The organism is Shewanella yunxiaonensis (genome assembly GCF_018223345.1).
Classification (GTDB): domain Bacteria; phylum Pseudomonadota; class Gammaproteobacteria; order Enterobacterales; family Shewanellaceae; genus Shewanella; species Shewanella yunxiaonensis.
On sequence record NZ_CP073587.1, the window covers coordinates 2,965,343 to 3,023,013 of the forward strand.

50 protein-coding genes and 1 riboswitch (2 of these 51 running past the window's edge) are annotated in these 57,671 nt (G+C 48.1%); of the genes, 20 read left to right on the forward strand and 30 right to left on the reverse strand.

The annotated features are described in order from the left end of the window. Both KDN34_RS13610 and KDN34_RS13615 read left to right on the forward strand, forming a co-directional pair. On the forward strand, positions 1-1,233 hold the 3' portion of the coding sequence (locus tag KDN34_RS13610; RefSeq protein WP_212594260.1) for a diguanylate cyclase domain-containing protein. It extends 138 nt beyond the left edge of the window; the window shows 1,233 of its 1,371 coding nt (coding positions 139-1,371); its start codon lies off the left edge, out of view; its stop codon occupies positions 1,231-1,233. 169 nt (positions 1,234-1,402) lie between these two features. After that, positions 1,403-2,617 (forward strand): phospholipase D-like domain-containing protein, encoded by a 1,215-nt coding sequence (locus KDN34_RS13615; protein ID WP_212594261.1) that lies wholly within the window; start codon positions 1,403-1,405, stop codon positions 2,615-2,617. Between the two features lie 87 nt (positions 2,618-2,704). Here KDN34_RS13615 and KDN34_RS13620 read toward each other — a convergent pair whose 3' ends face one another. From KDN34_RS13620 to KDN34_RS13630, 3 genes are all read right to left on the reverse strand, one after another. Next, complete coding sequence (locus KDN34_RS13620; protein WP_212594262.1) at positions 2,705-4,603, reverse strand: CocE/NonD family hydrolase; 1,899 nt, start codon at positions 4,601-4,603, stop codon at positions 2,705-2,707. A 206-nt stretch (positions 4,604-4,809) separates the two neighbouring features. Beyond that, positions 4,810-6,189 carry an ATP-dependent RNA helicase DbpA gene (gene dbpA / locus KDN34_RS13625; protein ID WP_212594263.1) on the reverse strand — a complete coding sequence of 460 codons (1,380 nt, stop codon included), beginning with the start codon at positions 6,187-6,189 and terminating at the stop codon, positions 4,810-4,812. A gap of 188 nt (positions 6,190-6,377) precedes the next feature. After that, on the reverse strand, positions 6,378-8,276 hold the full coding sequence (locus tag KDN34_RS13630) for a CocE/NonD family hydrolase (RefSeq protein WP_212594264.1): 1,899 nt from the start codon (positions 8,274-8,276) through the stop codon (positions 6,378-6,380). Between the two features lie 365 nt (positions 8,277-8,641). Here KDN34_RS13630 and KDN34_RS13635 point away from each other — a divergent pair, with 365 nt between their 5' ends. Beyond that, positions 8,642-9,304 (forward strand): hypothetical protein, encoded by a 663-nt coding sequence (locus tag KDN34_RS13635; RefSeq protein WP_212594265.1) that lies wholly within the window; start codon positions 8,642-8,644, stop codon positions 9,302-9,304. Between the two features lie 46 nt (positions 9,305-9,350). On the opposite strand, the gene KDN34_RS13640 is transcribed toward KDN34_RS13635, so the two are convergent. Further along, complete coding sequence (locus KDN34_RS13640) at positions 9,351-10,589, reverse strand: glycerophosphodiester phosphodiesterase family protein (RefSeq protein WP_407695808.1); 1,239 nt, start codon at positions 10,587-10,589, stop codon at positions 9,351-9,353. A 695-nt stretch (positions 10,590-11,284) separates the two neighbouring features. Between KDN34_RS13640 and KDN34_RS13645 the strand changes: the two genes are divergently transcribed. The 3 genes from KDN34_RS13645 (at position 11,285) to KDN34_RS13655 (ending at position 15,104) form a co-directional block, all read left to right on the forward strand. Beyond that, a complete protein-coding gene (locus KDN34_RS13645; protein WP_212594267.1) occupies positions 11,285-13,372 on the forward strand; it encodes a TonB-dependent siderophore receptor in 2,088 nt (695 codons plus the stop codon). Between the two features lie 113 nt (positions 13,373-13,485). Then, positions 13,486-14,634, forward strand: coding sequence for a PepSY-associated TM helix domain-containing protein (locus tag KDN34_RS13650; protein ID WP_212594268.1), 1,149 nt, complete (start codon positions 13,486-13,488; stop codon positions 14,632-14,634). Then, positions 14,634-15,104 carry a hypothetical protein gene (locus KDN34_RS13655; RefSeq protein ID WP_212594269.1) on the forward strand — a complete coding sequence of 157 codons (471 nt, stop codon included), beginning with the start codon at positions 14,634-14,636 and terminating at the stop codon, positions 15,102-15,104. Before KDN34_RS13650 ends, KDN34_RS13655 begins: the two co-directional genes overlap by 1 nt. A 391-nt stretch (positions 15,105-15,495) precedes the next feature. Here KDN34_RS13655 and KDN34_RS13660 read toward each other — a convergent pair whose 3' ends face one another. From KDN34_RS13660 to KDN34_RS13690, 7 genes are all read right to left on the reverse strand, one after another. Continuing rightward, positions 15,496-16,818 carry a sensor histidine kinase gene (locus KDN34_RS13660; RefSeq protein WP_228730488.1) on the reverse strand — a complete coding sequence of 441 codons (1,323 nt, stop codon included), beginning with the start codon at positions 16,816-16,818 and terminating at the stop codon, positions 15,496-15,498. A gap of 2 nt (positions 16,819-16,820) precedes the next feature. Then, on the reverse strand, positions 16,821-18,152 hold the full coding sequence (locus KDN34_RS13665) for a sigma-54-dependent transcriptional regulator (RefSeq protein WP_212594271.1): 1,332 nt from the start codon (positions 18,150-18,152) through the stop codon (positions 16,821-16,823). 22 nt (positions 18,153-18,174) lie between these two features. After that, positions 18,175-19,380, reverse strand: a complete 1,206-nt coding sequence (locus KDN34_RS13670; RefSeq protein WP_212594272.1) for an ABC transporter permease — start codon at positions 19,378-19,380, stop codon at positions 18,175-18,177. Between the two features lie 12 nt (positions 19,381-19,392). After that, a complete protein-coding gene (locus tag KDN34_RS13675; RefSeq protein WP_212594273.1) occupies positions 19,393-20,748 on the reverse strand; it encodes an ABC transporter permease in 1,356 nt (451 codons plus the stop codon). A gap of 10 nt (positions 20,749-20,758) precedes the next feature. Continuing rightward, entirely contained in the window at positions 20,759-21,442 is a 684-nt protein-coding gene (locus KDN34_RS13680; RefSeq protein WP_212594274.1) for an ABC transporter ATP-binding protein, read from the reverse strand. Between the two features lie 105 nt (positions 21,443-21,547). Beyond that, entirely contained in the window at positions 21,548-22,828 is a 1,281-nt protein-coding gene (locus KDN34_RS13685; protein WP_212594275.1) for an efflux RND transporter periplasmic adaptor subunit, read from the reverse strand. Between the two features lie 343 nt (positions 22,829-23,171). Further along, positions 23,172-23,549, reverse strand: coding sequence for a hypothetical protein (locus KDN34_RS13690; protein WP_212594276.1), 378 nt, complete (start codon positions 23,547-23,549; stop codon positions 23,172-23,174). A 372-nt stretch (positions 23,550-23,921) separates the two neighbouring features. On the opposite strand from KDN34_RS13690, the gene KDN34_RS13695 reads away from it, so the two are divergent. After that, entirely contained in the window at positions 23,922-24,230 is a 309-nt protein-coding gene (locus tag KDN34_RS13695; protein ID WP_212594277.1) for a hypothetical protein, read from the forward strand. Positions 24,231-24,703: 473 nt separating this feature from the next. Here KDN34_RS13695 and KDN34_RS13700 read toward each other — a convergent pair whose 3' ends face one another. Both KDN34_RS13700 and KDN34_RS13705 read right to left on the reverse strand, forming a co-directional pair. Then, a complete protein-coding gene (locus KDN34_RS13700) occupies positions 24,704-25,396 on the reverse strand; it encodes an LrgB family protein (protein WP_212594278.1) in 693 nt (230 codons plus the stop codon). Beyond that, the gene (locus KDN34_RS13705; RefSeq protein ID WP_228730346.1) at positions 25,393-25,866 is read right to left on the reverse strand and encodes a CidA/LrgA family protein; all 474 of its coding nucleotides are present in this window, start codon (positions 25,864-25,866) and stop codon (positions 25,393-25,395) included. Before KDN34_RS13705 ends, KDN34_RS13700 begins: the two co-directional genes overlap by 4 nt. A 100-nt stretch (positions 25,867-25,966) precedes the next feature. Between KDN34_RS13705 and KDN34_RS13710 the strand changes: the two genes are divergently transcribed. Further along, positions 25,967-26,863 carry a LysR substrate-binding domain-containing protein gene (locus tag KDN34_RS13710; RefSeq protein ID WP_212594279.1) on the forward strand — a complete coding sequence of 299 codons (897 nt, stop codon included), beginning with the start codon at positions 25,967-25,969 and terminating at the stop codon, positions 26,861-26,863. After that, positions 26,860-27,744 (forward strand): DUF72 domain-containing protein, encoded by an 885-nt coding sequence (locus tag KDN34_RS13715; RefSeq protein WP_228730347.1) that lies wholly within the window; start codon positions 26,860-26,862, stop codon positions 27,742-27,744. Before KDN34_RS13710 ends, KDN34_RS13715 begins: the two co-directional genes overlap by 4 nt. A gap of 63 nt (positions 27,745-27,807) precedes the next feature. Here the strand turns inward: KDN34_RS13715 and KDN34_RS13720 are convergent, their stop codons facing one another. After that, positions 27,808-28,347 (reverse strand): hypothetical protein, encoded by a 540-nt coding sequence (locus KDN34_RS13720; RefSeq protein WP_212594280.1) that lies wholly within the window; start codon positions 28,345-28,347, stop codon positions 27,808-27,810. Between the two features lie 141 nt (positions 28,348-28,488). Between KDN34_RS13720 and KDN34_RS13725 the strand changes: the two genes are divergently transcribed. After that, on the forward strand, positions 28,489-29,397 hold the full coding sequence (locus tag KDN34_RS13725) for a sensor domain-containing diguanylate cyclase (protein ID WP_228730489.1): 909 nt from the start codon (positions 28,489-28,491) through the stop codon (positions 29,395-29,397). Positions 29,398-29,451: 54 nt separating this feature from the next. Here the strand turns inward: KDN34_RS13725 and lysS are convergent, their stop codons facing one another. The 6 genes from lysS to KDN34_RS13755 form a co-directional block, all read right to left on the reverse strand. Continuing rightward, positions 29,452-30,951 carry a lysine--tRNA ligase gene (gene lysS / locus KDN34_RS13730; RefSeq protein WP_212594282.1) on the reverse strand — a complete coding sequence of 500 codons (1,500 nt, stop codon included), beginning with the start codon at positions 30,949-30,951 and terminating at the stop codon, positions 29,452-29,454. Positions 30,952-30,968: 17 nt separating this feature from the next. Next, positions 30,969-32,067 (reverse strand): peptide chain release factor 2 gene (prfB, locus tag KDN34_RS13735; RefSeq protein ID WP_212594283.1). Its coding sequence is split into 2 segments (ribosomal slippage): positions 30,969-31,991 and positions 31,993-32,067, totalling 1,098 coding nucleotides; the frame shifts between segments, so codons are not numbered across the junction. Between the two features lie 188 nt (positions 32,068-32,255). Next, the gene (locus tag KDN34_RS13740; protein WP_212594284.1) at positions 32,256-33,914 is read right to left on the reverse strand and encodes a methyl-accepting chemotaxis protein; all 1,659 of its coding nucleotides are present in this window, start codon (positions 33,912-33,914) and stop codon (positions 32,256-32,258) included. Positions 33,915-34,235: 321 nt separating this feature from the next. Next, the gene (gene rlmC / locus KDN34_RS13745; RefSeq protein ID WP_212594285.1) at positions 34,236-35,372 is read right to left on the reverse strand and encodes a 23S rRNA (uracil(747)-C(5))-methyltransferase RlmC; all 1,137 of its coding nucleotides are present in this window, start codon (positions 35,370-35,372) and stop codon (positions 34,236-34,238) included. An 81-nt stretch (positions 35,373-35,453) separates the two neighbouring features. After that, positions 35,454-36,623: a glycerol-3-phosphate dehydrogenase/oxidase gene (locus KDN34_RS13750; RefSeq protein ID WP_212594286.1), complete on the reverse strand. Its 1,170-nt coding sequence runs from the start codon at positions 36,621-36,623 to the stop codon at positions 35,454-35,456. 5 nt (positions 36,624-36,628) lie between these two features. After that, the gene (locus tag KDN34_RS13755) at positions 36,629-37,072 is read right to left on the reverse strand and encodes a MarR family winged helix-turn-helix transcriptional regulator (protein WP_228730348.1); all 444 of its coding nucleotides are present in this window, start codon (positions 37,070-37,072) and stop codon (positions 36,629-36,631) included. A gap of 366 nt (positions 37,073-37,438) precedes the next feature. Between KDN34_RS13755 and KDN34_RS13760 the strand changes: the two genes are divergently transcribed. From KDN34_RS13760 to KDN34_RS13770, 3 genes are all read left to right on the forward strand, one after another. Then, complete coding sequence (locus KDN34_RS13760) at positions 37,439-37,861, forward strand: hypothetical protein (protein ID WP_212594287.1); 423 nt, start codon at positions 37,439-37,441, stop codon at positions 37,859-37,861. A 386-nt stretch (positions 37,862-38,247) separates the two neighbouring features. Then, positions 38,248-39,654 (forward strand): thioredoxin domain-containing protein, encoded by a 1,407-nt coding sequence (locus tag KDN34_RS13765; RefSeq protein WP_212594288.1) that lies wholly within the window; start codon positions 38,248-38,250, stop codon positions 39,652-39,654. Positions 39,655-39,747: 93 nt separating this feature from the next. After that, a complete protein-coding gene (locus KDN34_RS13770; protein WP_212594289.1) occupies positions 39,748-39,954 on the forward strand; it encodes a cytoplasmic protein in 207 nt (68 codons plus the stop codon). A 94-nt stretch (positions 39,955-40,048) separates the two neighbouring features. On the opposite strand, the gene ahpF is transcribed toward KDN34_RS13770, so the two are convergent. From ahpF to KDN34_RS13785, 3 genes are all read right to left on the reverse strand, one after another. Beyond that, positions 40,049-41,611 carry an alkyl hydroperoxide reductase subunit F gene (ahpF, locus tag KDN34_RS13775; RefSeq protein ID WP_212594290.1) on the reverse strand — a complete coding sequence of 521 codons (1,563 nt, stop codon included), beginning with the start codon at positions 41,609-41,611 and terminating at the stop codon, positions 40,049-40,051. A 78-nt stretch (positions 41,612-41,689) separates the two neighbouring features. Continuing rightward, on the reverse strand, positions 41,690-42,256 hold the full coding sequence (ahpC, locus tag KDN34_RS13780) for an alkyl hydroperoxide reductase subunit C (RefSeq protein WP_212594291.1): 567 nt from the start codon (positions 42,254-42,256) through the stop codon (positions 41,690-41,692). Between the two features lie 128 nt (positions 42,257-42,384). Then, entirely contained in the window at positions 42,385-43,140 is a 756-nt protein-coding gene (locus KDN34_RS13785) for a spermidine synthase (protein WP_212594292.1), read from the reverse strand. A gap of 97 nt (positions 43,141-43,237) precedes the next feature. On the opposite strand from KDN34_RS13785, the gene KDN34_RS13790 reads away from it, so the two are divergent. Then, entirely contained in the window at positions 43,238-43,783 is a 546-nt protein-coding gene (locus KDN34_RS13790; protein WP_212594293.1) for a mechanosensitive ion channel family protein, read from the forward strand. Positions 43,784-43,807: 24 nt separating this feature from the next. On the opposite strand, the gene KDN34_RS13795 is transcribed toward KDN34_RS13790, so the two are convergent. Beyond that, the gene (locus KDN34_RS13795; protein WP_212594294.1) at positions 43,808-44,803 is read right to left on the reverse strand and encodes a 2-hydroxyacid dehydrogenase; all 996 of its coding nucleotides are present in this window, start codon (positions 44,801-44,803) and stop codon (positions 43,808-43,810) included. 158 nt (positions 44,804-44,961) lie between these two features. Next, a complete protein-coding gene (locus KDN34_RS13800; RefSeq protein WP_212594295.1) occupies positions 44,962-46,752 on the reverse strand; it encodes a flavocytochrome c in 1,791 nt (596 codons plus the stop codon). Positions 46,753-47,095: 343 nt separating this feature from the next. Between KDN34_RS13800 and KDN34_RS13805 the strand changes: the two genes are divergently transcribed. The 5 genes from KDN34_RS13805 (at position 47,096) to asnC (ending at position 49,682) form a co-directional block, all read left to right on the forward strand. Continuing rightward, positions 47,096-47,503 carry a hypothetical protein gene (locus KDN34_RS13805; RefSeq protein ID WP_212596667.1) on the forward strand — a complete coding sequence of 136 codons (408 nt, stop codon included), beginning with the start codon at positions 47,096-47,098 and terminating at the stop codon, positions 47,501-47,503. Beyond that, on the forward strand, positions 47,500-48,021 hold the full coding sequence (locus tag KDN34_RS13810; protein ID WP_212594296.1) for a class I SAM-dependent methyltransferase: 522 nt from the start codon (positions 47,500-47,502) through the stop codon (positions 48,019-48,021). The genes KDN34_RS13805 and KDN34_RS13810 overlap by 4 nt, the downstream gene beginning before the upstream one ends. Before the next feature lie 27 nt (positions 48,022-48,048). Continuing rightward, positions 48,049-48,342 (forward strand): hypothetical protein, encoded by a 294-nt coding sequence (locus KDN34_RS13815; protein WP_212594297.1) that lies wholly within the window; start codon positions 48,049-48,051, stop codon positions 48,340-48,342. 89 nt (positions 48,343-48,431) lie between these two features. After that, the gene (gene rluA, locus KDN34_RS13820) at positions 48,432-49,106 is read left to right on the forward strand and encodes a bifunctional tRNA pseudouridine(32) synthase/23S rRNA pseudouridine(746) synthase RluA (protein WP_212594298.1); all 675 of its coding nucleotides are present in this window, start codon (positions 48,432-48,434) and stop codon (positions 49,104-49,106) included. Positions 49,107-49,220: 114 nt separating this feature from the next. Further along, positions 49,221-49,682, forward strand: coding sequence for a transcriptional regulator AsnC (asnC, locus tag KDN34_RS13825; protein ID WP_212594299.1), 462 nt, complete (start codon positions 49,221-49,223; stop codon positions 49,680-49,682). A 52-nt stretch (positions 49,683-49,734) separates the two neighbouring features. On the opposite strand, the gene KDN34_RS13830 is transcribed toward asnC, so the two are convergent. The 3 genes from KDN34_RS13830 to KDN34_RS13840 form a co-directional block, all read right to left on the reverse strand. Next, positions 49,735-50,835, reverse strand: coding sequence for a succinylglutamate desuccinylase/aspartoacylase family protein (locus KDN34_RS13830; RefSeq protein WP_212594300.1), 1,101 nt, complete (start codon positions 50,833-50,835; stop codon positions 49,735-49,737). Next, a complete protein-coding gene (gene lysC, locus KDN34_RS13835) occupies positions 50,835-52,199 on the reverse strand; it encodes a lysine-sensitive aspartokinase 3 (protein ID WP_212594301.1) in 1,365 nt (454 codons plus the stop codon). The genes KDN34_RS13830 and lysC overlap by 1 nt, the downstream gene beginning before the upstream one ends. A 128-nt stretch (positions 52,200-52,327) precedes the next feature. Further along, positions 52,328-52,503, reverse strand: a riboswitch (Lysine riboswitch). 98 nt (positions 52,504-52,601) lie between these two features. Further along, the gene (locus tag KDN34_RS13840; protein WP_212594302.1) at positions 52,602-53,033 is read right to left on the reverse strand and encodes a DUF3293 domain-containing protein; all 432 of its coding nucleotides are present in this window, start codon (positions 53,031-53,033) and stop codon (positions 52,602-52,604) included. Between the two features lie 515 nt (positions 53,034-53,548). Here KDN34_RS13840 and arcA point away from each other — a divergent pair. Beyond that, positions 53,549-54,265: a two-component system response regulator ArcA gene (arcA, locus tag KDN34_RS13845; RefSeq protein WP_212594303.1), complete on the forward strand. Its 717-nt coding sequence runs from the start codon at positions 53,549-53,551 to the stop codon at positions 54,263-54,265. Between the two features lie 114 nt (positions 54,266-54,379). Here arcA and fusA read toward each other — a convergent pair whose 3' ends face one another. Continuing rightward, positions 54,380-56,467 carry an elongation factor G gene (gene fusA, locus KDN34_RS13850; protein ID WP_212594304.1) on the reverse strand — a complete coding sequence of 696 codons (2,088 nt, stop codon included), beginning with the start codon at positions 56,465-56,467 and terminating at the stop codon, positions 54,380-54,382. Between the two features lie 422 nt (positions 56,468-56,889). Beyond that, on the reverse strand, positions 56,890-57,671 hold the 3' portion of the coding sequence (locus tag KDN34_RS13855) for an ATP-binding protein (RefSeq protein ID WP_212594305.1). It continues 3,775 nt past the right edge of the window; 782 of the gene's 4,557 nt are visible here — the last part of the coding sequence; its start codon lies off the right edge, out of view; it ends in the stop codon at positions 56,890-56,892.

A 57,671-nucleotide genomic window follows, 5' to 3' on the forward strand; every position in this document is an offset into this window, starting at 1 on the left:
ATTAAAGGCCATCTGGCACTGGTTCGCTCCAATATTGAAGCGATTATTTTCAAAGATACCTATCTTGCCGATAGTCTCGCCACCGTTGTGACGCTTGATCCCGCCTTCGCCATTAAAAACTGGTCGATGATTGCAGGTAAATTAGTGCAAAAGGCCCAATATGTGCGCAACGTTGGTCTGGCACCAGATAATATCATCAGTCACATCTATCCCGTCGCCGGTAATGAATCGGCTATTGGCTTTGATTTTCGTACTAAACCTGAGCAACTTAAAACCGTGCTACTCGCCAAGGAGCTTCAGGGAGTTTATATCGCCGGGCCGCTGGAGTTAGTGCAAGGCGGCGTTGCCATTATCGCCAGGTATCCGATTTTCTCTGATTATCCGACCAATCTGGACTATTGGGGTACTGTCAGTGTCGTTATCGACTATGACAAGCTATTAGATAAATCGGGGATTAAATATTTTAAAGGCGCCAGTATTTCGCTACGAAAACATGCTGAAAATCTCACGAATGCTGGCAAGATTTTTTACGGTGACGCAGATAATTTTAAGCAACCGGATGTTGAATATCCTATCAACCTGCCTAATGGTAAATGGGAATTAGGCGCCAAAGTCGATATGAAAAGCATAGGAAATATGATGCTGACCCAGCGCATACTCAACAGCCTGGGTGGACTTACCGCAATTCTGGCTTATATATCGATCATCTTGCTGTATCGTAACTACAAATATGCCCATACCGCCGCATTACACGACGAACTTACCCACCTGCCAAACCGCCGTTTTATGATGAATCTGTTAGGCAGAACAGTGACCAAAGGCGATGATAAAGCATTGTTCACGCTATTAAATGTGGATCTGAATGACTTTAAACGTGTCAATGATGAACTTGGTCATGAAGCGGGTGATGAATTGCTGCGCCATGTGGCGCGCCAGCTCAAGGAGCATATCCGAGCTACCGATATTGTCGCCCGTATCGGCGGCGATGAATTTATTGTAATCCTTGAAGGTATTACCGATGAAGCCATGGCGGCACACGTTATCCAGAAGCTCCGCTATCAAGTAGAAGCCAGTGCCTTAACTTGGGCAGGCAAGCAACTACACCCATCGCTCAGTATTGGCAGAGCCATCTACGCAGGGCAAAAAATCACGGTGAAACAACTGCTGTCCGAGGCGGACCAGGCAATGTATGCCGAAAAACAGAAACGCAAACACGCAGACTGGGTGATCTAGCCGTTTTTTCTGACAGCATGGTTGCGAGCGCTAGCGTCTTCAGAAACTGCCGCTAATTTTTTAATGCCTTGATTTAAAAGCCTCTGAAATACTCTGTCACAAAGACAACGCTAATTTTCTGAAAGCTGTCATTATAATGAGTGACGAAATTTTCCCGTTTGGAGTCTCAATGCATTTCCGTCTGCTCTGTATTTCGCTGCTGGGCTTATCCCTCAATGCTCAAGCTGCCTTTTCAATTCCTGGCTTTGAGCTAGTCCAAACTGCACCGGTAGAAACGACCCTCAGCAACTCGGACTTAGCCGATCCGGTTACGGTTTGGTGTCAGCAATTCGATGCTGCTAAAAATACGATTGATATCGCTCAGTTCTACGTCACCAGTGAGCCGGGCGAGCCCCTGGAGCCGGTGCTTAAGCACTTACGGCAGGCCGGTGAACGCGGTGTCAAAATTCGTTTCTTAATGGACTTGCACGGTGTACGTATGTCCAATGAACCGACGCTGGCAGCCATCAAAAGCATCCCCAATCTGACTTTTCAATTGATTGATTTCGGTAAAATCGGCGGCGGCATTGTGCACGCCAAATATATCGTGGTGGATGGCAAAAGCGCCTTTGTTGGCAGCCAGAACTTCGATTGGCGGGCCCTGAAACATATTCATGAAACCGGACTGCTGATCACTGATAGTAAAATTGCCGCACAAGTGCAAGCCATCTTCAATGTTGACTGGCAAGCACAGCAACTATTAGCCGAGGGCAAAGCCGTACCGGTATTGAATCACCAGGTAGTGGCAGCCGACGAATCCCAGAGCGCCTATCTGGTAGCCAGCCCGAACGCCTATAATCCAGCCGGTGTTGGTGACTCCGAGAGTGAACTGCCCAAGCTACTGGCCAAAGCTGAACACGAAGTTTATATCACGGTGATGACCTATGCTCCGCTGTCCTACAGCTACAAAAAGCCTGCGCCTTATTATGCGGTTATCGATGATGCCATCCGGGCAGCGGCTCAGCGCGGTGTCAAAATTCACCTGATGATTTCCGCCTGGAATACCGGCAAGCCTTACATCGATTATCTTAAAAGCCTACAGGTACTGCCCAACATCGACGTTAAAGTCGTCACTATTCCGGAAGCCAAGCAGGGCTTCATTCCCTTTGCTCGCACCTTGCACAGTAAAACCATGGAAATTGACGGCAAGATTGCCTGGATAGGCACCAGTAACTGGGAAGGTGGCTATATGAATAACTCGCGCAATCTGGAGCTGGTGTTACAAAATTCGGCGATGGCAAACCGCCTGCAACAGCTGCAACTTCAGCTGTGGAACAGCGTCTATGCTGCACCGTTGGATATTAATCAAGAATATCCCAACCCCCATCCCGCCAGCGCCAACTAAACTTGCTAGACAAAAAAAGCCGCTGAAACTCAGCGGCTTTTTGGTGGAAATAAGTGTCAACTTATTTTAGGACTAGACCCAAAACCATTACTTGGCAATCGGCAGCTCAATGTTAGAGGAGTGGAACACACTCATCGTCGCCTTTTGATAATCGCCTTTCTTGGCAAAGAAGATGTTATCAACATAGGTTTGTGGGTTACGGTCATACAGCGGGAACAAGCTTGATTGTACCTGCACCATGATCTTATGCCCTGGCAGGAACACATGGTCGACGTTAGGCAAACCAAAGTGATAATGCTCTACCTTGCCTGGCGTTAACGCTTCAGGCTTGTCAAAACCTTTGACATAACGGCCGCGGAAAATCTCAATGCCAATCGGCAGTTCAAAACCGGTCATTTCCGGTCCGACATATCCCTGAGATGCACCTTCAGAGGTGGTATTGGGATAAACGTCCACCAACTTCACTACCCAGTCAGCATCTGTGCCAGAGGTGGCGGCAAACAGATTCACCATCGGTGCGCCCATAATGTGTACTGGTTTATTGAGTACATCGCTGGTGTATACCAGCACATCTGGACGACTAGAAACAAAGCGTTGATCATGCACCAACCAAGGTTTCCACTGGTGAGAGTCACTCATATTGATCGGTCGAGGAATAAACGGTACCGGTTTCGCAGGATCAGACACATAATCATCATGGGCATTTTCATTAGCCGCAGGTTTGAATGACAGTCCCATGTTGTCGGTCATATAGATCTTTTCTGCTTTACCCATTGGCCATTTGGGTGACACATTCCAATGATTTTCACCGGTGGCATAGGTCAGCACTGGCGGCGTTTTTGGATCAGGCGCGCCTTTCAGGTAATGGTCGAAAAACGGCTTCATATACTTCACGCGGAACTCGTGTGCGGTATCACCAGTAAAGGTCAGTGCCCCGAGTTTGTAACCATAATGGTTGACGCCGGAATGCCGCCAAGGACCGATGACCAGCGACACCATGTTATTATGTTTATCCTTAGGCTCAATGGCGTTATAAACCGCTGGCGCACCATAAGAATCTTCCTGATCCCATTGTCCTACCACCAACATGGTGGGGACTTTTAGCGGCTCCTTCGCCATGATCTTATCAACCGCCTGTAGTGACCAGAAATCGGTATAAGCAGGATTTTCGGTCATCTTGCGAATGAACGGATAATTTTCAAAGCCCCACTTTTTCAGGTAATCACCGGTTGAGCCAGCCTCCAGAAAACGACTGTAGTCATCACCGGCACCCACCGCAATGCCACCACTTTCAGCTTTGGCGGTACCCTGCATGACGGTATAACCGATATTCACATTACGAAACGCGCCATTGTGGAACCAGTCATCGCCCATCCAGCCATCGACCATCGGGCTTTGCGGTACTGCGGCTTTCAGTGCTGGATGTGGGTGGATCTCTGCCATCAAGGTGGTGAATCCCAGATATGAAGAACCCACAATACCCACCTTGCCATTCGACTCAGGCACATGATTTACCAGCCAGTCGATGGTGTCATAAGCGTCGGTAGACTCATCGATACCAGTATCATTCTGTGGGCCCGCCAACGGACGGTTTGTGACATATTCCCCTTCGGAATTGTGCATCCCGCGGATGTCCTGATAGACGCGGATATAGTTATCCTCAACAAACTCCACATCCATCACCGGCACGATATCTCTGATATGCTGACTGCCGGTACGTTCCGCATCGCCCTTGGCGTCGTAGGGACTACGGCTCAGCAGGATTGGCGCATTCGTGGTGCCCTTTTTCATTAGGATCACGGTATACAATTTAGTGCCATCGCGCATCGGCACCATTTCAACCCGTTTGATAAAGTCAGCTTCTGGCCGGATTTTTTGATAGCTGGCAACACCATCAGGTGTCATCGGTGTCACAGCGTCAGCCGCATATGCTGCTGGTAGCACGGCAGTTGCTGCCAGTGCCAACATCAGTGGATGTAGTTTCATTGATTGCCTCGATATTTTTATTAGATTTTAAGGACGTGAAACACGCCGCTTTTTCTTACATTAACGCGATAGCGCTGACTCAGCAAAAGACAAAATGTTACATGAAGTGAACCCCGAGAGCTTCACAACTCTCGGAGCAATAACATTTTGGAAAATCAGCGAAAAATGACAGATTTATCCGTGAACATGCGAGCACACAGCTTGTATCACAATACCCATGCACGGAAAGATTTTCCTTTTAGTTTGCCTTTGGATAACTTCGCCGCGGCGGCTTTAGCTAAGTTGCGGGTGACCGCCACATAAGACCAGATATCATGCACCTGAATTTTGCCGACATCGTTACCACTAATGTCGTTACCCGCCGTCAGCGCACCCAGAATATCGCCGGGACGCAGCTTATGCTTCTTGCCCCCTTCGATACGAACACAGCTCATGGTGGCAGTTAACGGTGTGGTATTACTGACTTGCGGTAACTCCGCAAAAGTCAGCTCACCATATCGGTCTTCTAACAGTGCCAGCCGCATACCATCATTGGCAGCCACCAGACTCAGCGCCATGCCTTTAGCACCCGCCCGCCCAGTACGCCCAATGCGATGCACATGCGCTTCTTGCTCAAATGCCAACTGATAATTGATCACCAAATCCAGCGCATCGATATCCAAGCCACGAGCGGCGACATCGGTGGCTACCAACACCACGGCACTTTTCAGCGCAAATGCGACAAGCGCCTGGTCACGTTGACGTTGATCCAAGTCGCCATGCAGTGCCACGGCATCAAAACCTTTACCTAAGAGAAAATCGGCAACGTCCTGAGTTTCCTGCTTGGTGTTGCAAAACACCACCGCACTTTGCGGCCGATGTTGTAGTAATAATTGGTATACCGCCAGCTTACGCTCAGCCATATTTGCAATGCGATAAAACCGCTGCTGGATCTGATGGTCATCGGTAGCATCTTCGACCTTAACTTCCAGCGGTTGCTGCAATGTTTGCTTGGCTAATGCCACAATGGCCTCAGGGAAAGTGGCACTGAACAACAGATTTTGTCGACGTTTGGGCAAGTAACTGCGGATCTGGTCTAAGGCTTCAGTAAAGCCCATTTCCAACATACGGTCAGCTTCATCCAGCACCCACTGTTTTACTTCCTCGAGATTTAAGCGCCGCTGTTGCAGATGCTCCAGCACCCGTCCGGGCGTCCCAACGATAATATGGGCACCGTGTTCCAGAGAACCAATTTGCGGGCCGATTGGGGTGCCGCCGCACAAGGTCAGGATCTTAATATTGTGAATACCACGGGCGAATTTACGCAGTTCACTCGCCACTTGGTCCGCCAGTTCGCGGGTAGGACACAACACTAGCGATTGCACCCGGAAACGGCTGACATCCAACTGCTGTAAGATCCCCAAGCCAAAAGCACAGGTTTTACCGGAGCCGGTTTTCGCCTGCGCCAGCACATCCCGGCCTTGTAAAATGGCGGGCAAACTGCGCGCCTGAATGGGCGTCATTTGTGCAAACCCCAAGTCGGCCATGGTGGCAATCAGTGAGGGATTAAGGGGTAAAGAGGCAAAATCGGTGGCAATGGTGGTCAAAGTAGATCCTGATGAACGCTAAATAAAGTGAATAGTAATTGCTGCGGCTATTGTAACAGCATTTGCCCGATATTCCTGTTACGCCGACAAAAGATGTGCTAATGGTTTAGGGTTAAAAATAGCAAGGCGCCCCTTAGGAACGCCTTTTTACCACAGTTAACATCAAGCGATGGTGGTACTTAACGGCTTTACTCCGCCACAGGTAATTCAATGTTGGAGGAGTGGAACACGCTCATCGTCGCCTTCTGGTAATCGGCCTTCTGGGCATAAAAGATATTGTCGACAAAGGTCTGCGGGTTACGGTCATAGAGCGGGAACAGCGTTGACTGTACCTGTACCATGATCTTATGACCCGGCAGGAATACATGATCCACATTCGGCAAGCCAAAATGATAGTGCTCAACTTTGCCCGGGGTTAACGGTGTGGGTTTATCAAAGCCGTTAACATAGCGACCGCGGAAGATTTCGATCCCCACCGGCAATTCAAAACCGGTCATCTCCTGTCCGACATATCCCTGAGATGCGCCTTCAGAGGTGGTATTGGGATAAACATCCACCAGTTTCACCACCCAGTCGGCATCAGTGCCAGAGGTCGCGGCAAACAGGTTCACCATCGGCGCGCCCATGATATGTACCGGCTTATCCAGCGCATCACTGGTGTATACCAGCACATCTGGACGATTGGAAACAAAGCGTTGGTCATGCACTAACCAGGGGCGCCACTGAGCAGGATCATTCAGATTTATCGGACGCGGCACAAATGGCACCGGCTTAGCGGGATCAGACACATAATCATCATGCGCCTTATCGTTACCGTTTGCGGTAAATGACAGGCCCATATTGTCTGTCATGTAGATTTTTTGCGGTTTACCCATTGGCCATTTAGGTGACTCATCCCATTGATTGGCACCGGTCGCGTAGGTCAGCACTGGCGGGGTCTTAGGGTCTGGCGCGCCTTTCAGGTAATGGTCGAAAAACGGCTTCATATACTTCACGCGAAACTCGTGCGCGGTATCGCCAGTAAAGGTCAGCGCACCCAGTTTGTAACCATAATGATTAACACCGGAATGCCGCCAAGGACCAATGACCAGCGACACCATATCATTGTGTTTATCCTTAGGCTCAATGGCGTTATAAACGGCTGGCGCACCGTAGGAATCTTCCTGATCCCATTGGCCGACGACCAACATGGTGGGCACTTTTAACGGCTGTTTAGCTATAATCTTGTCAACCGCTTGCAATGACCAGAAATCGGTATAGGCAGGATTTTCAGTAAATTTGCGGATCATCGGGTAGTGGTCAAAGCCCCACTTTTTCAGGTAATCACCGGTTGACCCGGCTTCCAGAAACCGGCTGTAATCATCCGCAGCACCAACGGCAGTCCCATCACTTTCCGCTTTCGCGGTACTTTGCACTACCGCATAGTTGATAACGGCGTTACGAAATGCGCCATTATGAAACCAGTCATCCCCCATCCAACCGTCAACCATCGGACTTTGTGGCACCGCGGCTTTCAACGCCGGATGTGGGTTAATCTCTGCCATCAAGGTGGTGAATCCCAAATATGAAGATCCAATAATGCCCACCTTACCATTCGACTCTTTGACGTTGTTCACTAGCCAATCAATGGCATCATAGGCATCGGTAGATTCATCAATACCGGTGCTATTTAATGGGCCAGACAATGGACGATTGCCAATGAAAACACCTTCTGACTTATGCACACCCCGCAAATCCTGATAAACGCGGATGTAATTGTCTTCCACGTAATCCACGTCCATTACCGGTACGCTCTCGCTGAGCTTCTGACTGCTGGCTCGCATAGCGCTGGCTTCTGCATTGTAAGGCGTCCGACTCAATAAAATGGGCGCATTGTTAGTGCCCTTTTTCATCAGGATCACAGTGTACAGTTTGGTCCCATCACGCATCGGTACCATCGCCACCCGCTTAATAAAATCGGCTTCTGGACGAATTTTTTCGTAACTGGCTACGCCATCAGGCGTCATTGGCGTGACGTTATCTGCAACAGCAACAGCTGGGAAAAGTATGGTAGCGGCCAGAGCCAGCCACAAAGTATTCGGTTTCATAGTGTTCTCGTTTTTTATGATTTTAGGGGTCAACGCAACTGCGATAGCAACGCCATAACGCACTGAAAAGTGTGAATACCATATACCGGTTATTTCAACTCACAAAAACAAAAATGTTACATATGGTTAACGGTTAACAATCACTGAGGTAATTCTGAAAAGCATCAGCGAATTTTTACTGTTTGTTTTTAAAACGGCCTTACTAACTGTCTATTAGCGTTAAATAGGCATGGGCATAATCTGCGACATCTGGCGAAACCTAGGGTGAAATCACCTTGGCTTGAGTTTCAATACCTCAATGTGTACAACAGAATGTGCAGCATGGAATCTGTATGAATTAACGGATGTTAACAAAAGGAATTGGTATGAATAACAAAATATTATTGTGGATTTTGGCGATTTTAGTCGTGGCTCAGGGGATTTATCTGGTCGTTAATCATACACGGCACGACAGCAACGCAAGTATACAACCACCAACAGCAACGCCTGTTGCAAACCGCCAGTCGGCGACTACTGCCAATCTGCCACCAATCACAGCCACACCAGCGTTAGGCCAGCAACATAGCCTACAATTGACTGTTGCTTCTCAACCCGAACCACAACCTGAAATGATGAGTATTGAAACTGCTGGGGTGATTGATGCTAAACAACTCCAAATGGTATTGGCATCTGAAGATTTCCATGAGCTCACCGCCAGCTATGCTAATGCTAACAATAAGAGCCTTGAAACCGGCACTTTTGAAAGCCAGCTCAATGCTTATCTGACTCATTCCCCTGTCAGCAATCAGTTGAGCGATTATCAAATCGGCTGTGATGACCGTATCTGTTGGGGCTATATGCGCGCCAGCGACCGAGGCTCTCTGGAAAAGGCTTTAAAGCAATTTGCTGCCGAAGCGCCATTACACAGTGCCGGTTACTTCACAGCATATGAAGTTGACCAAGCCGATGCCGAATTTGAATATCGCTTTTCTTTTAATGCTGACCCACACATTACGTCCATAAAAGTAGAAAAGTCTCATAGCCGTTGAGTTATACAGCGGTTAAAACAATGGCTGTAGTGCGTCACCTTAAGCGCTATAGCCCCATGCAGTTGGCGTAATAGGTCACCGTCCCGGGCCAGTCAGCAAAAATTGCACTTACGCCGACTTGCTTTGCCAAAACATCAAGCAGCACCATCATGTCACCATCATGGTTAATCGCGTTGCTGATGGTCTGATAATACCAACCGCCGCCATTCGCTAATGGACCCGAACGTTCAAAGCTCCAGGCAATAATTTTCAAACCTGCCTTTTTCGCTTCTATCGCATAACGACTAGGTACAATTTTTTTGGCGTCATTCAACGTAACCAGCATCCACATCGCCGGAGCTATGGTGGTAACACCTTGCCGTTTCAATTCTGCCATGGTCCATTTCCAGGTCCGAGGCTGCATCGGGTCAAAATCAGGACTGTTGGTCCCCTCATCCAAAAAAATGGCCTGTTTTCCAAAATCCGGATCCTGTTTTAGCCAGTACAACAGATCATCCAGATTGAATGACTGTGGCAACAACTGTTGAGTTGGAATGCCGGCGACGCGGTAGGCATCCACCAATTTTTGCGCGTAATCCTGCTGCGTCATACCATCAAAAGGCATCGGCACCATCGGCTTTTTCAATTCTGGCGATTGTTTTACACCCAATTTTTTAAAAAGTACGATGGAGTCCTGCAAAGTCATCAAGGTGCCGGTCTGCGCGTAAAGATCAGTACGCCATGATGGCGTTCCCTGAACATACTCTTCTGCGGTTTGTGCCTTGGGGTTAAAACCGTCCATCTTGCCTTTCAACTGTTTAAACTGCGCCAATGTGATGTCTGACGTACAGCAAACGGCAGCAGCGGGAGCGCCTGTTTTGCTGTTAGCCGGCGTAAATGGCTGCGAACACTGCATGGCGATATCGGAGTGCAACAGAATGTCGGTGGTATTGGCGAGATCGCACTGACTGTGACGACACACCAGCGCTTTATCTTTGGTGAAGGTGACATCGCACTCTAAAGTGCCCGCCCCCATTCGTGCACCAGCGAGATAACCTTCTTTGGTGTGTTCCGGAAATTGTAATGGAGCGCCACGGTGCGAAATGACAAAGTTACTGCGATAAAACGGTCCAGTACTACATTGTTCCAGCTGACGTTTAAGCTCGCTGGCAGCCATATCATCCACCAGATAAAAAGGCCGAACGCCAACTTGCGCCGCGATTCTTGATTCAGCTGTAGTTTGGGTGGATGCAGGAGTGACGCCAGCGCACCCAACCAGAAGTAAACCGGATAATGTACCCAGCATTCCACACTTCACTGATAACTTCGTCATTATCAACTCATTGTTTTCTTAGTTCTTATTCGAATTGCCAGATTACAAAGCTTTGATAATAATTTCGACAGTTTTTACAACAGGAAGAAATTGCACAAGGTTTATCATGCGCTAGGACGGGGTAATGCAGAGACATTGATGAGTGAGATTCAGTCCGGTTAACTCCTCACCTGACGGTTGAATTGGTAGATTGAATTGCTATTGGACATTTCCTTGTTACGAATGGCGAGGATTTGCTGCTAATTCGGATTATTAAATGTATGGTTTGCGGCCTTTTAGAGTGCACTGATTACAAGTGCATATTCCGCCCGATTGTGAACACGGGGGAGCAGCATTTCAGCCGCCTCAAATTGAAGGCGTTGAGTTAAGTCTGGTATTGAACTAGGGAAACCAAACGTGAATGGGCCTAAGTAGAAAATTCAATGCAAAGCGTTCCATGCCGCTCAACAAGCGCAAAGTTTAGCTACAGCCCAAAGAGATGCAAGTCACTCTACTGCTCTGCCAATGATGCATGTTCATGCTCACGTTAAGCCTATCTCCAGTAAAATCTTACATTCCTCACATTTATCACTAAATTCCTTTCTCCTAAATAATCAATAATTGCGTATGATAACTATTCTCATTACAATTCGTGACCATGCAAATCTTTGATGGGGGATCACAAAATAATGTTCAAACTCAATGCCATTACAGCCAGTATTTTGTTAAGTACAACGGCCCTTAGTTTTGTTACTAACGCGGCCGAAGAAGCCGACGCCGATATTGAACACATCAGCATTACCGGTACCCGTGAGAATCGCGCCAGTTCAGGTGCTACCGGGTTGGTACTGGATATTCAAGATACACCGCAGTCAATTAGCGTAATAAATAACCAAACAATGTCTTTGTTTGGTGCTGACAATATTAATGATGCGTTAGATCTGGTGACCGGTGTCAGTGTTGAGCGCTGGGAAACCAACCGAACCAATTACCTATCTCGCGGCTTCGAAATCAAAAGTACCCAAATTGATGGTGTGGGATTGCCCAATAGCTGGGGGATTGTTCAGGGACAAGTCGACACCTATGGTTATGAACGAATTGAAGTTATCCGTGGTGCTAACGGTTTACTTACGGGCGTTGGTAATAGTTCGGGAACCATCAACTACATTCGTAAACGCCCAACTAACGAAACACAAGGTGAGGTCGGTGTAAGTGTGGGCTCTTACGCCAATTATCGACTGCAAGCGGATTATTCGACTCCACTTACTGATGATAAGTCATGGGCGGCACGAGCAGTGGTTGCTACCGAACAAGGCAATTCTTACCTAAAAGGTTATTCTTCCGATCGTAGTTATCTCTATGGCACTATTGATGGTCAGTTATCAGACAATAGCAGCATCGCTATTGGGATCTCCCATCAGAAGGACAACACTGATGGCGCCATGTGGGGCGGCCTAACATTAGTTAACGACGATGGTTCCATGGCTGAGTTTGATGTCAGTGCCTCAACTGCCCAAGATTGGACTTTCTGGAATACCGAAAATACCAACGCCTTCATCGAATATAACTATGTCTTGTCACCAGATTGGCAATTGGCATTAAGTTATAACTACCGTGAAAGCGATGCCGATGCGCGCCTACTATTTGCTTATACCTACACAGGTCTTACCGAATCAGGTGAAGGTTTAGTTGGCTGGCCAGGTCAGTATCCTAGCGAAGGTCAGGCCGATATTTTTGAAGCGAAAGTCAGTGGCTATTTCAGCCTGTTTGGTTATGACCATCAGTTACTCGCGGGTGTTTCTCGCGCCAAAAGCACTGACGATGAATACTACTATGAAGTAGATTATTTGGAACCAGCATTTGGTGATCTCCCAGCTTTCCCTTATGCGATGAATGCGATCCAAGAGCCAACTTGGGGTGACAAACTACTGGACAGCATCACTGAAGATACATTGACTCGCTACTTCGTCGCGACGCAGCTAAATTTCGATGCTGTGGCCGTTACCTTAGGCATGAACTTTATTGAATTTGAACGAAGTTCTTCTTCATTACTGACCAAACTCGATGAATCCGAAGTCAGTCCGTATGCAGGCATTAGCTACCACATCACCCCTAGCATTATGCTGTATACCAGTTACTCAGATATTTATGAGCCGCAGGACTACTACGATGTAAATGGTGACTTTTTAGCGCCTACCAAAGGCGAAAACTACGAGGCTGGTTTGAAAACGGATTGGTTTGATAACAAACTCGCTGCCAATTTTGCCCTATTTAAAGCCAAACAACTTGGCTTAGGTGTTTATGCGGGCCTCAATATGGAAACCGCGCAGTACTACTACGTTGGTGAAGATGTTTATTCTGAAGGTGCCGAGCTTGACGTCACTGGGAAAATTGACGAGAACACCGTCATCAACTTCGGCGTAACACATACCGAAATCGAAGATGAAAATGGTGCTAAAAGCCATGCATGGGTACCAAACACTGTCGTCAACTTCTCATTGGAACATACGCTTACGGCAATGCCTGAAGTTACACTTGGCATGTCAGGCAAATGGCAAAGTGAAATCTCCCGCATTGAAAGTTACACCGGCTATAAAGTCACTCAAGGAAGTTACGCGAAACTCAATGTGTTTGCTGCGTGGGATGTCTTTGAAAATACGAGCATAAAATTGAACATCGACAATATTACCAACGAGAAATATATCACCAGCCTTTGGGAAATTGGTTATTACGGAGCACCACGCGAGTATAAACTGAGCCTCGACTACCATTTTTAAGTCACTACATTAAACAGCGGTCGGCTGACGGCCACTGTTCCTATTACTTGTTATTATTGATAACGTTTCTCATTTACATTAGCATCAACATCGCAAGTGAAAGGGTGTGTAATATGCGTAAAATTTCGAATCGATTCTGGTATGCATTTCATGGTTGGTGTTCATTACCAATTTGGGTGCTGTTCTGCTTTATCTGCTTAAGCGGCACCATTGCAGTGTTAAGCCATGAGCTCACTTGGCTCACTAATCCGAATGCGCGTGCCAGTAACCCGCATGATTTGCCTGCAAAATCAAATGCTGAAGTCGTCGATATTTTCAAAAAAGCGCACCCAAGTGCCGACGTATCCACTGTACTGACCTACGAAGACTATCTCGTTAACGTGGTGCTATTTAGCGATCACGACCAACCGTTTGCACAGGCCTACGTCAACCAATACAGCGGTGACATTCAAGAAATTAACAGTGGTATCACCTTTATTGGTTTTATGCGTTCACTGCATGGTTGGCTGCTATTTCCTTGGCAACAAGGTTACAGCATTGGTTATTACCTAGTTAGCTCAATGGGCTTTGTGATGCTGGGGTCACTTATCAGTGGCTTAATGATTTATAAGCAGTTTTGGAAAGCGTTTACTGCACCAAAGCTGCGCTTCAACCAAGGGAAAAAGACCTTGCTTAATGATCTGCACCGTTTGGCGGGTGTGTGGTCTATCTGGTTTATTTTACTGATGAGCCTCACCGGGCTGTGGTATCTGGTGCAAGGGATTTTGATGCACAACGATATTGAAGTGGAAGACCATGCGCCATTAACGGCGGTATCTTCGCTGCCTGCACAGCAGCAAGCATTTAAGGTCGATTTGGCACAAGCACTGAAGGCTGCTAATCAGCAATTTCATGACTTCAAACCTACCTATGTCATGATGCCAGAACATAATCGCGATAACTTCCATCTCTATGGCAGCGGCAAGGACATTTTCTTTGACCAGTATTCATACCAAGTGTCTGTGAATCCCTGGAGCGGTGATGTGGTGCATACAATGTCACCCTCACAAATGAACACTGTCCAAAGCGTTATGCATATTGTCGACCCGTTGCATTACGGCACTATTGGCGGTATCTGGACCAAAATTATTTGGTTCTTCTTTGGCGCCTTACTCACAGGGATGTCCATCACTGGCTTTTTAATGTGGCGCCACAAGTTAGTGCAAATTCGTGCCGAAAAAACGGTGGCAAAGCCTGCGGCTGAGTTGAAGGAGAGTTTCTGATGGCCCGTCTGACTAACAGCTTTTGGAATCGTAATAAATTTAAAATCAGTGGCCTGCTGCTTATTTTGCCGGCTTATTTTTTCTATGAGTCTTTGCATCCAACCTTTCCTGATGCGTTGCCAGTACAGACTGTTGGCGAGTTTACGCTAGCGCCTATGCCACTCGATTTAAATGCGCCATATCGCCACGACGGCGAATATATCAAAGACTTTATGGTGCTGTTTCAAAAAGGTGATATCACAGATATCCGCCAAGCCTTTATGAATATTGGCCCCAATGCGCTGTCGGTGGCACAACTGCATGATGGCGATTTAGGTATACTGCATGGCTCTCGCTACGGTCAGCACGTGCATGCCTTAACCAATGGCAGTATCAGCAGTGGCGACCGCTTATGGCTTACCATTGAAGACTGGCAAGGTGAAATCCGAACTGTCTCATGGCCAGTACCCGACAGCTGGCTGTCGAGCTAACATCCTCTTTGTAAAGAGCTCTTTCTGAGTATTTCGAGGGGTGAATTTCGCCAGAATTCGCTGATGTATCATTACTAAATACTCAGCTCACAGAGAAAGTTGTTAACAAAAATAAAAGGAATGTGAAGTGGATTACCACAGAGACAATCACAAAGGTAATGAAACATAATGCCTTCCACATATTAACTTCATGTGCCAGTTCCACTCGCCCCACTAAATTCCATTTTCTGTTTCTCTAGTACACGCTGAAAGAAGGAATGAGGCAGAAGTTTGTTAGTTCTGGTAGTTCAATTACTAGTTCAGTCAACTTGTAATAAACGTTATGACTGAAGAACTACTTAGAACTCTACGAAACTGAATTCTCAGTGACACTTTCCAAGGAGTGAATAATTTAGCCTTCGCTGCCACTGTCATTACAAGGTAGCCAGAATCGAACTTGAAGCCCCCCTTCATCAAGGTTAGTGATCGCTAATTGCCCCCCATGGTTTTCAATAATTTCCCTACACAATGCTAGTCCAAGTCCGGTACCACCTACCTTAGTGGAATAAAATGGTAACAAAGCCTGGCTGAGAGCTTCCGGGCTCATACCACTACCGCGATCTGTTACCGTTACCCATTGCCGATGCCGAGTAATCCTGAGTGATAATCGAATATCCTGCGCATCAGAACCCGCTTCCGAAGAATTTTTTAATAGATTGAGCAACACTTGCGCCAACTGCCGCATGTCGCCCCATCCCGGATTTTGCGGTAATGATTCAATAATCGTAAACGGTTGCAAACCTTGAAGAGTGTTGAGTAATTCCAGCCAATTAAACGGCGTGAGTTGAGGCATTGGCAATCGAGCGAAGTCAGCATATTCCTGTAAAAATGTATTGAGATGAGCGCTACGTTCACTGATTGTGTCGAATATCCTGCGCAACATATCTCTATCGATTGTAGTCTCTATCAATAGTTGTCCGGAATGTGCCATAGAACTAATGGGCGCAAGTGAGTTATTCAACTCATGGCTGATCACACGTATTACTTTTTTCCAAGTCTGGATCTCGGCACGAGTAAGTTCCTGCGTTAAAGGTTTGAACTGATACAGATGATGCTGTAATCCATTCATACGCATTTCTGCACAACTTAAATGCCAGATCTGTTGTTCCCCTGACCTCTCAATTGAAAATACACCATCTTGAGGTTGAGAAAGGATGCTCGAAATGTCGCCACTACTCGCTGCAATATCCGTTAAGTTTCTCCCTTCCAACAGTTGGCCTTTTGCCAGTAAATGTCTTGCCGCCAGATTGCTAAACAAGACAAAGCCTTGTCCATCAGTTAACACAATCGCCAATGTGGTATTTTGCAGTACCGTGTCTAAGAGTAATTCACGTTGAAAAATGTGGGTCCGCTGCCGACGCATAGCGTCTGACGCCTGATTAAAACATTTTGCTAACTGGCTTATTTCATCGTGACCGGTGACACTGAGAGAGACCGAAAAATCATTATCCTGGAAATTAAGCAGACCGGTGTGAAGCGACTGTAACCCATGATTAAGGCGTTGAGTAACGCTACGTCCGACCACTAAGCCAAACAACCCACCAACCAATCCTCCGGTAACTAGACTTAGCAATAACGGCAACTGCCAGAAGAGCAATAACGCCATACAGCCACAGCCTGCTATTAGCGACAGAACTAATACAGTAGCAAGCTTGCCTTCAAAGCTCAGCCACATACTCACGAGTAGGTTATTCCATATTTATCCATGCGACGGTACAACGCTTGACGCGATAAGCCGAGTTGCCGCGCAGCTTCAGCCAATGAGCTAGTCTGTGCGAGCATGTCTCTAATTTGTTGTGCGTCAGGTTCATATACCGGACGTGGTGCAGCACCAGGGGCCTTAGGCAGACCTAAATCCGCCACAGCAATACGAGCATCAGGAGCCAACAAAGACGCTCGAGTAAGCGTATTTTGTAATTCTCTGACATTACCGGGCCAATCGTAATACTCCAGTGCGCGTGCGGCATCCAACGATAACTCACGACCAGCCAGAAAATGTCTTGCCAACGGCAATATATCTTCACGACGCTGATTTAGAGCAGGTAATTGGAGTTCAATAACGTTGAGACGATAATACAGGTCTTCTCGAAAACTACCGGCTATAATCGCCGCAGGCAAATCACTGTTAGTTGCAGAAATCAATCGCACTTCGCAGCGCCGAGTCACCGATGAACCCAACCTTTCAAATTCGCCAGTTTGCAGCACCCGCAGCAATTTCATTTGACCGGCTAATGATAGATTTCCAATCTCATCCAAGAACAACGTGCCACCATCAGCAGTTTCAAACCTTCCTATACGTGTTTTATTAAGCCCTGTGTATGCACCAGATTCAGCACCAAATAATTCAGCTTCAATTAAATCCGACGGCAACGCGCCAGCATTCACACGAATAAAAGCACCTTTATTCACGCTGGAATTCCGTTGAATTAATTCGGCGATCTTTTCCTTTCCCGCACCATTAGGTCCGGTGATCAAGATTGGCACATCGGCTCTGGCGACTTGAAGTGCCATTTCTACTAACCGCTGCATGATATCCGATTGATAGATAAGCCCTGTCAAATCATATTTTTGAGCGACTTGTTGACGCCGCTGTAATAGGTCTCGTTGCTGTTGTTTTTGCTGACCAGAAAGCTCCGCTAATTCCAACAAGTTAGTCACGGTAGAGAGCAATTTAGCATCATCCCAAGGCTTCCCTAAATAATCAGCCGCTCCGGCTTTGACCAGCTCAACGGCAGTTTCCAGTTCTGTCCAGGCCGTAAGCAGAATAATCGGTAAATCAGGGGAGTCTTTACGAATGGCGTAAAATAGCTGTTTACCTTCGCTGCCATTTGTTTGGTCACGACTAAAATTCATGTCCTGAATCACCAGTACTACGTCCCCCTGTGCCAACCGTTTGAGTCCAGCAGTAGGCGTGGCCGCAACATCAGCATTAAAGCCGTTGACGCTCAACAGCAGCGACAGCGCATCACGCACTGCGCTGTTATCATCAATGATTAAAATGGTGTCCATACTGCCCTTTTGTTGTTCAAGGTTATACGCTGCGGGTCGCCAACGCCGGTGAAACTAAGCTACTGCGCCATGCGGGGATCATCGCCGCAGCCAAACCTAAGATTAACACCGCTACCGCGGTTACCAAAATGTAAGATATTGGTAACGCCTTCATCTGATACTGCTGCACCATCAACTGGTTAACTGCGATAGAGAGCACAATACCCACCATTCCACCGACGGCGGTAATCAACAAATTTTCCGTGAGGAAGTAGCGGATGATGTCACTGCGGCTAGCACCGAGTGCCCGACGAATACCAATTTGTCGCCGGCGGCGATTGCCCCAAAGTAAGGTCAGTCCCACAATGCCTAAGCCTGTAACGCTCGCCACTAACACCATGGTTGCCACCAGCATTTTTACGGTAGATTTAGCGCGGCGATAGGTGCCATCTTTCACCTCAGTCAATGGCTTCACATTGCGAATCATGCGGTTAGGATCGAGCCGTTGCAGCAACTCTGGCACTTTTACCATCAGCTGAGACAAGGCACCTGGCTCACAGCGGATGATATATTCCGGCGGATAGGTGGAAATAAAGCGCGGAAGAAATGCCACACCCGCAACATAATCCGGCGCCACGTAACTCACCATGGCCGACTCAACGACACCAATCACTGGTGCATCTTGCAGTAGCTTACCCAGCGGGTCGACGCCTTTGCCGTAAAGTTTATCCGCAAGGCTGCGAGTGATAACGATTCCAGCCATGACGGTACCATTGTTACCTAACGGCGAACCGGTGACAATTTCTGCATCATTGAAAAAGCGTCCGGCAAGCAGTTTTAGCCCTAGCGCGTTAAGGGCGTGGCTGTCGCTAGACACAATATCTGTCATCGCGGACACCGGATGCTCCGGATCTTCTTCACTGCTCAAATCGCTTGAGCTACCAGAGTTAGACAATGGCGATGACATTGAGAAGGTAGCGTCCACCACGCCAGGCAACTGGCGGATCTGCTGCAGATCCCGCACCACATCCTGATAGTTGTACTCAGCATCAGACAATGCCGCCACCGATAACACAAAGATATTCTGCTCATCCAACCCCGTTGGCTGCTCGATATAGGTTTTCCGCTCATGCACCACAAACGCCGCATTGGAGATAATGCCAAGTGTGAGTGCTGCCTGCACAATGATCAGTAATGCGCCAGTTTTGCTGCGCCATAACGTACGCAGAATGGGACCAAATTCAAACATGATGTTGTACTCCTACTGCGATTTTAGTGCTTGGGCGAGTGAGGTTTGGCTGATACGCCATGCGGGATAGCAGCCAGCCAATATGCTGGCAATAATGGCTAACAAGACCGTTAGCGTTATGGTAAAACCATCGCTATACACCACCCGCGCCTCGTCAGCACTGACCAACATGCGTACAAAGCTCAAGCCTAATTGGCTGAGGCCAATACCCAATACGCCGCCTAATAAACCAATCAAGCCGCTCTCTATTAGGTTTTGGCTGAAAATTGCGCTGCGGCTAGCTCCCAGTGCACGGCGCACGCCCGCCTCTGACGATTGGCGCAGCAGTTTAGCCAACAGTAAAGCGATGGAGTTGATGATGCATACCAGTAAAAATGTCAGCGCCATCCAGGTCATCACCCGCGTATCGTTACTCACTACATCATTCAGTGCCAACCACTCAGATGGGGACGACAAGGCATAGTCAAAATCGCGTTCATAAAAACCGTTGTTACGTTGCTCGTCAAAGTAACTTTTCAGGTAGGTCACAAAGTTGGCTTTGGTTTGCTCATCCGGTAATTCAACCCAAATCTGCAACCAGAGAAACCGCTCTTGCAGAATGCGCTCATACTGCTGTTCTGGGGTTAATGCCTCAGTACTGCCTGTTGGAACTGCGTCTTTGCTTGATGAATAACGCATATTGCCATAGGGCAACATCTGCAATGCCCGGTGCAAACCAAATGGCAGATAGATATTAGCATTACCACCAAATGCACCTTGTGTAAGGTCTTGCACAGAGGGATTAGGTGTAAAGTCGTCAACCACACCGACCACTTGATAAGGTCGGCCGTTTAGCTGAACATCTCGCCCCACTGAATTTTCGCCATTAAACAGCCGGTTATTCATGGTGCTATCAATGACCACTTGATAACGGGCATCATCATCGGCTTGCTTGTCCCACACTTTGCCGTAGATAAATGGCACGCCAAACAAGGCGAAGAAATCCCGTGACGTGACACGGACCATCTCTTTGGTGGGTTTAATACTGTTATCCGCTAACGACACTGCTGCCGCCCAGCGGTGCATAGCCACCACATGCGGCGCGGCATCGGACGCTAACAATGCCCGTGCTGTTCGGTAGGACAGTAGATCCGCCATGCCGTTTTTTAATCCGGCGTCATCCCCCTGATTTTTAGAGCCATTAGCTAATTGCAGCGCATAAACACGATCATTTTGCTCTGCCAACCCATTCGCTGACATCACGTGCTGCAAGGTCACCATGGTCATGGATACCGCCACCCCGACCGCAAGCGTCAAAATCATCAAACTGGAAATCACTGGCGTACGCTTTACCGAGCGCCAAGCCAGATGCATATAGTAGGCAAACATAGTGCGCTCCTTACACTGCTTGGCGTAGCGTTAAATCCGCTACTTCACCATCGACTATCTGAATATTGCGTTGTGCGCGGCGTGCCAGTTCAGGATCGTGGGTGACCATCACAATGGTGGTGCCCTGAGTGTTGATCTGTTCAAGTAACTCCATGACTTGGCGCGCCATCATGGTATCTAAGTTACCGGTCGGTTCATCCGCCAGCAAAAACGCAGGTTCGCCCGCCAGAGCACGTGCAATCGCAGCCCGCTGTTGCTGTCCACCACTGAGTTGTGACGGCAGATGTTTGGCTCGCGCTGATAGTCCAACTTTGGCCAACGCATCTTCAATCCGATGTTTGCGCTCCGCGCGGCCAAAACCGCGATAGCGCAACGGCACATCGACGTTATCGAAAATATTAAGATCCGGAATGAGATTAAATCCCTGGAAAATAAATCCGATCTTTTCGTTGCGTAGTTTGGAGCGTTGACTATCTGACAGCCCATGAACACTGATACCATCGAGCTGATAGCTGCCACCATCAAACGGCTCAAGCAAACCGGCAATATTGAGAAAGGTAGTTTTACCGGCGCCAGATGGACCGGTCACCGAGACAAATTCACCGGCTTTCACATGCAAACTAAAATCACGCAAGGCATGGGTCGCCACAGTATCAGTGCGAAACACTTTCGCGATATGTTCCATTTTTAGCATATCGATTTCCTTCTAAAGTTCTGTCTGTTGCCGCCTTGGCAGCATCAATAAATTCAAAAAATGCGGCACACTCCTTGTGCCTTAGCGTCGGGAATTTCCTTGATATTAATTGGTAAGCAATAGCGAATTGGCGTCTTTAAAACGGCTGGTATCTGAAATAATCACTTGTTGTCCAGCCTGTAGGCCGGTACTGACTTCGACATAACTAAATCCATTTGCCCCCAACGACAGCGGCACTCTTGTTGCGGTATCCCCTTGCACCACAAAGGCGCTGCGGCCACTGTCTGAGTCAACAAAGTTGCCACGAGGCAAGCGCAATACGTTGAGACGATTCTCCAGCAAAATGCGACCCGACAGACGTTGATTTTGGCGAATTTGTTCAGGCACAGCGCCAGTAAAACGTAAACGGGCCACCACTTGGTTATTGGTGATTTCGGGGCTAATCGCGGCAATTTCACCCGGATAAACAGTGCCATTACTGCTGATTTCCACTGGCATATTTAGTGTTAAGTCATCGGCGTAACTTTCCGGCACCATGACTTCCACCTCATAGCCCGACAGGTCGACCACCGTCAGCAATGATTGATAAGCAGGCACTGCCGCTTTTTGCGCTTGAGACAAACTGCCAACCATGCCATCCACTGGTGAAGTGACATTTAAGGTATCGGATTGACGTTGCAGCTCTGCCACCAGCAACTCTTGGGCACGGATCTGCTGTTGCAAAATCTGCGCTTCATAACTGGCTGACTGCTTGGCTAATGCCAATGAGGTTTGACTTTGAGTCGCGACGAGTTCAGCACGCGCCAGTTCATCCTTACTGCGCTGAAAATCACGGTCACTGATAATTTCGTTGCGACGCGCTTCTTGGTTGCGAGCCAGTTCGCGTTTGGCCGCGATCAGATCCACTTGAGCTAAGTCTAACGCTTGCTGTTTTTGCAATAAATCACGTTTAGCGGTGATCTGTTGCTGAGCCTGTTGGCCTTGCAGTTGCGCTAATGACGCCTGCTGTTGCTTGAGTTCAGAAGTGGTTTGTGGACTGTCGACGACGGCCAACAGCTGGCCTTTAGCTACTTTGTCGCCAGCTTTGACTTGGTAGGTCACAATACCTTGGGCAGTGCTATACAAGGTTGGGCTATTAGCGGCAACGACCTTACCTTGCACGCTTAAATCCCGTTGTACATCGCCGCGTTCTACAGTCGCGATGCGAATCGCACTGCGGCTGACCGTCATATCGGTATTGGCGACTTGGCGCCATTGGCTGATCAGAAAAAACACTAATAACAACGCGACAACCGCCGCTGCTAACCAATACCACATTTTACGGTGAGTATTCGGTCGCAGTTGCACATCTTGACCGCTGGTGTCTTGTATCATTGCCATGCTCATAACAAAATTCTCCGGTTGCTTACTTCGGAGTAACCAAGTTATGTGCCAAGTTTTATTTTATTGTTTTATATAGAATTTTAATATTTAAAATGTCCGATTTTAGCGTCCGACGTCCGCTATTGTCCGCAGATACATAAGTAAACATTCCCTCTAAACTTGGGGTAAAATCTGCAACATGACTTGTGTTTAAAAGTTATCGAATTGAGACTGTATTAGCCATTGAATCGCCACCGTTATAGCCGTCACTTTTTAGCATTACTAAAATTTGGTCAACTTGACGCGACTTTGTCACTAGCTCGGGTGAGCTGGTAACAAAGTTTGGGGCAACATCTTCCTAAGATTTTTACCTTTCACGGATGAGTTTGACTGTTCGAAAAACGAATTTTGGTAATAGAAAACTCATGATGGAAGCAGTCAGGGCTACCAAGTGATATATTGAGAACGTGAATCCATGCCCAAATGAAATTGACTGTGATATAACCAATCCAATTCCCATAGCCCCACCAAATCTAAAAGTATAAATACATGGGACAACCGAGGCATTTAAGAGTTGTCTATGTAAAAGCAAAGAGTACATAAAGGAAGCAATAAAACATACGACAAAGGGTGAAATTCCTATTAATACGCTATCTCTTGCGATGCTAAAAATTGGAGATAAAGCCAAACAAGCACCGGCCAGCACTGCTAAAAGCACCACAAGAATATTAATGGCTTTGTTCATCTTATACTTCATTGATTAGCTGACTTGGTAAGGTCTGAGTTCTGTAGACACTCTGTATCATTCCATGGAATGGACCTCGTTCAATAGACACTCTGTGGGATAACTAAAATTTGGTCAATAGGTTAGGTCCATTTGAGACAGATAGCCACGTTTGTAACAACGAACGGGGCAAAAATGTGTTATTTCGAAAATGAAGACAGCGCCATTTCCCCTTCGGTGCTGCCGAGGATGTTGCTGATAAATGGCGTAGGCGAGATAAGGATATCGAGCCTCGAAGGTTGAGCATGGATGCGAATCCTGAGTGTAGCCATTTTCAGCATAAAGCCGAGGAGCTGTCAGCAACGAGGGGCGTCGTCGGGTTTCCAAAGGGCGATGGACGAGCATCGCCCTTTGGCTCAGGTGTGGAGTGAGCAACTCCACGACTTTGCCAAGCACAGCTTGGTAATGGCGCCAGCCATCAATCTTATCAAGCTCGAACAGTGCAACGTTCAAACGCTAAACGAACTGGCGACACCAATTCCCCTTGGCGCAGCGCAGGTGCGTTGGGCAGCCATTGAGCAATCGAGGCATGGATGCCGAAGAAGCCGCGCCGAGGAATGGAGTCCGAGTTGGCGGCGATTTGTGAAAATGACCAACCATAAGCCCGTAGCGTTTTGCGCCGTGGGGCGGCAGGGGGATTGATAAGGGGGCGAAGCCGTCTAGCCCTCTTATCCTCTGGTGTGGAACGAGCAGTTCCACGACTTTCGCAACCACAGGTTGCAATTACGCAGTGATAAATCCTAACTGCGCCAGCTACATAGGCGCAGACCAATCTTGCTCGCAGTGTGAGCGCGACAGCTCACGACTTTGCCAAGCTCAGCTTGGTAATGGCGAAGCCGTCTAGCCCCCTTGTCCTCTAGTGTGGAACGAGCAGTTCCACGACTTTCGCAACCGCTGCTTGCAATCGCGCAGCGATAAAACCATCTCAATGACTGAAATTCACCGAATTTCAGATAAAAAAAGCCGGTGGGGGGAACCACCGGCGTAAACGCAACATGAAGACCTGAGAGACTCAGGAAAATTTTGCCTGAATGGGGTTTCAGGCGATGATTACAAAACCTCGAAAGGCTGTAATCAAACTGGCAGTCACAGCGGCATCACTGCGACCAAATACTTTACGAAAAGATCATTGCAAACAACGGTGCACCAATCACCATAGTGATCCCGGCAAATATCATGGTCAGACTGGCAACCACACCTTCCTGCTGGCCCATTTCTGTGGCCTTAGCAGTACCAGAGCCGTGAGCGGATGCGCCTAATGCCACCCCTTTACCCAAAGATGTATGGATATGGGCCAAACGGAACAAAGGTTCACCAATCACCATGCCGATAATCCCGGTCAGCATCACCAACATTGCTGTTAATTCTGGCACACCACCGAAAGATGTGGTGGCCTGCATTGCAAATGGTGTAGACACAGAACGTACCAACACGCTGTGACTCAGCTCTGCTGGTAATGGCACCACCTGTACTAATAACCAAGTTGATGTCAGACCAAAAATCACGCCCGCCAGCACCCCAAAACTGATCGTGATGGGGTACTTACGGATCAAGTGCCGCTCACGATAGATAGGCAATGCAAACGCCACAGTCGCGGGTGCCAACAAGGTCACCAACCAGTGGGTATATTCAAAATAGGTTGGCAATGGGATGGATAACAATATCACCATCACGATCACCACCACCGGCGCCATAATACTCGGCAACAACCACCAGGTTTTATGACGACGATACAGAGCCTTGGCTGCATAATAACTGGCGACTGTCACAGCCAGACTTAACAGTGCCAACAATGTCGACTGGCTCATAAACTGATATGTCCTCGCGCTTTTTGATGCGCCATTTGCCGTTTAAGGTTTAATTTGCGCTCAAAACGAAATACTCTGTCTACAACAAAACCGGTACTTAGCAAGACACTAGCGGTGCCAACCACCAGCGTGAACAGAATGTTCAAGCCGTAGTGCTCTACCAGATTTTCATATTTCAGTACTGAGATCATTGGTGGAATAAAAAACAACAACAGATCACCGATGAACCAGGCAGCGCCAAGTTGCAGCGCTTTTTCCGGAATAATTTTTAATGCTAGGGCCAGCAATACCACAAACAACCCAATCACACTGCCTGGAATAGGCGAGTGAATTGCCGCGGCTACGGCATGCGCCCCCCAAGCCAACAAGCAGATAAACCCTATCTGCAATAGCGCCGCGCTATAATGCTTGCTTTGGGCTAGCATTAGACGACTGCGGTGACTATGAGACGGGCGAGTAAAAGTTTGCATCACACCACCAAAAAATATTTTATTGAGTTGTATTTTAGGGTGGTATTTTAGATAAAAAAAATGAATATTAATAATAGATAGCATTCCACCGGGTTATCATATGGATCTCAAAGTTATTCGTTATTTCATTGAAATCATCGATCACTGCGGCTTTGCCAAAGCGGCGGAGGCTATTCATATCACGCAGCCCGCCCTTTCCAAGGCGATTAACCAGCTGGAAGAAGAGCTGGATTTAGTGCTGCTGGAACGCGGCAAGCGGGGGAGCCAGTTGAAACCCACCGCGTCTGGCGAAACGGTCTATCGTTATGGCATGGAGCTGTTGAAAGTGAGGCAGGAGATGCACCGCGAGCTGGAAGCCCAACGTAGTCTCTCTGCCGGAGAACTGCATCTGGGACTGGCGCCATTGGGCAGTGCCGAAATTTTTTCGCCAGTAATCGCCCGCTACCGCAGCCTGTACCCGAAAATTGGGATGCAGCTATTTGTACGCGGTGGTATTGAACAGACGATTGCCCTGAAAAAACGCGAAGTAGAGCTGGCGACCGGGATTATCCCTGTTGGCGAGGAGTTTGAAGGCTTCTGTATTCGTCGAAATCCGATGGTAGTGGTGGTTCCCAAACAGCATTCTCTGGCCAACCTATCCAAGTTAACCTTGAAGCAACTGAATGATACGCCGCAGATCCTGTTTGATGAGGAATATGCGTTACATGATTTAGTGTATAGCGGCTGTATCAAAGCCGGCTTCATTCCCAAAATAGCCACTAAGGTCAGCCATCCAGATTTTGGCATCACGCTAGTTGCCGCCGGTACCGGGGTGATGATTATGCCGCAGTTTATTGCCGAACGGCATGCGGTTGCGGGGGTGACGCGAGTACCATTATCTACGGACGATCTGATCTGGGAGTTGTCGTTATTCTGGCGTAAAGGGCATCCACTGTCCTTTGCCGCACAAGCGATGGTTGAGCTGATCCATGAACAATTAGCTACTGATCCGCTATGACAGCAGCAATGCCACTGCGCTTGGGGATGGCAATGTGGTCACATCCCCACTGGCAATCCTCGGTTTATGGTAGCAGTTGTCCTAGCCCCGAACGGCTGGCGCGTTATGCGCAAGTGTTCAGCAGTGTTGAAGGCAATACCAGTTTTTATGCCACACCGCTGAAAGCCGTGGCAGCACAATGGGCGGCAGCGGTCCCCGAATCCTTTCGTTTTACCTTTAAACTGCCGCAGTTGATCACCCATCAACGGCAGCTGCGCGATTGTCGCGATGAGGTAACCACCTTTTTTGATGCGATGACTCCGCTGATGGCAACCACCGGCATGTGGCAAATACAGTTACCTGCGACCTTCGGACCGGAAGCATTGCCACAACTGCAAGCATTTTTGCCCTTATTACCCCGCGGACTGACCTTGGGGGTTGAAGTACGTCATCCGGCATTTTTCGCCAAGGGAGATGCAGAGCGTCAACTTAATCGTCTGTTGCATCAACAGCAGATTAACCGGATTATCATGGACAGCCGCCCGGTATTTGCTGCCACAGCAGATAATGAAGTCATTCGCGATGCACAACGTAAAAAGCCCAGAGTGCCGGTACACGCCATTGCTACAGCAGCCCAACCAGTCATTCGTTTTATCGGTCAGTTAGATCTGGATACCAGTGAACAGATGTTTACCCCCTGGTTAGCCAAACTTGCTGACTGGCTAAATGGCGGTTATCAGCCGTATCTGTTCGTGCATACCCCGGATAACATTGCGGCGCCACAACTTGCGGCCAGATTGTGGCAACGTTTATCCGATTATCGTCAGGCGCAAGGGGCAACGGCACTCACGCCATTCCGCTTGGCTGACAGCCACAAACCACAGCTCAATCTGTTCAGCTAACGCGCTGGCATTGCCATAAAAAAACCCGAACAGTGCCGGGCTTTGACTAAGAGAATATCCACACTACTTGCGTTGGCCTACCGGCACCATGATATGTGCATAAGGGGTTCCTTTCCACATCACATAAGGCCCGCCCGCCGCAGGATCCGTTGGCAGAGCATCCAGCATTTGTGGATCTGGCACAATAATCATCAGGTGAGGTCCCTCCACAATCCATTGATTTTCAGCGGTCGGCTTGTCTGCGTACGGGTCAATATTGCTGGCGCCACCATCACCGGCCAACATGTAGGAGATCCCGACACTTTTTGCCTGAAATGGCTGCTTATTCATCCAGGCTTTGGCCCACTCCATCCATGGGCCATCCATACACATAGGAGCAGTTCCTTGCAGTTGCGGAGGCGTTGGGAAACAAGTGTACTCATTGGTACCGCGTTGCAACATGTTGTTATCCCAATCGACCACGGTGACTTTATCTCTAATAGTGGGGGGAGCCGCGCTTAAAGCATCCTCGAGTAATTTATGCTGCTGTTCATTCATCTCAGCGACCGCCACATACGGTGCCATTAGCAGCAGAGCACTTATCATTACAGCTGAAGTTTTCATAAACCAGCCTCCAATTAAATCCTCGGTCACTTACCTCACCGAGATCTAAAGTATAGTCACCCTCCACTATTTAACATTTCGTACACAAAAAGGGTGTGAGTAGAGTAGACTGATATTGATAATCTTCAGGTGGGAGACGTGATGTTTTCGTTGGAGCAAACACAAGCGATTCTGGCGGCCTTACCTGATCCGGCTTTTATTCTCACCCGTAGCGGTAAATACGCGCATATCTTCGGCGGCACCGATAATCGTTACTACCATGACGGTAGCAGTTTGGTCGGTAGCTTTATTGCGGAGGTGCTGATCCCTGAGAAAGCCAATTGGTTTATGCAGCAGATAGCGACGGTGCTAACGTCAGGTAACATGCTGATTGTGGAGTATCCGCTGGCAGGCGCTGATGTGTTAGGTCTGGAAGAAGGCCCGAAAGACCCGATCTGGTTCGAAGGTCGAATCCACCCCTTAAATTTTCAGTTTGAAGGTGAAGATGCCGTATTGTGGGTAGCCAGTAACATTACTGCCCGACACCAGTTGCAACAGCGACTGAAATATCTCAGTGAAACAGATGAACTGTCTCACCTATACAATCGCCGTAAACTGCGCAGTCATCTGCAACGCCAATTTAGTCTGTTTCACCGTCACCATACACCTTGCAGTCTGTTAGTCTTCGACCTGGATTTTTTTAAGCAGCTTAATGATGCCTGTGGTCATCCTATCGGAGATGCAGTGATAGAAATAGTTGGCCGGGTTTGTATACAGACGATACGCGAAGACGATTTAGCCGCGCGTTATGGCGGTGATGAATTTGCCGTATTAATGCCGCAAACCACCTTACACCAAGCCTGGTGTTTAGCTGATCGTCTACGCCGGAAAATTCAACATGCCCTGCTGGAAATGGACTTACCGCAAATATGTACCAGCATCAGTGGCGGGATCAGTGAATTTCTGCCGATGGATGACAGAGCTGACATCATTATTCAGCGCGCGGATAAAGGCTTATATATGGCCAAGAATTTAGGCCGCAATCGGATTTGTAATGAACATGAAGAATAGCAGCATCGATAAAAAAACCGGCTTCCGCCGGTTTTTTCTTGCAGTTCCGTCAGCTTACACTTCAGGGCGCATTGCCGGGAACAGGATCACATCGCGAATGGTGTGGCTGTTGGTGAACAACATCACCAGACGGTCAATACCAATGCCCTGACCTGCTGTTGGTGGCAAACCGTGTTCCAGTGCGCGGATATAATCACCGTCATAGAACATCGCTTCATCGTCACCGGCATCTTTGGCTTCTACCTGCGCTTTAAAACGTCTGTCCTGATCTTCTGCATCGTTCAGCTCGCTAAAGCCGTTAGCCACTTCGCGACCACCGATGAAAAATTCAAAACGGTCAGTGATGAAATCGTTGTCATCGCTGCGGCGCGCCAGCGGTGAAATATCTGCTGGGTAACCAGTGATGAAGGTTGGTTGCATCAGCTTAGGTTCGGCCGTTTCACCAAAGATCTCTTCCAGCAATTGACCACAGGTCCAGAAAGATTCCAGTTCCACGCCTACATCTTTCGCCAGCTGTCGCATAAAGGCCAGGTCTTTGACGTTTTCATAAGTCATTGCCTGAATGGTAGCGTTATCTGGGTTATAGTGCTGAATGGCTTCAAGCATGCTCATGCGTGCGTAGGGGCCACCGAAATCGATGGTGTGTTCACCGTAAGCCACTTTGGTATCACCCAGCAGTTTGCTGGCAATGGATGACAGCATCTCTTCGGTGAAATCCATCAGATCACGGTAATCAGCGTACGCCATATAGAATTCCATCATGGTGAATTCTGGATTATGACGTGGTGACAAACCTTCGTTACGGAAGTTACGGTTGATTTCGAACACTCGCTCAAAACCACCGACCACCAGACGCTTCAGGTATAATTCCGGTGCGATACGCAGATACATATCGATATCCAGCGCATTGTGATGGGTGATGAATGGGCGCGCAGAAGCACCACCTGGGATCACATGCATCATCGGAGTTTCCACTTCCATAAACTGCTTGCTTTCCATAAAGCTGCGGATTGCACCGACTACTTTAGAGCGCATTTTGAAAGTGTTACGGGACTCTTCGTTAACGATAAGATCAACATAACGCTGGCGATAACGGGTTTCCTGATCGGTCAGACCATGGAATTTCTCCGGTAATGGGCGCAGCGCCTTGGTCAGCAACTGATACTCTTCCATATTGACGAACAGATCGCCTTTGTTCGAGCGATGCAGTTCCCCTTTCACACCGATGATGTCACCGATGTCCAGCCCCTGATATTTCTCTTTCAGATCAGCCTGAACTGCTTTTTCAGCGTAAACCTGGATGCGACCGGAAACGTCCTGCAACACCATAAATGGGCCACGCTTAGCCATAACACGACCGGCAATGGCAGTGTGAAAACCGAGGGCTTCCAGCTCTTCCTTGCTCTTATCACCAAACTGCTGTTCCAGTTCACCCGCCTTGTGGCTGCGACGGAAAGTATTAGGGTGACCATTGGCCGGGCCGGTTTCGCGATAGTGTTCCAGTTTCGCACGGCGCTCTGCAATCAGCTTGTTTTCATCCAGTTGTTCAGTCATTTCAGTTTCTTCTCTACTTACAGCCCGGATTTAAGGCTGGCTTCAATAAATCTATCTAAATCACCGTCCAGCACCGCTTGGGTGTTACGGGTTTCCACGCCGGTACGCAGATCCTTGATGCGGGAATCATCCAGCACATAGGAACGGATCTGACTGCCCCAGCCGATATCTGACTTCAGCTCTTCGGCAGCCTGCTTTTCAGCATTCTGCTTTTTCAGCTCAAGTTCATACAATTTCGCTTTCAGCTGTTTCATGGCCGTTTCCTTGTTCTTATGCTGGGAACGGTCATTCTGACACTGAGTTACTGTGTTGGTTGGCACGTGAGTAATACGCACGGCGGATTCAGTCCGGTTTACGTGCTGACCACCAGCACCAGAGGCGCGATACACGTCGATACGCAGGTCTGCCGGATTAATCTCAATATCAATCGAGTCGTCGATTTCCGGATAGACAAACACCGAACAGAAGGAGGTATGACGGCGGCCACCGGAGTCGAACGGTGACTTACGTACCAGACGATGCACCCCGGTTTCAGTGCGCAGCCAACCATAGGCATATTCACCACTGAACTTGATGGTGGCGCTCTTGATACCCGCGACTTCACCATCAGAGACTTCAATCAACTCAGGGTTAAATTGATGTTCTTCACCCCAACGCAGGTACATACGCAATACCATGTTGGCCCAATCCTGAGCTTCGGTACCACCGGAGCCGGACTGAATATCTAGGTAACAATCGGAAGCATCGCTGTCGCCAGAAAACATACGGCGGAACTCCAATTCTTCCAGTTCCTTTTCCAGTTTTCCCAGCTCGTGACCAGTCTCGTTGAAGGTGTCTTCATCATCCTCTTCAACAGCCAGCGCCAACAGCTCTTCGACATCTTCGAGCCCTTGGTCCATGTCATCGATGGTTTCAACCACCTTTTCCAAAGACACGCGCTCTTTACCTAATGCCTGTGCCCGTTCAGGGTCATTCCAGACATCGGAGCTTTCCAGCTCGCGGACGACTTCTTCTAGACGCTCTTTCTTGGCGTCATAGTCAAAGATACCCCCTAAGGAGATCGGTACGTTCCGCCAGCTCCTTGATTTTATTTTTTACCGGATTTACTTCAAACATGTAGACTCTACTTTGCGTAATTTGATCGATAACACTGTATGCAAGCCGCGCATTTTAACCTAAGCCACGGCTGAAACCTATGGTGACAGCCAATATTGCTGAAAAAAATCCCACTGTCTCACTCGGGCAAGAACACCACCGATCAAAAAACGGCGCCCGCAGCGCCGTTTCTTATCGTTAAAGCAAGGTCACACGCGGAATTGACCAACCAGTTTGTCTAAGCGCTCGCCGCTACCAGACACTTTCTCACTCATCTGTGCCGCCTCTTCACTCGACTGCATCAACTCAGACACAATCTCTTGGATCTTATAGATATTGTGGTTGATCTCTTCGGTGACAGAACTCTGCTCAGTCGCCGCAGTAGCAATCTGGGTACTCATGTCATTAATGGCAGTAACCGAGGAGGTCACCGCCCCCAGACTTTCAGAGATAAACCGCGAGGATTCCACACTGCGCTTACAGTTCTGCTGACTTTGTTCCATGGCAGCAACCGCCTGTCCGACCAATGTATGCAGTTCGCTCAGCATTTCATTGATTTCCAGCGTGCTCGCCTGAGTGCGGCTGGCAAGGTTACGTACTTCATCCGCGACGACCGCAAAGCCTCGACCCTGTTCACCAGCGCGAGCCGCTTCAATTGCCGCATTCAATGCCAGCAGGTTAGTCTGTTCCGCGATACCGCCTATCACCGATAACACACTGTTGATCTTTTGCGACTGATCATTGAGCGACTTAATGTGGGCCGCCGCATTGTTGATTTCGTGCATCAGCGATGACACTTCGGTCAGCGAGGTATCGACGCACTGCTGTGCCTTGGCAACTTCCTCAGTAGCATCATGCGTTGCCTCTGCTACCTGATTAGTATTGCCGGCGACTTCCTGCGCAGTGGAAGACATCTCAGTGATAGCAGTCACGACCTGATCGGTTTCCTGATTGTGGTTAAACAGCTGTGAGGCGATGGACTTGCTTTGCTCGTGAATATGATGCGCGGCATCATTCAATTCGCGCGTGGTACTGGCCACATCTTGCATAATGCCTTGCAGCTTACCAATGAATTGGTTAAAGGCCTTACCCAGTTGAGCAATTTCATCGTTACCGGTAACGTTCAGACGTTTGGTGAGATCCCCTTCGCCTTTAGCAATATCATCGAGATTGCGCAGCATGTTGAGAATCGGATCGACCATCTTGCCGGACATCCAGAAGATGAGAAAAGCACTGACAACGACAATCAGCACAATTGCTGAGATGATCACCCAGATTTTGTTGAGGATCATCGCCTGAGCATCGTCGTGATAACTCGCCACTGTGGCATCAATATCGTCGATGTAAGCCCCAGTACCAATTATCCAGTCAGTTCCCGGAACCGTAGCCGCATAACCTATCTTATCGACTAAACCGGTCGTTCCCGGTTTCTGGTAATAAAAGGTTAAAAAGCCATCACCGCTGCGCGCAGATTTAAGCAAACCCTGTACGATTTTGATCCCTTTGGGATCGGTCATATTGATCTGCTCAGTGCCTTCCAGTTTCGGCAACAGTGCGTGGAACAGGTTTTTCCCTTGACCATCGTAGATATAGAAATAACCGGCACTGCCAAAACGCACGTTACGTAGGGCAGCATTCACATCGCCATTATGTTCACGCTGGTAGGCCACGATCTCCTTTGCAACTTCCGTTACATGTATCAATTCTTGGCGTCGCTCATTGATAAGCTTGCCGCGGAATTCCTGCACATTTTCGTCCAATGAGGCAGATTCCATTATATAAGAAAATATGGCAACAGCAGTTCCACCGATTAGCATCGGTAACAGAGCCAACAACAACACCTTATTGCGTACACCTAGATTCATCACTGCAAAATCCCCGGTCCCGGATGGAGTGGTTGAAGTATAACGTATTAGAAAAATATGTTGTTAAGACTTTGGTAAAAAGATGCTGATTTTACTTAATTAATGTGACGAGGTTTACCAAATTTACAGGTGATTAACGTGGATAATTTTCGAGTAAATATTCTATTTTTGACAATTTAAATAAAGACATTTTTCATTGGTATGATCATCAAAAATGCACAATGGCAGCTTTACTGGATATCTGCTGCTCCTCGTCACATCCACTTAAACATTAATAACCAAATACCTTGAGCTGCGGTTGATATATTGCCAAGCCCCTTTACATCAGGCATTACGACGCAATAAAGCTAACACTTCAAAATGGTCGGTATGGGGAAACATATCAAACAGCTGCACCCGTTGCAGACAATACCCGTCGATCGCGGCCAAATCCTGTGCAAGTGTTTGCGGGTTACAACTAGAATACAGAATATAAGCGGGTGCAAAGTCACTAAGTTGCTGACATAAGGCGTTGCCAATCCCCCGCCGTGGCGGATTAACAATAATGACATCTGGCACCTCAGTGGCATTTTTTCCCGCCGCAAAATCGGTGGAGTCCAGAGCCTGAAAGTTCACATTTTCCAGCCCCAGTTGCTGAGCTGACAAACGGGCACAGGCGATTGCTTCAGCCTCAATTTCGATACCGGTTAGTTGGATGTCACCATTGGCACAATGCAAGCCAAAACCACCCACGCCACAAAACAGATCCCACACCGACGAGGGTGCTATCGGCCGCAACCATTCTCTCGCCGATTGATAAAGCTGTGCCGCAACAACGGGATTGGTCTGAAAGAAGCTTTTAGGGCGAATATACAGTGGCACCTCATTAAACACCTCACGCAGACGCGGTTCCCCGGCAAGCCAGATTTCTTCTTCCCCTTCCAAACGCGCCATGTGCACCGGCTGCAGGTTAACCGTCACCACTTTTATTGAGGGAAATGCCTGTAATAATCCCGGCAACTGTCGTTCAATCCGCGGGATAGCCTCAGATGAGCGCAAGACAAAACGTAACATGAATTCACCGCTCACCTGCGCCCGGGTCAGCAAGATAAACTTCAATTCTCCGCGAGCTTTATCGATTCGATAAGGCGGAATGCCTGCTTGCTGGACAAACTGCTGCAACTGCTGAAGCAACTGCTGCATATCGGTAGGATATAGCGGGCAATCACACAAACTGACCGGTTCACCATCCGGTCCAGGGATGCCCAATATCGGTTGATGGGCAGCCCCAAGCACCACCATTTTAGCCTTGTTACGGAAACCGGTTTGCGGCCCGCTGACAGGAGGTAGCCACTCATGAGCGGCAAACGGTGCCAACAGCTGTTGTAACAACGACTGTTTGGCAGCTAATTGTTCTGTTAGCGGTTGTTGAATATGACGGCAAGATTGACAACTGCCGGCAGCAAAATGATGACAAATCACGACACATTCCGAGACTGAAAATTAAGAGTGAGCTTGAGGGCTCTCCGGGCTGGCACACTTTAGCGGTTTTGACGTGAAAAATCACCTCAGGATAAGGGAGTCAACATCCGCAATAGCGGTCCGTTCGCCCAAGTGCTCCGCGATATGTATCAGCACCTGCGCGGCAGTGCTACGGAAAGTCGTGAGCTTGCCGCCATAGAGTGACAAAATATGCGGATGTGATGGCTGAGACAGTAACTGCACTTCACGCGTACGGGAAAAAGCACTGCTACTTCCCGCCGGTAATACGCGCATACCGCTGTAGCTGCCCACGATCTTTTGTTCCAACGACGCTACCGTTCCCGCTAACGGAAAGTAGTGTTGGTAGATCCCCAACAGATAATAGGTTTCTTCTTGGGTTAACTGCGGCTGAGGTGAATCGCAGTGGGTTTCTGTGGTGCCTAACAGCGTCTGGCCGTTCCAAGGCATGACAAACACCACCCGCTCGTCAAAACAGGACTCCAGATACAATATTCCTGGCGGTGCCGGAATATCTAATAGCAGATGACTGCCCTGCACCCATTCGATCGCCGGAAATGCCAGGGGGGGGTGAACGTTTGAGAGGATCTCATTCACCCAGGCACCGGCAGTGTTAATCAACATATGACAGTAAAGCTGATGTCGCTGTCCTTGCTGATGGTAATGCACGGTACATCCTTTGGCGTCATGCTGGATGTCGACACATTCGGCCTTTTGCAACACCTCAGCACCGAGCGCTATCGCACTATTCACAACGGCTTCAGTGAGTTTTTTGTCGTCAGTTTGCGCGTCCCAATATTGGAACAAGTGCGTCATGCCTGCCAATTTTAGGCCCGGGAATTGTGCCCATTCTGATGCGGCTATTGACTGAAAACGCCCCAGCGGATCGGGCTGACTCAACAACCCGTAAAGGCTTAATCCCGCACGAATCGTCAGTGCCCCACGACGGCTGTCCCGATACACCGGGATGTAGAATTTAACTGGATGGACTAATGATGGCGCTAACTGCAACAACTCTCGGCGAGCTTTAAGTGCTTCATAAACGAGGTGGATCTGTCCGGTTTCCAGATAACGCAGGCCCCCATGGATAAGCTTGCTGGACTGTGAGGAGGTACCACTGGCAATCGCAGATTTTTCCAGCAGGACAACCGAATATCCGGCCGCTGCGGCACGCTGCGCAATGCCAGCGCCATTGATACCGGCACCAATGATCACAAGATCGACGGCTTTCATCGCAGTTATTCCGACAGTTGCGACCAGAGGCGATCGCATAACTGTTTGAGATCAGTGAACTGTTCCGGCGCTAGTCCCGTGCGGCAAAACATCTGTAACGGGATATTCATCGCCAATTCTCGCAATGCCCGGCCAGCCTCAGTCAACGCCAACACGCGCATCCGCTCATCCTGTTGGCTGCGGCCTCGGCAAACCAACCCTTTAGCTTCCAGGCGTTTAAGCAATGGCGTCAACGTGCCAGAATCCAGATGGAGCTGCTCCCCCAACAGTTTTACACTGATCCCATTATTTTCCCACAGCACCATCATTACCAGATATTGCGGGTATGTCAGTTGCAGTTGCTCCAGGTAAGGACGATAAGCCCGCACCATAGCGTTGGCGGCTCGGTACAAAGAGAAACAGATTTGGTTCTCCAGACAGAGTGGATTTTCCGGCAATTTGTCACTCACAATCCAAGCGCTCCCGAATTGACATCGAATTGTACACAATATACTTGTATCCGCCGCAAATATCGATCCCGCCACAAAAGCCTCGCCAAATCGGTCTAATGCTTTACTGACAATACCTTATCTGCGTTGCCAATTTTTGTTTGCAATAAAATGGAATTGTAGCGGCAGCTAACGGTCAAAATTTTGACCTATCAGTCACTGTCGCCGGGAAGCCGGCAACCTCGATAAAGTGCCAAAATATTGTCTAACACACTGTTTTTTAATATAAATATTCACATTTATCGCTGTTAAACAATTGTCTTTGGTAGTCAGATGCGATAATGTAAAACACCGTAAATAGTTCTGGCCATCCACAGGGAGGGGATAATGCGTAGTTGGGTTCTAAGTACTGTTATCGGCTGTTTTGTGTCTGGCTCAGTGATGGCTAGCTGCAACGATGAACAAAAACTTGGTCAGGTAACCTATGCCAACAACAGTTCTTTTTTTTCAGCCAAAGACTCCAAAGGACTGGATCATATTAAAAAAATTGTTAGCAATAAGCAGGACGGCTACCTATTGTTGGAATTTAATCTATTCCCGTCTCCCGGTGATAAAAAGCAGCAACAATATAATTTATGGTTGGCCAATCGTCGTATCGATCGGGTCAAAAGTTACCTGTCGGTCGCCAATCTGCCGTTACCCATCATTACTCGAATCCGTACTGCTGCACCGGAAGAACAGCGGAATGTAGACATTCTGTGGTGTCCGACATCCACCATGGCAGACAATAGCAACGCAAAGAAACAATAAGTCACGGCCTCAAGTTTTCTGCTGCTTGCTGTCATGACTGCGCCAGTGCCGTCAGCATCTGCGCCTTATCTGCCGCCGTTAATATATCCGTCGAAAGATTTCTGAACTATACCTGAGCGCTTTGGTATTGAGGTTCATTTCAGCGGATATCGTTGTGCAATGCGAGTTAGCCGAATGAGCGCTATGTAGCAGACTAAATATCAACACCCTAAAAATTAACGACTTCTCAAGTATCTCACTTTGACGACTTTTTGGATGCGGATAACAGATTTACCGCACCGTCGTTAAGTCTGCAGCGCAGCTGTTGTACATTGAATATTGACAAGTTTTACCCTGGATGGGTGAAGCAGATCCTTCAATATCTTTATCATATGAGCAGGTATTTTATGTTCAGAACACTGCTGGTTTGCCTGTTGCTGAGTTTTGGTCTGGTACTAAATAACGCAGCCGCCACGGAAAATACTATTGAATGGCACAAAGTTGATGCGCAGGGACAGCTTAAAATTCCGCTGTATTTTGTTTGGTCGAAAACCTGTCCTCATTGTAAAGAGGCTCATCCCTTTATCGATTCTCTGCCTAAAAAATATCCCTGGATTGAACTACATACCTACATGGTAGGTGACAGTGGCACGCAGGAGATGTGGCAGCAATTAGCTGACGCCACCAAGACACAGGCCCGCTCCGTGCCATTTATGGCCGTCTGTGGCAAAACCGTTATCGGTTATTCCAGTCGCGAAGTCACCGGTGAATTTTTACTGAATCGTCTTAAAACCTGCTACCTGGAACAGGGTGGCACCTTAGCTGCCGATGAAATGCCGGATGAAAATGCGGCAACCGCACCAGCAGTAACTGCTGATAGCGACTCGCCGTTTGCAACATGTGGCAGTGATGCTGGTAATGGCGCATGTGATACTGCTACCCCTGTCGCGACCTCAGATATTCAGCCGGTGGAATTACCGCTGTTAGGAGTTGTGACGCCCGATACCATGTCTATGCCCATTCTGACACTGGTGCTGGCCGGGGTGGACGCGTTTAACCCATGTGCTTTCTTCGTGCTGCTGTTTTTACTGTCCATCATGGTAAACGCCAAGAGCCGCGGTCGGATGTTACTGGTCGGCGGCATCTTTGTATTTTTCTCCGGTTTTATCTATCTGCTGTTCATGAGCGCCTGGCTTAATGTCTTTGAATTGTTAGGAGCCAGCGATGGCAGCATGATTATTCTGGTAGCCGGTTTGCTGGCACTGGTGGCGGGCTCGATCAACGTGAAGGAGTATTTCTTCACTAAGGGCGAAGTGAGTCTGTCAATGACGGCCGAAAACCGCACCAGTCTGATCAAACGCATGGGCAAACTCTCCAGTGCCTCCAGTCTGACGACCATGATTATCGGCACCACAATCCTGGCAATTCTGGCCAATGCCTATGAACTCTTGTGCACGGCTGGATTTCCAATGATTTATACCAGTGTGCTGTCGATGCATAAGTTCCCGACCATGGAACGCTACATGTATCTGGTATTCTACAACGTGGTGTATGTCATCCCGCTGATTGCCATTGTGGTTGCCTTCAGTATGACGCTGGGCAAACGCAAGTTGACCGAGAAAGAAGGTCAGACACTGAAACTGATGTCAGGCATTATGATGCTGGGATTGGGCGGTACGCTGGCAGTTGACCCCACAGCACTGCAGAGTGTCACAGTAGCGATTAGCTTAATCCTCGGTGCAATTGTCGTCACCGCGATTATTGTCACAGCACGCAAACTGCGCGAGCGACGCCATAAAACCAAAATGGCCTGATATGCGTAAATAAACCCGGCACCATGCCGGGTTTGTTTATTGGGATAATGGCATTAAAGTTAATGTATCTTCTGATAACAATAGGAGCCCATCATGGCCGTTAATCTCAATGTGCAACCGACTGCGATAGGAAATGTGCAGACAGCGGTTGCCGTAAAAGTGGCTCAACTGTCCAAGCAGCAGATGCAAGCTGAAGGCAATATAGCCTTGCAACTCATCAATGCCACAACTCCGGCCGATCAGGCTGATGCTCCAGCAACTGCGGGTAACCTTGGTACGATTATCAATACCACAGCCTGAGGTCAGAAGATGCCGACTGGGTACACATATCTATGGTGTGATTGGCAATAAAAAACCGGCATAGCCGGTTTTTTATTGGAATTAGCACCTGCAATTAAGCCGCTTTTTCATCACTTGACTGACGGATCAAATAATCAAAGGCACTCAATGCGGCAGTCGCGCCGGTTCCCATGGAAATGATGATCTGCTTGTAGGGCACTGTAGTTGCGTCACCTGCGGCAAATACACCTGGCATAGAGGTAGCGCCCTTGGTGTCGACAATCACTTCACCGAAGCGGGTCAGTTCAATCTCACTTTCTTTTAGGAACCCAGTATTGGGTACCAGACCAATCTGCACAAAGATACCCGCCAAAGCCAGCTGCTTCTGTTCACCACTGTTGCGATCTTTGTAAGCCAAACCGGTCACCTTACTGCCATCCCCAATAACTTCGGTGGTCTGGGCACTGGTGATGATATCGACATTACGCAGTGATTTGGCTTTTTTCACCAGCACATCATCGGCCCGCAGCGTGTCAGCGAATTCCAGTACAGTGACATGTTCCACAATACCGGCCAGGTCGATAGCAGCTTCGATGCCGGAGTTACCGCCACCAATCACGGCGACTTTTTTACCTTTGAAAAACGGGCCGTCACAATGCGGACAGTAAGCCACACCCTTAGTGCGATATTCAGCTTCACCCGGTACGCCCAATTCACGCCAGCGCGCACCTGTCGCCAGGATCACACTTTTACTCTTCAGGGTGGCACCGCTTTCCAAAGCAACGGCAATATTACTGTAACGACTGACATTGGCAGCACGCTGCCCGGTAATGATATCCACGCCGTATTCTTTCACATGCTGTTCCAGTGCAGCAGACAGTTTTGGACCTTCGGTATACGGCACTGAGATAAAGTTCTCGATGCCGACAGTGTCCATCACCTGACCACCAAAACGTTCGGCAACCAGACCGGTACGAATACCTTTACGCGCGGCATAAATTGCCGCAGCGGCCCCTGCAGGACCACCGCCCACGACCAGCACGTCATAAACCGGTTTGTCATTCAGCGCCGCCGCTTTTTGTTCAGAGGCACCGCTGTCAACTTTGCTGACAATCTCTTCCAGCGTCATACGGCCCTGACCAAAATGTTCACCATTGAGGAACACTGCAGGTACGGCCATGACGCCACGTTGATTGACTTCTTCCTGAAACAACGCGCCATCGATCATCACGTGCGTGATGTTTGGATTAAGGCTTGCCATCAGGTTCAATGCCTGTACCACATCGGGACAGTTATGACATGACAGCGAAATATAAGTTTCGAAGTGATATTCACCTGGCAAGTTGCGGATCTGCGCTAACAGTTCCGGTGCTGCTTTAGAGGGGTGACCACCCGCCTGTAGCAGCGCCAACACCAGCGAAGTAAATTCATGCCCCATCGGCACTCCGGCAAAATTGACCCGTGGGGATTGTCCTTTGGGCGCCACCGCCATGCTTGGCGTACGCGCATTGTTCACCGGTGTCAGCGAGATTTTGTCAGACATTGCCGCCAATTCCTGAGCCAGTTCTGCGACTTCGCGAGATTTATCACTATCGTCACTGGACACGCTAAGCTCAATCGGCTGCTTGATATACTGCAGATAGCTGTCCAGTTGTTTTTTCAAATTAGCGTCTAACATGAACGTGTCCTGTGAAAAGAAATAGCATTAAAGGGTCCGGCTCGCCGCCGTAACGGTCGAGCCGGAAGGGACGCAGTCTTAAATTTTGCCTACCAGGTCCAGAGATGGTGCCAGAGTGGCTTCACCTTCACGCCATTTAGCAGGGCAAACTTCACCTGGGTGAGCAGCAACATACTGAGCGGCTTTGATCTTACGCAACAGGTCTTCAGCATCACGACCAATCCCTTCAGCGGTAACTTCGATGGCTTGAATAACGCCTTCAGGGTCAATCACAAAAGTGGCACGGTCTGCCAGGCCTTGACCTTCACGCATCACACCGAAGTTGTTGCTGATAGTGCCAGTCTGGTCGCCCACCATGAAGTATTTGATCTTGGCGATAGTTTCAGAGCTGTCATGCCAAGCTTTGTGAGTGAAGTGAGTATCAGTGGACACTGAGTAAACTTCAACACCTAGCTTTTGCAACTGGTCGTAGTGATCGGCTAGATCACCCAGCTCAGTTGGGCATACGAAGGTGAAGTCTGCAGGGTAGAAGAACACAACAGACCACTTGCCGATCAGACTCTGTTCGGTGACTTCAACAAATTCACCATTGTGGAATGCAGTAGCGGTAAAAGGTTTAACAGCAGTATTCAGTGACTGAACCATGTGAAAGCTCCCATATTTTTGGTTGGATACAGAGGACAACGTCCGTCGCTGTCCTTTTGTTGAGAGCCATAATAGTCAGCGGGAAGTAAAGAATAAAACAGATAAAAACTATCGTTATAATCGGTTTTTTAGAAATGCACATTTTGCCATTCGGCAAATCGATTAAGTGATAACTGTAAATCGAATCCCAGCTTTTGCGATAAGGCCATGGCCTGGCGCTTCAACTCGACCTGCCCCGCGGGTAATGCCTTAGCGGTAGCAAACACAACCCAGTTACCACTGCCGGTTAAACAGGCGTATACCGACGGAAATAGCGCCTGAAGCTTGGCCAGCAATTCAGCATCACGGCTGTGTTCTTTCCAGCAGTTTAAAATAAGCACGCCGTCAGCTTTTAATTGTTGCTGACACCGCTGCAAAAAAGCCGTCGAAAGCGCACCGGCAGCAATCCCTTCACTGTCAAACAGATCGCAAAATAGCATATCTACCCGCTTATGCTGTGATTGTGCGAGATAGTGCAAGGCATCCGCTTCTATCAAAGTCAGCTTTTTTGACAACGGCAGCCGAAAATAGCGTTTACAGAGTTCGATCACCGCCGGACGCAATTCTATCGCGGTAATGCGAATCGCCGCGTCAAACTGGCGCAGTGCATGAATTAACACGCCGCCGCCAAGTCCCAGTACCATTACGCTACGCGGTTGGCCGAACAGCAGCGCTAATAACATCGCACGCAGGTAAGTATGTTTGGGAATATGCGGCGTGGCTTTTAAAAGCTTGCTTTGTTCATCATGTTCGCCAAATGCCAGTATCCGCTGTTCGGCATCTTCTAAAACGAAAATGCTACCCCATTGATCTTTGGCTGTAGCTAGTGTGCGATATTCACGCATAAACAAAGGACTCGACAACGCGGACTTTAAACCTGGGGGCCAAAGCCGTTAACATGGAGACACAGCATACAGGTTAACCCAGGAGGAGTCGAAGCCTATGATGACCCACATCCTCATCGTCATTTTGTATCTCAGCGCTTTTGCATTCATTCAACGACGCGTGGTGAAAGGCGTACGTGAATACGGCCAGCTTAAACATATCAACACCGCCCGCGTCAGTCTGGTCAGTAAATTCATTACCATACTGCTGTTCTTTCTGACGTTGTCACTGATGGCAATTTCCCTGGGGCTGGGATACCAGGATGTTTCACTGTTTGTCTCATCAGCCTTTGCTGTACTGGGGGTAGCACTGTTTGCCCAGTGGTCAATTCTGAGCAACTTAACGGCAGGAATTCTGATTTTCTTTGTATTTCCCTATAAGGTCGGTGAACGTATCCGGATTGTCGATGCCGATGAAGACATTAGTGGCATCTTGCAGGAAGTCGCATTGTTTCATTTATTGATCAAACGCGATAATGGCGACACCATCACCTACCCCAACAGCCTGGTATTACAAAAAGCGGTATTAAAACTGCAGTATCAGACGGCTGTTGCCAAGGACACTGAAACTCCAGCCGCAGATGAAGAGCACCGCCAGGCATGAGGCTTGGCGGCTCGTGGCCTGCCGTTAAAACAATTCGTTGCCACAGGGTTGATTCCCGAGCACTTGTTTAATGTTGTTGAGGGTCGTCTCAGCAATGTTATCCAGTGCTTCTCTGGTCAAAAATGCCTGGTGACCGGTAAAAATCACATTGTGACAGGCAGACAAACGACGAAAGACATCGTCGTGGATCACTTCATTGGATTTGTCTTCGAAGAACAGCTCTTTTTCATTCTCGTAAACATCCATTCCCAGTGCCCCAATCTGCCCCAGTTTCAGCGCTTCCATCGCATCAACGGCATTAAGCAAGCCGCCACGGCTAGTATTAATCACCATCATGCCGGGTTTCATTTTGGTGAAACTTGTCGCGTTCAGTAAGTGATGGTTTTCCTTCGTCAGCGGACAATGCAGACTGATGATATCGCTTTGACTGAACATGGTATCGAGGTCGGTGTAACTGGCACCCAGTTCCACCACAATTGGATTTGGATAGGGATCATAAGCGAGCACCTTACAACCGAAGCCTCGCAGAATACGAATGGTGGCGACGCCTATTTTGCCCGTACCAATCACGCCAACAGTTTTGCCATACATGTTGAAGCCGACCAGCCCTTCCAGCGAGAAATTCGCATCACGGGTACGCTGATAGGCCTTATGAATTTTACGATTGAGCGTCAGCATCAACGCCACGGTATGTTCAGCCACAGACTCCGGGGAATAAGCCGGAACATTCACCACTTTCATTCCCAGCCGTTTGGCGGCATCGAGATCAACGTTGTTAAAACCAGCACAACGCATGGCGATTACCCGCGTGCCACTGGCATATAACTCGGCGAGTGTGTGTTCACACAGATCGTCATTAACAAAGGCACAAATGACTTCAAACCCCAGCGCTAGCTTGACCGTTTGTTGACACAAACGATAATCGAAAAACTCTATTTGAGCGCCTAATCCCATTTGTTCATTCATGGCAGAGAAATGCTGAATGTCGTATCGCTTAGCACTGAAAAAACCAATTCTCATCGGTATGCCCTCAAAAATAATGATTGTTTGAGTGTATTGGAAAAACACACGCCTGTCTTGAGACATTGTGGCCGCCGCCCGGGCATAAAAAAGCGGACACTATGGTCCGCTTTGATGTCTGACAGTTACTGCCTGATGCAGTTTGTTACCGCTGGGGCTTAATTGCCTTTTACGTATTTGGCAGCAGAAGCTCCGGCAATGCGACCAAAGGTCACGATATCAGAGATAGCATTACCGCCGAGGCGGTTAGCACCATGAACACCGCCAGTTGCCTCACCTGCAGCAAACAAGCCCTTGATGGTTTTACCATCTTTGTTCAGTACTTCAGCCTGAGTGTCAATCTTCAAACCACCCATGCTGTGGTGAACAGCAGGTTTTACTTCAATCGCATAATAAGGAGCAGTCGCCAATTCACGCGGCAGGTTAGGACGTTCAAACTGAGTATCTTTGCCTGATTTCACGTAGCTATTGTATGCGGCAACAGTTTTTTCAAGCTCGGCCGCAGGCATTTTCAGCTGCGCCGCCAGATCTGCCAGGGTATTGCCTTGATTAACAATGCCTAGATGAATGTAATTCTCAATTTTTTTCAGACTCTTACGTACTGAATCATCAAACACTAAGAAGGCACTTTCACCAGTTTGCTTCAGGATCGCTGCAGAAGCTTTATCGCGTGTAGTGATTTCATTGACAAACCGATCACCCTCGCGGTTGACCAGAATGGCGCCGTTACCACGTACCGCTTCAGTTACCATCACACCACCAACAGGAGACCAGGTTGGATGTGCTTGGATATATTTCAGATCGCGAGTTGCAGCACCTGCGGCCATCGCGACATCCAGACCATCGCCAGTAGCGCCTGGATGGTTAGTCGCAGCAAAGCCTTTCAGGGCCGGGTCGTACTTGGCAACGCGTTCGTTGTTCTTGGCAAATCCACCAGTGGCCATAATCACGGCTTTAGCCTTGATAACGTAATAACCGGTATATTTGCCTTCAACCAATACGCCAGTGGCATTGCCAGCCGCATCTTCCAGTATCCGCACCACTCGGCTGTTAAAACGCATATCGGCGCCACTCTTAACTGCGGCGGTATAGAGAACTTGTGCCACATGAGCACCAACACCGGCACCACCGGTTGGACGGTGAGCACGGTTAACACTGGCGCCCCCCATACGACCTACGTCACTCATATCCGCACCGAGTGAGGTCAACCAATCGATAGAATCTGAAGAATCTTCCGCCAACACTTTGACCAGTGCAGGATCGTTAACGTTATGACCACCTTTCATGGTGTCATCAATCATGATGGACACTTTATCCTGAATGCCTAACTTCGCCTGAAACTTGGTTTCCGCAGCATTCATACCACCGGCAGCCAATTTGGTATTACCACCCGCTATGGGTTCTTTTTCAAGCAAAATAACTTTAACGCCATTTTCATGCGCCGAAACAGCAGCAGCCAGACCGGCACCACCAGATCCGACAATCACCACGTCGGTTGTGTCACGAGGACCTGCGGCAATAGCCTTATCCTGGGCTTCTTTATTCACATCAACAGGAACAAATTTACGTTCCCACTTGCCACCGAATGGCATGTCGAAACCAAAGCTATGGCAGGCATCGCAGTACGCCACTGACTTCTCGTGGCCTTTATGACAAGTAGTACAAGCGATATCACCAATCAGGTGAGACTTATGAGGAGAAACCTTTAATTTCTTTTCTGCATCCTGTGCAGCCAAGTCGTTTAGTGAACCATGGCAACTAACGCACTGTTGATTTTCATGAGTAAGATTGTCATCAGTGGGGCCTTTTTGGGAAACGTGACAGGTTGTACAGTCCCCCATCTGCTGGTGAAAATCTGCCAGAACCTCTGGTGCTGCATATGCCGATCCCGCGATAAATCCAGACAATGCCAACACTAGGCTGGTTCGTTTAAATAAGACAGAGAACATAAAATGTTCCTCCAAAATGATCTTTAACGCTGTAATAATAGTCACGCCAAACAGGATTTTTTAATATTTGAACGATATATCACCATTTGGCATATCTCCCAATTAAAAAATATCATTTGGTAATTAAACGGATATTTAACTCAATCACAAAAAATTCAGCACAATAGTTTTGAAACTAAAGTTCACACACCACCATTTAATATTAATTTTCAATTAATATTTAAAAGTGCGTTATTAATATTAAAGGATTCATGATTTATTAATTTAAACTTAAAATTATTTAGCAAATGCTTTATGATTAAAGCAGAAAATACGCCGCACAGGAGCTGAGCAGCAGATGAGTATGACTAATCCACCTTCAGAACGCTTCTTCCGTATTCAACGGATGGCTAAAACCACGCTGCGGGCACTGCATATCCTAGGCGTTGCGGGTGCTGGTGGCGGCATCCTATTGCAGGTGCCAGATGAACATTGGCGTATTTATTGGATTATGACCATGGTATCAGGTGTATTGCTGATGGCTTGGGAGGTACTTCGTGACTGGACCTGGCTGATACAGATGAAAGGCGTATTGACTATTGCAAAATTAGTCATATTGATGTGTTTCATCATACTGCCTGAATATAAACCAGCGCTGGTAACCATGATTATCTTATTATCCGTAGTTGTGACACATGGCCCTTCTTCATTAAGGCACTACTCAATTATTCATGGTAGACAAATACATGGTAAGGATGAAATTAAAGGATGACGCCTATTAAATTAATCACGACATATAATTGGGCAAATACTAAACCATTAAATAGCTTAAAAGTCCTAGATTTAGCCTGTGGTTCTGGTCGCAATGGTGCTTGGTTTGCAGAGCATGGAGCGGAAGTTACTTTCGTCGACCGTAACGCTGCGGCTTTTGACAATCTACAAACCGCCTTCCCTCATTGTCATTTTGTTCAGGCAGATTTAGAAGGAAACGCCCCTCCAGCACTGACGGTCTTTGATGTTGTGCTAGTAGTTAACTATTTACATCGACCGTTAATGAACTGGATAGCAGACCGACTTGATGAAAATGGCCTGCTGTTTTACGAAACCTTTAATAAACGACAAGCCGAATTTGGTAAACCAAGTAACCCGGATTTCCTGCTCCAGGATTTTGAGTTACTTCACACATTTGCCAAATTGCAAACATTGCATTACTTTGAGGGAAAGCTCTGTAGTGAGGGAGAGCCACAGCAAAAAGCACAACTGATTGCTGTCAATCTGGCTCAGAGCTAATGGCAACGACATTAAAGGACGCAGCACATGTTTTTTCCCTACCCGGAGCAATACCGGTTGGCGATGCCGCCGATAATCACCGCGTTAATGGTGTGCTGGTCGCTGCTGGGACACGCAATTTTTGGAGATACCAGCCAATTTGCGTTGGTGATATTGCTCCTGCTATTTCCGCTGGTGCTGGGACTACATCTCTATCTCATTTGGGATGCCGGGGGTCTGAAACGACTGGACCAGGCATTTTATGCCTTTGTGCATGGGACATTAGCGTTCGTCGTATGGACCTTTTGTATTATGCATCTGGCGGGTAATAGCTTTGCCTGATGGCTAAAGCCAGGTGTTAATCACGCCGGGACTTGCATCCTCTGACGCTCACAGGTAAATTTGCGGTCCGTTCGCAGGAGGCCTGCCAGATGAGCGATTTTACCTATAATCCACCCCGACTCCCTTGGCTTGATATTCTTTATCAGGACCGAGATATCATAGTGATCAATAAGCCTTCAGGGTTACTTTCCGTTCCTGGACGGGCAGCCGAACATTATGACAGTGTGTTTAGCCGCGTATTGCAGCTACACCCACAAGCGCAGGTGGTACATCGCCTCGATATGGCGACCTCGGGGCTTATTGTTCTGGCATTACGACGCAACGCAGAACGTGAGCTGAAACGACAGTTTCAGGATCGTGAAACACATAAAATCTACTATGCCCGTATTGCTGGCCGACTCGAACATAATGGTACGGTTGATCTGCCACTGATCTGTGACTGGCCGAACCGCCCTCGCCAAAAAGTCGATTATGAAATAGGTAAACCTTCGGTCACACATTATGAAGTGATTTCTTACGGTCAACGTTCGACTCTGGTAAAACTGACACCGATAACCGGCAGGTCGCATCAACTGCGTGTGCATATGATGTCGTTGGGGCACCCGATTCTGGGTGACGGCTTTTATGCGGATGCCGACACCAAAGCGTTAGCGCCAAGGTTGCTCCTCCATGCGGCACAGCTAAGTTTTAAACACCCATATTCTGGCGAAGTCATGACATTTAATTCACCAGTGCCGTTCTGCCTGCCAATGGCTGGACAGTAGCCGTTGAATTATTTCTTTACAGGACATTTGGCATAAAATTGCGATGTTCTCTGGTAAATGAACAATAAAAAACGTAAATTTATGCTTGATAAAAAAAACTAAAGGCAAGTGATTGTGGATACATCATTTCAAAGAGACCAACTGGATAACCAAATCCTTGAGGCGCTGATGCAGGATGCACGCACGCCCTTCGCAGAACTGGCTAAACGTTTCAACGTAAGTGCCGGTACCATCCACGTTCGGGTGGAAAAGATGAAGCAGGCTGGCATTATCATTGGGGCCCAGATCACCGTAAACCCAAAAGCCTTGGGTTACGACGTGTGCTGTTTTATCGGGATTAACCTGAAGAGTGCAGGTGACTACCCTGCGGCGATTTCCAAGCTCAATGCCTTGGAAGAAGTTGTGGAAGCGTATTATACCACCGGTAATTACAGCATCTTTGTGAAGGTGATGTGCCAATCTATCGAAGCGCTGCAGCACGTGTTAATCAATCGCATACAGTCGATTGATGAAATTCAATCGACTGAAACATTAATCAGTCTGCAAAATCCGATTGTACGCGCAGTAAAACCGTAACAAACTGATCTCAAAAAACAAAAGGTCGTTAATACGGCCTTTTGTTGTTGGCTCAATCGACCTCGAACAGCTGCGTCATTATTTTGTATAGCTCAGTGCCTTGCTGCACTGCTGCCGAGGCAAAATGTAAAATTGCTGCGCCATCTTCAGGTGCGGTCAATAACTGCTCCTGTTCATCAATCGCTAAATCCAGTCTTAACAACCGCACCAATGGCTCACCAGCCTTAACCAAAGCGCCCGGAGCTGCAAGGTATTGCACTAGTCCGGCTCTTGGTGCGTGAAATTTACGATAGTTGTGCAAATAACAACCGTAACGTTTCATTTCCAGAGGTGCAATGGCTTCGGCCACAACACCACGGCAGTGCAAGAATGCCAGAATATTCTGTGCATCCTGGTGTGCCTGCGCCATATCGCTCAACTCCTGGTTACCCAGCTCCAGCGTAAATGCGGCCACAGGCACCGCCAACTTTCGCTGTTGAGACGCCAGGTAATCGGTTAACCGCCACCAGGGACAGAAGATCGCTTCATCCATGGCTCCGCCAAAAAGATTGGGAATAAACAGGGTAAACGGAATTGAAAACTCTTTCGCAGCCTGTTGCTGATATGCCGGACAATACAGATGCTGACAAGATTTCGGCCCCGTATGCAGGTCTAGCACAATATCAGCCTCACTCGCCATCAGCTGTAACGTGTAAGCCAGCCGTTGTCCGGTCGTCACCCCCCAAGGACTTTGCAGACGCCGCTGCAGGTTAGTCTGTAGCACCTGGCGATAGGCGCTGACCAACTCAGCGTCTGCAAGGTGATAATGTTCGCTAACCCACTGCGCCAGCGGCAACTGATTATCCAGATATTGTCGATTCCAGTTCTCACCACTGATGGGATCAAAGCGTCCGAGGGTAAATTCACCACTTTTCTGGTTAATCCCTAGCGGATTTGCTAAAGGTACCAGCGTGACATTGCCTTTCGGTGGGTGCGCTTGCCAATAACGCAGCAACTGCAGGATAACCGCGTTACCCTGCACTTCGGCACCATGCACATTCGCCTGAATATACACGGATGGGGCTGAGGCATCAGTGCCAATAAACCGATATACCGGTACTGTCAGCGGTTGTCCCGCGGCCAGTTCACCTACCGATAACCGCTCAGGCTGCATCAGACTTGCTCGACGTTTTCAAATAGCGAACGGTGCAATGCCGCAACAACATCCGCTGCTTCTGCCTCATGCACCAATACACATAGGTTATGAGGACTGGCGCCCTGGCATATCATTCGGACATTGTGCGATGCTAACACGCCAAATACCTGCTGACAGATACCCGCAGTAGTCGCAATACGGTTACCAATAATCGCCACCAGTGCCAATTTATCCTCAACCCGCACACGGCAGTGTTGTGATAGCTCCTGCAGCAGCGCTTCCGTCAATAATCCCTGGCCACTGGACTCAGAACCGGTTTTATCCAGTGTCAGTGATACGTTCACTTCTGAGGTAGTGATCAAATCTACCGATATCTTATGGCGCGCCAGCGTTGCAAAAGTTTCCGCCAAAAAACCTTGAGCATGCAGCATCTGCAAACTATGCAGATTCAACAATGTTTGATCACGTCGCAAGGCTACCGCGCGGTACACCGGTGGATTTTCCACCTGATGACGGATCCAGGTTCCCCCTTTTTCAGGTTCTTTACTGGAGCCGACGAAAACTTGAATTTGCTGTCTTACCGCAGGCAAAATTGTTGCCGGATGCAACACCTTCGCACCAAATGTTGCCATCTCAGCGGCTTCATTGAAACTGATCTCTGGGATAGGTCTGGCGTTAGGTGCTAAACGCGGATCGGTAGTATAAATACCGGCGACATCGGTCCAGATTTCAACAGCGTTAGCATCTAATGCTTCAGCCAGCAATGCGGCCGAGTAATCGCTGCCACCACGCCCCAAGGTAGTGGTACAGTTATTTGCATCAGCACCGATAAAGCCTTGAGTCACAAGTAACTGCTCACTAAGCTGCGGCAGCAATTGCGCTTGCGCTAATTGACGGATCTCCGTAATCTGCGGTTCTGCTCTGCCGAAGTTGCTATCGGTACGCATTACCTGGCGCACATCAAACGCACTGGCCTTCGCCCCCTTTTCCCGTAATACAGCAGCAAACAATACAGATGAACACCGCTCTCCTAACGACAGCAGATCATCGATGATTGCTTTATCGGTATTTTTTAGCAACTGCTGACTCAGTACATCTACCCGAGTGAGTAGCGCGTCAACGTCGGCGGCAACATCATCATTGCGCGGTAATTTATCCACAATCGCATATTGAATGGCGGCAATTTTCTTTAGTACCGCTAACCGCTGTGGTTCAGTTACACCAGGTTGTGCTAATTCCACCAACAGATTAGTGACCCCACTAGAGGCACTCACGACAACTAAGCGGGTGGCAGGATTAGCCAGTACGATATCGGCGCAGCGTCCCATCGCAAAATAATCCGCGACAGATGTACCACCAAATTTAGCAACAACGAGAGACATTACCTTACCTCCCTAGGACAAGGAGATAACAGGAGAAATAACATTGAATTCATAATCAGCCCCGAACAAAATTCGTTCGAAGAGCCTGGTGCTGATACAAAGGCACCCTGAGAAAGGGAAAAATGATCCTCACCAGAAGCTCTCCACCATTAAAAGGTGACAGTCATCAGGATTCAGCCTGAACAACCGACCAGAGGATCCGCCAGATGATCCTGTAGCCTCGGCGTTAATCTCCCTCATGAACCGTTATCGGAGATTGGCCTCCTCGAGTTCACTACCTAGTTAACGCTCCTCTTCTGTTTCCCCCGCGATTAAAGCGGGGACGCCGACATTACCAACAATAGACGCACTAAGTCAACGATAATTTCTTCGCTGCCAACTTTCAGCGAAGATTAGTAAAATTCAGTCACAAAATTCAGGCAACTCTGAGACGATGTGAACCCGCTGACTGAACGGCCCCATCGTTTCTGTTTGTCGACTGTCCCGACACGACACCAGATAAAGGACATCTTCCTGCACATAGTAATATGCATTCTGTTGATACTTACTGGCTAATTCACTTGCTTGCTCGCGACTGACAAACAGCACCCAACTTTTCTCCATATGGCTGTGATCTGGCGCAGTACCAATGATTACCCGGTATGGCACCAATAACTGCTCAATATCGCGTTGTAAGGCACGATCTAAAAGTCGATTTTGACAGGGTTCTAACTCTTGCCCTTGCGGGTTATGTGCGGTAATGATGGCAAAGGGTAAAGCAGAGGACAATGGCTGTGTAAGCAGAAAGCAGCAATCCAGGTAGTGTTGCCAAAGTTGTTCTAATCCGTCATTCATCAATCAGTAGCCCCTGAAGTAACCGGCGCCAGTTTAACAAAAGCTGAGGCACTCACCTAGTCTCTGAAACACTGTGTCATAAAATTGATGTTACTTTACGAAATTTTGCTGACTCTCGGCTGAATACCAACAGCATTTGTTAACATTTCATTTGTTAACAAATGCACAATAAGAGTACAATGTTAATACTCATCACAAATCGGTCATGTTTGTGCTGGCCGCTGGACATAGCGGTCACGATGTCTGACCAAAGCCCTTTGTGGTGCGCTTAAGCATCCGAAGGAAAATAAACTGGATATCTATGGAAATCAGGAACTAATTTCATCTCTGGATATCTCAGTTAATACAATTCGCGTACTGGTAACAACCGTATGCCAAAATTCAACTAATCATGCAGTGCCGACAATGTAATTTGGTTTCACCAGTACTGGAATGAAGTCATCAGGATTCATAGAAAGCAATTGAACATGAGCTCCGCTCGTGGTTAGAACAATCTGATTTATTAGGTACATGATATGCAGAACCCGCACATTCTTATCGTAGAAGATGAAGCAGTTACCCGTAACACGCTGAGAAGTATTTTCGAAGCTGAAGGATACGTTGTTACTGAAGCCAATGATGGCGCAGAAATGCACAAGGCCTTACAGGATAACAAGATTAACTTGGTCGTTATGGATATCAACCTGCCCGGTAAAAATGGGTTATTGCTCGCACGGGAACTGCGTGAAATCAATAATATCGGTTTGATTTTCCTCACTGGCCGTGACAACGAAGTGGATAAAATCCTGGGGTTGGAAATCGGTGCAGATGATTACATCACCAAACCATTCAATCCACGAGAATTAACCATTCGCGCGCGTAACCTGTTGACACGTGTTACCACAGCGGGCACTGAGCCGGAAGAAAAATCTGCGGTTGATAGCTATAACTTCAATGGCTGGAGTTTGGACATTAACAGCCGTTCGCTGGTCAGCCCAGAGGGTGAATCTTATAAGCTGCCGCGTAGCGAATTTCGTGCCATGCTCCACTTTGTGGAAAACCCTGGCAAAATTCTGACTCGTGCAGAACTGCTGATGAAAATGACCGGACGTGAACTGAAACAACACGACCGTACTGTGGACGTAACTATCCGCCGTATCCGTAAGCACTTTGAAAGCCATCAGGATACTCCGGAAATCATCGCTACTATCCATGGGGAAGGTTATCGTTTCTGTGGTCATCTGGAAGCTTAATTATTCCATCTGAACTAGATTTTTATGAAGCCAGCGATTAGCTGGCTTTTTTATCATTTATTTTTGTCATAAAAAAACCCGCCAGATGGCGGGTTTTTTCTTCACTAAGCAAGCTTATTTAGCAGCTTTTTTAGCTTTGGTTTCAGCAATAACTTTTTCTGCAACGTTGGCAGGACATGCAGCGTAGTGTGAGAACTCCATAGAGAACTGACCACGACCTGAAGTCATTGTACGCAGAGTACCGATATAACCGAACATTTCAGCCAATGGCACGTCAGCCTTAACGCGTACGCCAGTCAGGCCAGCTTCCTGATCCTTGATCATGCCGCGACGACGGTTCAGGTCACCAATCACATCACCGACGTTAGCGTCTGGAGTGAACACGTCAACCTTCATGATAGGTTCCAGCAGCTGTGGACCCGCTTTTGGCATAGTCTGACGGAACGCAGCCTTCGCAGCAATTTCAAACGCGATAGCTGATGAGTCAACTGCGTGGTAAGCACCATCAATCAGTTCAACTTCTACGTCCAGTACAGGGAAGCCTGCTAGAGGGCCTTCTTTCATCATAGATTCGAAACCAGATTCAACAGCTGGCCAGAATTCACGAGGTACGTTACCGCCCACTACTGAAGACACAAACTTGAAGCCAGTGTTGGCTTCACCTGGTTTGATGCGGTAATCAATCTTACCGTACTGACCAGAACCACCAGACTGTTTCTTGTGAGTGTAGCTATCTTCAACGGCTTTAGTGATAGTTTCACGATAAGCCACCTGTGGCGCACCTACGCTCAGTTCAACACCGTGAGTACGTTTCAGAATGTCGACTTTGATGTCCAGGTGCAATTCACCCATCCCTTTCAGGATGGTGTCGCCAGTTTCCTGGTCAGTTTCCACCTGGAATGATGGATCTTCAGCCACCATTTTACCCAGTGCGATACCCAGTTTCTCAGAAGCACCTTTGTCCTTCGGAGTTACCGCGATAGAGATCACTGGATCTGGGAAGATCATAGGTTCCAGAGTACATTCGTGCTTAGGATCACACAGAGTATGACCGGTCTGAACGTTCTTCATACCCACGACAGCGATAATGTCACCGGCCTGAGCAGAATCGATTTCGCTACGGTCGTTAGCATGCATCATCACCATACGGCCGATACGTTCGGTCTTGCCAGTCGCGCTGTTCAGGATGGTATCGCCTTTCTTCATCACACCTGAATAGATACGAACGAAGGTCAAGGCACCGAAACGGTCATCCATGATCTTGAATGCCAAAGCGCGCAGTGGTTCATCCACAGAAACAGTAGCAACTTCGCCAGTTTCTTCACCAGTTTCTGGGTCAGTCAGTGGCTGAGGCACAACTTCAGTTGGAGAAGGCAGATAATCAACTACCGCGTCCAACAACAGCTGCATACCTTTATTCTTGAATGCAGAACCACAGAATGTGGGGAAGAACGACAGATTGATTGTACCTTTACGGATACAACGCTTGATATCGTCGATAGAAGGTTCTTCACCTTCCATGTAAGCTTCCATCAGATCATCATCCTGCTCAACGGCAGTTTCGATCATCTGTTCACGGTACTCTTCAACCAGATCAACCATGTCAGCAGGCACGTCTGTCACAGTGTAGTTTTCTGGCAGACCTGAATCATCCCATACATAGGCTTTGCGGGTCAGTACGTCTACCACACCAGTGAATTCGTCTTCACGACCGATAGGCAGAGTCATTACCAATGGAGTAGCCGCCAGTACACGTTTGATCTGACCAACTACACGCAGGAAGTCTGCACCCATACGGTCCAGTTTGTTTACGAAGATCAGACGAGCAACTTCTGATTCGTTAGCATAACGCCAGTTGGTTTCGGACTGAGGTTCTACACCGCCGCTACCGCAGAATACGCCAACACCACCGTCCAATACTTTCAGAGAACGATAAACTTCAACAGTGAAGTCAACGTGCCCAGGAGTGTCGATGATGTTAAAACGGTGGTCTTTCCAGAAGCAGGTGGTCGCAGCTGACTGAATGGTAATACCACGTTCAGCTTCCTGCTCCATGAAGTCCATGGTTGAAGCGCCATCATGTACTTCACCTATTTTATGGATCTTACCAGTGAGTTTCAGGATACGCTCGGTGGTGGTAGTCTTGCCCGCGTCAACGTGAGCGAAAATACCAATGTTTCTGTATTTCGATAAGTCAGTCATGATTCAACTTCATTATGAGTTAGTGAATAGGAGACGGAGTATGCCACTTCGTTGCTGCGACAGACGGAACCCCATAAATTAAGGCGCGTATTATAACACCGAAATCCCTGTATCCTGCAATGAGGAGTTTCAAATTTCGCCAGCACCTTCAAGAGTAACCCTTTGTTTACACAGATTACTTTAAAAATACATTTAATTTCAATTGGTTATATTTAAAATGAAGACACAGAAATACGGATGTCCTTACGGCCAAATCTTATATTCGCGCAAATAATAGAAACTTTTGTGACATTTTATGTTAAAAGCGCTGTAATCAGGACTAACAGATGCTCACTAAACAGAATCCTGTCGCATCATCAACACCGAGTTCCATCATCAATAAAAAAGCCCGCATCTGCGGGCTTTTTTAAGCAAGTTAAGATTTACTCTTCTACAGGTGACACCACAAACAGCAGATCGCCTTGAGATACCTGCTGCCCGTTACCGTTGAGAATACGCTCAATGCGATACTTCTTATCTTCCGGATACAGCACAGCACCCTTGCGGTTAAAGCCTGCCAGCGTCATTTGAGAGAACATCTTCATTGCTTCGGTCAGTGCCAGTGTCTGTTCCACAGTCACAATGTCACCTTCTTTCACAAAGTCTGCTTCACCAGGTGCTGGAGAGGTGTAGAAAATACCGGCACCTTGTGCCAACACTTTCAGCTCATTAGACTCACCAACACGCAAGGATTCAGTATCAACGCCCTGCGTTTCTGCAGCCGCTTCCATCTCAGCAATCAGCGCCGGAATATCCAGTTCAGCCATCAAGCGGGGCAGATAGTTAGTGTCGTAAACACCATCACGGAAAGTGCGGTCGCTCAAAATGCGTTTCAGTAATGGAATGTTAGTCGCAATACCTTTAATCACGACACTATCCAGATAGTCCAGCATCTTATTGATAGTATCTTCACGGTCTTCACCATGAATAATGATCTGCGCAATCAGGCTATCGTAGTACGGAGAAACTTCCTTACCTTCGGCAGCAATTGAGATCACTTCAACGTTATCACGCTGAGGCATAACGCATTCGGTGATCAGCCCTGGGTTTGGCACCAACTGCAATACACCATGGCTATCCAGTGCCGCTTTTTCAGCAGTCACACGCACTTCAACAGCGTACCCCAATTCTTTTGGCTGCAGTTTTTCAATTGAACGCCCAGCGG

What these genes read in the sequence shown, in the direction of transcription:
- KDN34_RS13615 (WP_212594261.1), top strand. Translation starts at nt 1,403, where the DNA reads ATGCATTTCCGTCTGCTCTGTATTTCGCTGCTGGGCTTATCCCTCAAT.
- KDN34_RS13620 (WP_212594262.1), bottom strand. Translation starts at nt 4,603, where the DNA reads ATGAAACTACATCCACTGATGTTGGCACTGGCAGCAACTGCCGTGCTA.
- KDN34_RS13630 (WP_212594264.1), bottom strand. Translation starts at nt 8,276, where the DNA reads ATGAAACCGAATACTTTGTGGCTGGCTCTGGCCGCTACCATACTTTTC.
- KDN34_RS13635 (WP_212594265.1), top strand. Translation starts at nt 8,642, where the DNA reads ATGAATAACAAAATATTATTGTGGATTTTGGCGATTTTAGTCGTGGCT.
- KDN34_RS13640 (WP_407695808.1), bottom strand. Translation starts at nt 10,589, where the DNA reads ATGCTGGGTACATTATCCGGTTTACTTCTGGTTGGGTGCGCTGGCGTC.
- KDN34_RS13645 (WP_212594267.1), top strand. Translation starts at nt 11,285, where the DNA reads ATGTTCAAACTCAATGCCATTACAGCCAGTATTTTGTTAAGTACAACG.
- KDN34_RS13650 (WP_212594268.1), top strand. Translation starts at nt 13,486, where the DNA reads ATGCGTAAAATTTCGAATCGATTCTGGTATGCATTTCATGGTTGGTGT.
- KDN34_RS13655 (WP_212594269.1), top strand. Translation starts at nt 14,634, where the DNA reads ATGGCCCGTCTGACTAACAGCTTTTGGAATCGTAATAAATTTAAAATC.
- KDN34_RS13660 (WP_228730488.1), bottom strand. Translation starts at nt 16,818, where the DNA reads ATGTGGCTGAGCTTTGAAGGCAAGCTTGCTACTGTATTAGTTCTGTCG.
- KDN34_RS13665 (WP_212594271.1), bottom strand. Translation starts at nt 18,152, where the DNA reads ATGGACACCATTTTAATCATTGATGATAACAGCGCAGTGCGTGATGCG.
- KDN34_RS13670 (WP_212594272.1), bottom strand. Translation starts at nt 19,380, where the DNA reads ATGTTTGAATTTGGTCCCATTCTGCGTACGTTATGGCGCAGCAAAACT.
- KDN34_RS13675 (WP_212594273.1), bottom strand. Translation starts at nt 20,748, where the DNA reads ATGTTTGCCTACTATATGCATCTGGCTTGGCGCTCGGTAAAGCGTACG.
- KDN34_RS13680 (WP_212594274.1), bottom strand. Translation starts at nt 21,442, where the DNA reads ATGCTAAAAATGGAACATATCGCGAAAGTGTTTCGCACTGATACTGTG.
- KDN34_RS13685 (WP_212594275.1), bottom strand. Translation starts at nt 22,828, where the DNA reads ATGAGCATGGCAATGATACAAGACACCAGCGGTCAAGATGTGCAACTG.
- KDN34_RS13690 (WP_212594276.1), bottom strand. Translation starts at nt 23,549, where the DNA reads ATGAACAAAGCCATTAATATTCTTGTGGTGCTTTTAGCAGTGCTGGCC.
- KDN34_RS13695 (WP_212594277.1), top strand. Translation starts at nt 23,922, where the DNA reads ATGGACGAGCATCGCCCTTTGGCTCAGGTGTGGAGTGAGCAACTCCAC.
- KDN34_RS13700 (WP_212594278.1), bottom strand. Translation starts at nt 25,396, where the DNA reads ATGAGCCAGTCGACATTGTTGGCACTGTTAAGTCTGGCTGTGACAGTC.
- KDN34_RS13705 (WP_228730346.1), bottom strand. Translation starts at nt 25,866, where the DNA reads ATGCAAACTTTTACTCGCCCGTCTCATAGTCACCGCAGTCGTCTAATG.
- KDN34_RS13710 (WP_212594279.1), top strand. Translation starts at nt 25,967, where the DNA reads ATGGATCTCAAAGTTATTCGTTATTTCATTGAAATCATCGATCACTGC.
- KDN34_RS13715 (WP_228730347.1), top strand. Translation starts at nt 26,860, where the DNA reads ATGACAGCAGCAATGCCACTGCGCTTGGGGATGGCAATGTGGTCACAT.
- KDN34_RS13720 (WP_212594280.1), bottom strand. Translation starts at nt 28,347, where the DNA reads ATGAAAACTTCAGCTGTAATGATAAGTGCTCTGCTGCTAATGGCACCG.
- KDN34_RS13725 (WP_228730489.1), top strand. Translation starts at nt 28,489, where the DNA reads ATGTTTTCGTTGGAGCAAACACAAGCGATTCTGGCGGCCTTACCTGAT.
- lysS (WP_212594282.1), bottom strand. Translation starts at nt 30,951, where the DNA reads ATGACTGAACAACTGGATGAAAACAAGCTGATTGCAGAGCGCCGTGCG.
- KDN34_RS13750 (WP_212594286.1), bottom strand. Translation starts at nt 36,623, where the DNA reads ATGAAAGCCGTCGATCTTGTGATCATTGGTGCCGGTATCAATGGCGCT.
- KDN34_RS13760 (WP_212594287.1), top strand. Translation starts at nt 37,439, where the DNA reads ATGCGTAGTTGGGTTCTAAGTACTGTTATCGGCTGTTTTGTGTCTGGC.
- KDN34_RS13765 (WP_212594288.1), top strand. Translation starts at nt 38,248, where the DNA reads ATGTTCAGAACACTGCTGGTTTGCCTGTTGCTGAGTTTTGGTCTGGTA.
- KDN34_RS13770 (WP_212594289.1), top strand. Translation starts at nt 39,748, where the DNA reads ATGGCCGTTAATCTCAATGTGCAACCGACTGCGATAGGAAATGTGCAG.
- ahpF (WP_212594290.1), bottom strand. Translation starts at nt 41,611, where the DNA reads ATGTTAGACGCTAATTTGAAAAAACAACTGGACAGCTATCTGCAGTAT.
- ahpC (WP_212594291.1), bottom strand. Translation starts at nt 42,256, where the DNA reads ATGGTTCAGTCACTGAATACTGCTGTTAAACCTTTTACCGCTACTGCA.
- KDN34_RS13785 (WP_212594292.1), bottom strand. Translation starts at nt 43,140, where the DNA reads ATGCGTGAATATCGCACACTAGCTACAGCCAAAGATCAATGGGGTAGC.
- KDN34_RS13790 (WP_212594293.1), top strand. Translation starts at nt 43,238, where the DNA reads ATGATGACCCACATCCTCATCGTCATTTTGTATCTCAGCGCTTTTGCA.
- KDN34_RS13795 (WP_212594294.1), bottom strand. Translation starts at nt 44,803, where the DNA reads ATGAGAATTGGTTTTTTCAGTGCTAAGCGATACGACATTCAGCATTTC.
- KDN34_RS13800 (WP_212594295.1), bottom strand. Translation starts at nt 46,752, where the DNA reads ATGTTCTCTGTCTTATTTAAACGAACCAGCCTAGTGTTGGCATTGTCT.
- KDN34_RS13805 (WP_212596667.1), top strand. Translation starts at nt 47,096, where the DNA reads ATGACTAATCCACCTTCAGAACGCTTCTTCCGTATTCAACGGATGGCT.
- KDN34_RS13810 (WP_212594296.1), top strand. Translation starts at nt 47,500, where the DNA reads ATGACGCCTATTAAATTAATCACGACATATAATTGGGCAAATACTAAA.
- KDN34_RS13815 (WP_212594297.1), top strand. Translation starts at nt 48,049, where the DNA reads ATGTTTTTTCCCTACCCGGAGCAATACCGGTTGGCGATGCCGCCGATA.
- rluA (WP_212594298.1), top strand. Translation starts at nt 48,432, where the DNA reads ATGAGCGATTTTACCTATAATCCACCCCGACTCCCTTGGCTTGATATT.
- KDN34_RS13830 (WP_212594300.1), bottom strand. Translation starts at nt 50,835, where the DNA reads ATGCAGCCTGAGCGGTTATCGGTAGGTGAACTGGCCGCGGGACAACCG.
- lysC (WP_212594301.1), bottom strand. Translation starts at nt 52,199, where the DNA reads ATGTCTCTCGTTGTTGCTAAATTTGGTGGTACATCTGTCGCGGATTAT.
- KDN34_RS13840 (WP_212594302.1), bottom strand. Translation starts at nt 53,033, where the DNA reads ATGAATGACGGATTAGAACAACTTTGGCAACACTACCTGGATTGCTGC.
- arcA (WP_212594303.1), top strand. Translation starts at nt 53,549, where the DNA reads ATGCAGAACCCGCACATTCTTATCGTAGAAGATGAAGCAGTTACCCGT.
- fusA (WP_212594304.1), bottom strand. Translation starts at nt 56,467, where the DNA reads ATGACTGACTTATCGAAATACAGAAACATTGGTATTTTCGCTCACGTT.